This is a genomic window from Streptomonospora nanhaiensis (assembly GCF_026642255.1).
GTDB classification, from domain to species: domain Bacteria; phylum Actinomycetota; class Actinomycetes; order Streptosporangiales; family Streptosporangiaceae; genus Nocardiopsis; species Nocardiopsis tropica.
Genome location: NZ_CP113264.1, coordinates 7,192,005 through 7,235,223, shown reverse-complemented (window position 1 = coordinate 7,235,223; position 43,219 = coordinate 7,192,005). Strand labels below are relative to the sequence as shown.

General features: G+C 71.5%; 36 protein-coding genes (1 of these 36 running past the window's edge). 19 read left to right on the top strand and 17 right to left on the bottom strand.

Features of this window, described 5'->3' with window-relative positions:
* Positions 1 to 678 precede the first annotated feature (678 nt).
* From rpmH to OUQ99_RS31335, 8 genes are all read left to right on the top strand, one after another.
* Positions 679 to 822 carry a 50S ribosomal protein L34 gene (gene rpmH / locus OUQ99_RS31370; RefSeq protein WP_013155858.1) on the top strand — a complete coding sequence of 48 codons (144 nt, stop codon included), beginning with the start codon at positions 679 to 681 and terminating at the stop codon, positions 820 to 822.
* 96 nt (positions 823 to 918) lie between these two features.
* On the top strand, positions 919 to 1,407 hold the full coding sequence (rnpA, locus tag OUQ99_RS31365) for a ribonuclease P protein component (RefSeq protein WP_267947355.1): 489 nt from the start codon (positions 919 to 921) through the stop codon (positions 1,405 to 1,407).
* On the top strand, positions 1,404 to 1,718 hold the full coding sequence (gene yidD, locus OUQ99_RS31360; RefSeq protein WP_267947354.1) for a membrane protein insertion efficiency factor YidD: 315 nt from the start codon (positions 1,404 to 1,406) through the stop codon (positions 1,716 to 1,718). Before rnpA ends, yidD begins: the two co-directional genes overlap by 4 nt.
* Positions 1,719 to 1,746: 28 nt before the next feature.
* Positions 1,747 to 2,691 carry a membrane protein insertase YidC gene (gene yidC / locus OUQ99_RS31355; protein ID WP_267947353.1) on the top strand — a complete coding sequence of 315 codons (945 nt, stop codon included), beginning with the start codon at positions 1,747 to 1,749 and terminating at the stop codon, positions 2,689 to 2,691.
* Positions 2,692 to 2,834: 143 nt separating this feature from the next.
* Entirely contained in the window at positions 2,835 to 3,323 is a 489-nt protein-coding gene (locus OUQ99_RS31350) for a protein jag (protein WP_267947352.1), read from the top strand.
* A 561-nt stretch (positions 3,324 to 3,884) separates the two neighbouring features.
* Entirely contained in the window at positions 3,885 to 4,613 is a 729-nt protein-coding gene (gene rsmG, locus OUQ99_RS31345; RefSeq protein ID WP_267947351.1) for a 16S rRNA (guanine(527)-N(7))-methyltransferase RsmG, read from the top strand.
* A 158-nt stretch (positions 4,614 to 4,771) separates the two neighbouring features.
* Positions 4,772 to 5,596 (top strand): ParA family protein, encoded by an 825-nt coding sequence (locus OUQ99_RS31340; RefSeq protein ID WP_267947350.1) that lies wholly within the window; start codon positions 4,772 to 4,774, stop codon positions 5,594 to 5,596.
* Positions 5,597 to 5,682: 86 nt separating this feature from the next.
* Positions 5,683 to 6,663, top strand: coding sequence for a ParB/RepB/Spo0J family partition protein (locus OUQ99_RS31335; protein ID WP_267947349.1), 981 nt, complete (start codon positions 5,683 to 5,685; stop codon positions 6,661 to 6,663).
* A 241-nt stretch (positions 6,664 to 6,904) separates the two neighbouring features.
* On the opposite strand, the gene trxA is transcribed toward OUQ99_RS31335, so the two are convergent.
* The 3 genes from trxA to OUQ99_RS31320 all read right to left on the bottom strand — a co-directional run bounded on the left by trxA (position 6,905) and on the right by OUQ99_RS31320 (position 8,845).
* A complete protein-coding gene (trxA, locus tag OUQ99_RS31330; protein ID WP_267947348.1) occupies positions 6,905 to 7,228 on the bottom strand; it encodes a thioredoxin in 324 nt (107 codons plus the stop codon).
* Between the two features lie 84 nt (positions 7,229 to 7,312).
* Positions 7,313 to 8,245: a thioredoxin-disulfide reductase gene (gene trxB / locus OUQ99_RS31325; protein WP_267947347.1), complete on the bottom strand. Its 933-nt coding sequence runs from the start codon at positions 8,243 to 8,245 to the stop codon at positions 7,313 to 7,315.
* Between the two features lie 165 nt (positions 8,246 to 8,410).
* Positions 8,411 to 8,845, bottom strand: a complete 435-nt coding sequence (locus OUQ99_RS31320) for a hypothetical protein (RefSeq protein ID WP_267947346.1) — start codon at positions 8,843 to 8,845, stop codon at positions 8,411 to 8,413.
* A 199-nt stretch (positions 8,846 to 9,044) separates the two neighbouring features.
* Between OUQ99_RS31320 and OUQ99_RS31315 the strand changes: the two genes are divergently transcribed.
* Positions 9,045 to 10,223, top strand: a complete 1,179-nt coding sequence (locus tag OUQ99_RS31315; protein ID WP_267947345.1) for a sensor histidine kinase — start codon at positions 9,045 to 9,047, stop codon at positions 10,221 to 10,223.
* Positions 10,220 to 10,939 carry a response regulator gene (locus OUQ99_RS31310; RefSeq protein ID WP_267947344.1) on the top strand — a complete coding sequence of 240 codons (720 nt, stop codon included), beginning with the start codon at positions 10,220 to 10,222 and terminating at the stop codon, positions 10,937 to 10,939. The genes OUQ99_RS31315 and OUQ99_RS31310 overlap by 4 nt, the downstream gene beginning before the upstream one ends.
* A gap of 90 nt (positions 10,940 to 11,029) precedes the next feature.
* Here OUQ99_RS31310 and OUQ99_RS31305 read toward each other — a convergent pair whose 3' ends face one another.
* The 6 genes from OUQ99_RS31305 to OUQ99_RS31280 all read right to left on the bottom strand — a co-directional run bounded on the left by OUQ99_RS31305 (position 11,030) and on the right by OUQ99_RS31280 (position 20,973).
* The gene (locus OUQ99_RS31305) at positions 11,030 to 11,893 is read right to left on the bottom strand and encodes a hypothetical protein (protein ID WP_267947343.1); all 864 of its coding nucleotides are present in this window, start codon (positions 11,891 to 11,893) and stop codon (positions 11,030 to 11,032) included.
* Positions 11,890 to 12,516: an RNA polymerase sigma factor SigM gene (gene sigM, locus OUQ99_RS31300; protein WP_267947342.1), complete on the bottom strand. Its 627-nt coding sequence runs from the start codon at positions 12,514 to 12,516 to the stop codon at positions 11,890 to 11,892. The genes OUQ99_RS31305 and sigM overlap by 4 nt, the downstream gene beginning before the upstream one ends.
* 24 nt (positions 12,517 to 12,540) lie before the next feature.
* Positions 12,541 to 14,118 (bottom strand): protein kinase family protein, encoded by a 1,578-nt coding sequence (locus OUQ99_RS31295; protein WP_267947341.1) that lies wholly within the window; start codon positions 14,116 to 14,118, stop codon positions 12,541 to 12,543.
* 279 nt (positions 14,119 to 14,397) lie between these two features.
* Positions 14,398 to 16,263, bottom strand: coding sequence for a murein biosynthesis integral membrane protein MurJ (gene murJ, locus OUQ99_RS31290; protein ID WP_378554254.1), 1,866 nt, complete (start codon positions 16,261 to 16,263; stop codon positions 14,398 to 14,400).
* 76 nt (positions 16,264 to 16,339) lie between these two features.
* Positions 16,340 to 18,169, bottom strand: a complete 1,830-nt coding sequence (gene murJ, locus OUQ99_RS31285; protein WP_267947340.1) for a murein biosynthesis integral membrane protein MurJ — start codon at positions 18,167 to 18,169, stop codon at positions 16,340 to 16,342.
* A gap of 188 nt (positions 18,170 to 18,357) precedes the next feature.
* Positions 18,358 to 20,973, bottom strand: a complete 2,616-nt coding sequence (locus OUQ99_RS31280; protein WP_346660257.1) for a DUF6049 family protein — start codon at positions 20,971 to 20,973, stop codon at positions 18,358 to 18,360.
* 360 nt (positions 20,974 to 21,333) lie between these two features.
* On the opposite strand from OUQ99_RS31280, the gene OUQ99_RS31275 reads away from it, so the two are divergent.
* Positions 21,334 to 22,833 (top strand): CCA tRNA nucleotidyltransferase, encoded by a 1,500-nt coding sequence (locus OUQ99_RS31275; protein ID WP_267947339.1) that lies wholly within the window; start codon positions 21,334 to 21,336, stop codon positions 22,831 to 22,833.
* Between the two features lie 17 nt (positions 22,834 to 22,850).
* Here the strand turns inward: OUQ99_RS31275 and OUQ99_RS31270 are convergent, their stop codons facing one another.
* On the bottom strand, positions 22,851 to 23,576 hold the full coding sequence (locus OUQ99_RS31270; protein ID WP_267947338.1) for a class I SAM-dependent methyltransferase: 726 nt from the start codon (positions 23,574 to 23,576) through the stop codon (positions 22,851 to 22,853).
* Between the two features lie 288 nt (positions 23,577 to 23,864).
* On the opposite strand from OUQ99_RS31270, the gene OUQ99_RS31265 reads away from it, so the two are divergent.
* Positions 23,865 to 24,386, top strand: coding sequence for a GNAT family N-acetyltransferase (locus OUQ99_RS31265; protein ID WP_267947337.1), 522 nt, complete (start codon positions 23,865 to 23,867; stop codon positions 24,384 to 24,386).
* A 136-nt stretch (positions 24,387 to 24,522) separates the two neighbouring features.
* Here the strand turns inward: OUQ99_RS31265 and OUQ99_RS31260 are convergent, their stop codons facing one another.
* Complete coding sequence (locus OUQ99_RS31260) at positions 24,523 to 25,818, bottom strand: MFS transporter (RefSeq protein WP_267947336.1); 1,296 nt, start codon at positions 25,816 to 25,818, stop codon at positions 24,523 to 24,525.
* Positions 25,819 to 25,877: 59 nt separating this feature from the next.
* On the bottom strand, positions 25,878 to 26,948 hold the full coding sequence (locus tag OUQ99_RS31255; RefSeq protein WP_267947335.1) for an inositol-3-phosphate synthase: 1,071 nt from the start codon (positions 26,946 to 26,948) through the stop codon (positions 25,878 to 25,880).
* Between the two features lie 860 nt (positions 26,949 to 27,808).
* Here OUQ99_RS31255 and OUQ99_RS31250 point away from each other — a divergent pair.
* From OUQ99_RS31250 to OUQ99_RS31225, 6 genes are all read left to right on the top strand, one after another.
* Entirely contained in the window at positions 27,809 to 30,739 is a 2,931-nt protein-coding gene (locus tag OUQ99_RS31250) for a transglycosylase domain-containing protein (RefSeq protein WP_267947334.1), read from the top strand.
* 250 nt (positions 30,740 to 30,989) lie between these two features.
* A complete protein-coding gene (gene rpsF / locus OUQ99_RS31245) occupies positions 30,990 to 31,280 on the top strand; it encodes a 30S ribosomal protein S6 (RefSeq protein ID WP_267947333.1) in 291 nt (96 codons plus the stop codon).
* A 121-nt stretch (positions 31,281 to 31,401) separates the two neighbouring features.
* Positions 31,402 to 32,001, top strand: coding sequence for a single-stranded DNA-binding protein (locus tag OUQ99_RS31240; RefSeq protein WP_267947332.1), 600 nt, complete (start codon positions 31,402 to 31,404; stop codon positions 31,999 to 32,001).
* A 114-nt stretch (positions 32,002 to 32,115) separates the two neighbouring features.
* On the top strand, positions 32,116 to 32,352 hold the full coding sequence (rpsR, locus tag OUQ99_RS31235) for a 30S ribosomal protein S18 (RefSeq protein ID WP_013155832.1): 237 nt from the start codon (positions 32,116 to 32,118) through the stop codon (positions 32,350 to 32,352).
* Between the two features lie 27 nt (positions 32,353 to 32,379).
* On the top strand, positions 32,380 to 32,826 hold the full coding sequence (rplI, locus tag OUQ99_RS31230) for a 50S ribosomal protein L9 (RefSeq protein ID WP_267947331.1): 447 nt from the start codon (positions 32,380 to 32,382) through the stop codon (positions 32,824 to 32,826).
* A gap of 223 nt (positions 32,827 to 33,049) precedes the next feature.
* On the top strand, positions 33,050 to 33,883 hold the full coding sequence (locus tag OUQ99_RS31225; RefSeq protein WP_267947330.1) for a peptidoglycan recognition protein family protein: 834 nt from the start codon (positions 33,050 to 33,052) through the stop codon (positions 33,881 to 33,883).
* 525 nt (positions 33,884 to 34,408) lie between these two features.
* Here the strand turns inward: OUQ99_RS31225 and OUQ99_RS31220 are convergent.
* Positions 34,409 to 35,758 (bottom strand): MATE family efflux transporter, encoded by a 1,350-nt coding sequence (locus OUQ99_RS31220; protein WP_267947329.1) that lies wholly within the window; start codon positions 35,756 to 35,758, stop codon positions 34,409 to 34,411.
* Positions 35,759 to 36,103: 345 nt separating this feature from the next.
* Between OUQ99_RS31220 and OUQ99_RS31215 the strand changes: the two genes are divergently transcribed.
* A complete protein-coding gene (locus OUQ99_RS31215; protein ID WP_267947328.1) occupies positions 36,104 to 39,979 on the top strand; it encodes a replicative DNA helicase in 3,876 nt (1,291 codons plus the stop codon).
* Here the strand turns inward: OUQ99_RS31215 and OUQ99_RS31210 are convergent.
* From OUQ99_RS31210 to OUQ99_RS31195, 4 genes are all read right to left on the bottom strand, one after another.
* Positions 39,946 to 40,089, bottom strand: coding sequence for a hypothetical protein (locus tag OUQ99_RS31210; RefSeq protein ID WP_267947327.1), 144 nt, complete (start codon positions 40,087 to 40,089; stop codon positions 39,946 to 39,948). The genes OUQ99_RS31215 and OUQ99_RS31210 overlap by 34 nt on opposite strands.
* Positions 40,090 to 40,330: 241 nt before the next feature.
* A complete protein-coding gene (locus OUQ99_RS31205) occupies positions 40,331 to 41,992 on the bottom strand; it encodes a TlrC/CarA/OleB/SrmB family ABC-F type ribosomal protection protein (RefSeq protein WP_267947326.1) in 1,662 nt (553 codons plus the stop codon).
* Between the two features lie 563 nt (positions 41,993 to 42,555).
* Entirely contained in the window at positions 42,556 to 42,786 is a 231-nt protein-coding gene (locus tag OUQ99_RS31200; protein WP_267947325.1) for a hypothetical protein, read from the bottom strand.
* A gap of 384 nt (positions 42,787 to 43,170) precedes the next feature.
* Positions 43,171 to 43,219, bottom strand: partial view of a PH domain-containing protein gene (locus OUQ99_RS31195; protein WP_267947324.1) — the end only. It continues 461 nt past the right edge of the window; the window shows 49 of its 510 coding nt (coding positions 462-510); its start codon lies off the right edge, out of view — the gene reads right to left on this strand; it ends in the stop codon at positions 43,171 to 43,173.

Genomic DNA, 43,219 nt, shown 5'->3' with positions numbered 1-43,219 from the left:
CGGGGAGCCCGCGGAGTGTCGTCGGTCATGCGCCGCGGGAGCCGGAGGCCTCGGGGAGCGGCTTCCCATTGTCCTCCCCCCGGGGCAGTGCCGGGGCAGGGGAACTCGGCCAGGTGGGCGTTTCGGTGCGGTTTGGTCCTGTGGATAACCTCACTGCCCGAGATCGGCCTCGCATGCGGGCGCGGCGGGGTATCCACAGATCCAGGGCGTTGTCCACAAGTTGTCCACAGGTTTATCCACAGGATGGCAGATCTCTGTGCACAGTGCGGAGTTGTCCACAATTCGCAGGTCAGTGCATGTGTAGGCGGGATGGCTCGTGGGCCGGGCGTGGAGCGGGGCGGTGGCGTCAGAAGTTATCCACAGGCTGAGGTTATCCACAGAAGTGGGCGGACGTGGAAGTCGCACGGACCTGTGGACAACAAGTTGTCCACAGGCTGGTGGGTCCCGGTGCCGGAGGGGCCCGGGGTCCGGGCGGCCCCGGAGGCCGGGCCGGCGCCGCCGCGGACGGGTCTGATTTGACCGCGACCACACCAGGTCGTATCTTCTTTATGCTTATGCCGACCATCCTGCCTGCGCACGTGTCGTCACGGTTGCGCGGCTGCGGTTCATGCACCCTGGGACCCCGCATATCCTGGGGGTCCGTCGTAGTACTTTCCTGACACGCCCCTGGAGCCAGTAGTGAGCAAGCGTACGTACCAGCCGAACAACCGGCGTCGCGCGAAGGTCCACGGCTTCCGGCTGCGCATGCGTACGCGCGCCGGTCGCGCCATCATCGCCTCGCGGCGCCGCAAGGGGCGCGCGGCGCTGACCGTGAGCCACTAGGCCACGCTCAGCCCCAAGTTCTCAGGGACCGGTCCGGCCTTCTCGCCGGCCGGTCCCTTTTTCGTGGGGAGAAGTCCCGACACCGGAGGAGCGCGGATGCTGTCGCCGAGGAACCGGATGCGCCACAGTGCCGAGTTCGCCTCCGTCATGCGCTCCGGCAGGCGCTCGTCGCGCGACGCCGTGGGCGTCGTCTACCTCGCACCCGCGCCCGGAACCGCCGACCCGGCGGTTCCCGCGGACCCGCCGCGCGTCGGCTTCGTCGTCAGCAAGGCGGTCGGGGGAGCGGTGGTGCGCAAGCGCGTCCAGCGTCGGCTGCGCCATGCCATGCGGCCCCTCTTGGCTGTTCTGCCAAACGGTAGCCTGCTGGTAGTGCGTGCCAAGCCCGCCGCCGCCTCCCTGCGGCAGGAGGACCTGGCCGCGCAACTCGACAGCGCGATCGCCGCGGTGGTGCGCCCCCGCGGATCGTCGTCGCGTCGCCGGCGCGGTCGCGGGGGAACCCGGCCGCCCGAGGCGGACCAGGCGAAGAGCGAAACAGCGGGGAACCGCCGCCCGGACGAGGGCGGAGAACGGTGGGCGAGCCGATGACCGAGCACAGACCGACGGCGTTCGCGCGTGTGCTGATCCTGCCCATCCGGGGCTACCAACGCTTCATCAGCCCGCTCTTCCCCCCGGTCTGCCGTTTCTACCCTTCGTGCAGCACGTACGCCGTCCAGGCGCTGCGGGTGCACGGAGCCCTCTACGGGTCGTGGTTGGCGATCAGGCGTATCGGCCGTTGCCACCCCTTCAACCCGGGGGGTCTTGATCCGGTTCCGCCGCCCAGGGGGCGCCGGAACGAGGAGTCCGAGGAGTCTACGGGCGAGGCCGGTCACGCCGGAACCGCTTCCGGGGACCAGTAGCTGAACCGAAGCAAATAGGAGTTGGCCGGTGCTGGACTGGCTTTACAACATCGTCGGCTGGATCTTGGTCCAGATCCACGCGGGTCTGACCTTCGTCGGCCTCGACACAGACAGCGGTTGGGCCTGGGGCCTGTCCATCGTGCTGCTCACCGTGCTCATGCGGCTCCTGCTCGTCCCGCTGTTCGTCAAGCAGATGAACACGCAGCGGAAGATGCAGGACATCCAGCCGAAGATCATGAAGCTGCGGGAGCGCTACAAGCACGACCAGCAGCGGCTCCAGCAGGAGTCCATGAAGCTGTACCAGGAGAGCGGCACGAACCCGATCATGGGTTGCCTCCCGCTCCTCCTGCAGATGCCGGTCTTCTTCGCGCTCTTCAGCGTCCTGCGGAGCGTCGCCGAGGGCAACGCCCAGTACAACTTCACGCCGGAGCTGGTGGAGAGCGCGCGCCAGGCGCTGATCTTCGCGGCCCCGGTCGCCGCGCAGTTCAACAGCTCCCCCGAGGAGCTGACGGCACTCGGCGCCACCGACCCGATCATGGCCAAGGTCATCATCGCGATCGCCTGTGTGGTCATGGGGACCACGACCTTCCTCACGATGCGTCAGAGCATGAAGCGCAGCATCTCGCAGATGCCTGACAACCCCATGATGCAGACCCAGAAGATCATGATGTACATGGCGCCCCTCTTCGGGCTCTTCGGTCTGGCGATGCCCGTGGGCGTGCTCGTCTACTGGGTGACCTCCAACGTCTGGACGATGGTCCAGCAGCACTTCCTCTACCGGAACCAGCCCGTTCCCGGTCAGGCCGACGACAAGGCCAAGGGCGGCGCCTCCCCGAGCGGTTCCGCCAAGGGCATGCTGGGTCGAAAGAAGGCTGCCGAATCCGCTCCTGAGCCGAAGGAACAGCCTAAGATCGAACGCAAGCAGCCGAAGAAGCAGCCGCGCTCCAAGCGCTCCGGTGGCGGTTCCCAGTAGGGGCCTCCCGGCTTCGCGTCGGTTGCGGGGACTTTCGAGTGCGCAGGCGACAATGCCCCTGAGGCGTACGACGGCCAGGGCGTGATGGATGAGGAGACGGGATCGCTGTGGGCAGTAGCGAGGAAGAGAACGGTGGAGTAGCGGTGGCTGAGGCGCCTGAGGCCGGAGTCGACGTCGAGGCCCTGGAGAACGAGGGCGACATCGCCGCGGACTACATCGAGGGACTCCTCGACATCGGGGACTTCGACGGCGACATCGACATGGACGTCGAGGGCGACCGTGCGATGGTCTCCGTCGTGGGGGCCACCCTCGACGAGCTGATCGGTGAGGACGGCGAGGTGCTGGAGGCCCTCCAGGAGCTGACCCGTCTGGCCGTCCACCGGGCGACGGGCGAGCGCAGCCGGCTGATGCTGGACATCGGCGGCTACCGCGAGGGCCGCCGCAAGGTGCTCTTCCAGATCGGGACCGAGGCCGCCGACAAGGTCAAGGAGTCCGGCGAGATCCACCCGCTGGAACCGATGACCCCGTTCGAGCGCAAGGTCGTCCACGACGCGGTGGCCGCTGCGGGCCTGCGCAGCGAGTCGGAGGGCGAGGAGCCCAACCGCTACGTCGTGGTGCATCCCGCCTCGTAGGACGATCATCCCCAGGGGGTGTCGGTGTTTCACGTGAAACACCGACACCCCTTCTCTGTGTCCGCCTCCTGTGCCCGCCTCCCGTGTGCGGCGGGCGGACGCCCCGGGAGAGGCCGCCCCGGGACGGAGCGCCTGCCGTGAGAGGTCTCCGGCCGCCTTGCGCGGTACCGGACCGCCGGGGGTGACCGTGAGGGCCCCGGTCGGGCGAGCGGGTATGTCGACACATCGACGGGCCGGGGTCGGCATGTCGCCGTGTCGATGTTTCACGTGAAACGCCGCGGGACAGAGAGCGGGGTGGGGGAGCGTTTCACGTGAAACACTCCCCAGGGAGGCTTTCGGAGAGTGAGGGCACACTGCGGACACGCCCTCGGGAAGGGCGTCACGTGAAACCCTGGTGCCGCCCGCACGTAGGATCATGAAGGATCTTTTCTCACGCGCGCGGAACCGTGATCCGCAGCGCGCATCCCCCTCTCCGACCGATGCCGCGCCGCGCGCGGAGTCCCGGGTGCGGCGGACCGAGCATGGAAGTGACGATGGACGAGTTCCGACAGGTGGTGACCGATGACCTCGGATGTTGAGGAGCCCGGCGCCGCGCCACCCGCCCCACCAGCACAGGCGGAGGCGGTCTTCGGTGACTCCCTGCCGAAGGCGCGGCGCTACGCCGAACTACTCGCCGACGACGGGGTGCGTCGCGGTCTGATCGGCCCGCGGGAGGTGCCCCGCCTCTGGGAACGCCACCTCATCAACTGCGCCGTCGTGGAGGAGCTGATCCCCGAGGGCGCCGAGGTCGTGGACATCGGCTCGGGCGCCGGCCTTCCGGGGCTGGTGCTCGGAATGATGCGCCCCGACATCCGCATGGTCCTCCTGGAGCCGCTGCTGCGCCGGACGGTCTTCCTCGACGAGGCGGTCGAGATCCTGGAGCTGTCCAACGTGGTGGTGCGCCGGGGGCGGGCGGAAGAGGCCCACGGGCAGCTGCTGACCGACTTCGTGACGGCCCGCGCCGTCGCGCCCCTGCCCCGGCTCGCCGGCTGGGCCCTGCCGCTCCTGCGCAAGGGCGGCAGCCTGCTGGCCCTGAAGGGGGAGCAGGCGGAGGCCGAGCTGGCAGCCGGCCGCGAAGACGTTTCCCAAATGCGGCCGAGCGTTAGCGATGTGATCAGGGTGGGGCGGGGTAAAGTCGATCCCGCTACCACGGTCGTTCGCGTCACGGTGACATCCGACGGTGGTCCGCCCGCGTCAGCAGGTTCCCAGAAGGCGCGGGGCGGCAAGAAGAAGCGCGGACGGAAGAGGTGAACTCATTCGTGCCCCAGAATCCAGCCGACAACGCCGATGTTTCACGTGAAACATCCCCGGGCGCCTATGGAGACCTGCTCGGTGATTCACGTGAAACACCGGCCGGATCCAACTACGGCGTCCCCGACACCCCCCTCGCCCGAGCGGCCCACGCGGCCATGGCGGTTCGCGGGCACGACGAGGTCTGGCCCCGCCCGGCGGCCTGCCGGGTGATCGGCGTCGCCAACCAGAAGGGTGGCGTCGGCAAGACGACCACGACGGTGAACATCGCCGCGGCCCTGGCGATGCACGGGCAGCGGGTCCTCGTGGTCGACCTCGACCCCCAGGGCAACGCCTCCACGGCCCTCGGCATGGAGCGCGACACGCAGACCCGCTCCATCTACCACTGCCTGGTCGAGGACGAGGAGATCCGCAAACTGGCCCAGCCGGTCCCGGACATCCCGAACCTGTGGTGCGCCCCGGCCACCATCGACCTGGCGGGAGCGGAGATCGAACTGGTCTCCCTCGTCGCGCGCGAGGCCCGGCTCAAGCGTGCCTTCGCCGCGTACGACACGTCGGACCTCGACTACATCCTCATCGACTGCCCTCCCTCGCTCGGCCTCCTCACGGTCAACGCGATGGTGGCGTGCGACGAGGTGATGATCCCGATCCAGTGCGAGTACTACGCCCTGGAGGGTCTGGGGCAGCTGCTCCGCAACGTGGAGCTCGTCCAGTCCCACCTCAACCCGGGGCTGGCGGTCAGCACCATCCTGCTGACGATGTACGACGGCCGGACCCGCCTCTCGCAGCAGGTCGCCGACGAGGTGCGCTCGCACTTCAAGGAGACCGTCCTGGACACCCTGATCCCCAGGAGCGTGCGCGTGTCCGAGGCGCCGAGCTACGGCCAGTCGGTGATGACCTACGACCCGGCGTCGACCGGGGCGGTGGCCTACCTGGAGGCGGCTCGCGAGATCGCCCACCGGGCGCGGGCGATCGCCGGCTGACGCCGGATGTTTCACGTGAAACACGGTCTCCGCCCGACCGGTGGGGCCGGGCGGAAAGTTCACAAGGAGTGTGGAGGGAGTTGCCGGTGAGCCAGCAGCGGCGCGGTCTGGGCAAGGGACTGGGGGCGCTGATCCCGCAGGGGCCGCCCGCCCCCGCCCCGGCGGAGAGAGAGCGGGAGACGGCACCGCCGCCCGCGCCGGAGCCGGTGGAGGTGCGTGACACGACAGCGGTGCCCGGCCCGGCCGAGATGCCGGACGGCACGTACCTGGAGGAGGTCAAGCTCTCCGACGTACGGCCCAACCCCCGCCAGCCCCGGAAGTACTTCGACGACGAGGCGCTGGAGGAGCTGCGGGAGTCGATCGTCGAGGTCGGTCTGCTCCAGCCGGTGGTCGTGCGCAAGCTGCCGGTCGGAGCGGAGGTCGGCTTCGAGCTCATCATGGGGGAGCGGCGGTTCCGGGCGAGCAAGCTCGCGGGGCTGGAGCGCATCCCGGCGATCGTGCGCAGGACGGACGACGACGAACTGCTCCGGGAGGCTCTCCTGGAGAACCTCCACCGGCAGCAGCTCAACCCCCTGGAGGAGGCGGCCGCGTACCAGCAGATGCTGGACGACTTCGGCACCACCCAGGCGGAGCTGGCCCACCAGGTCGGCAAGTCGCGCTCGCACATCACCAACACCCTGCGCCTGCTGAACCTCCCCGGCAAGGTGCAGACGCGTGTGGCCGCCGGGGTGCTCAGCGCCGGACACGCGCGGGCGCTGCTGGGGCTGGAGGACCCCGAGCTCCAGGACCGGCTCGCGGCCCGCGTCGTCCAGGAGGGGATCTCGGTCCGCTCCCTGGAGGAGATGGTCTCGCTCCGGGAGGCGCCGGACGACGACCGGCCCCGGAGGGCCGCGGAGCGGATCGCCACCCCGCCCCAGGTGGACGAGTGGGCCACGCGCCTCTCCGACCGCTTCGACACCACGGTCAAGGTCCAGATGGGCCGCAAGAAGGGCAAGATCGTGGTGGAGTTCGCGACACCGGAGGATCTGGCCCGCATCATCGAGCAGATGGACGCGCAGAACTCCTGAGCGTCCCCGGGGTGGTGGTCGAAGGCGGTGTTTCACGTGAAACACCGCCTTCGCGCCGCCCGGACTCCGGGGGCCGCGGTGCGTGTTTCACGTGAAACACGCACCGCGGGCGCGAAGTCGCCGGAGGTCGTCGTGGCGGCCCCGGGAGGGGTGCTCCCCCTGCCCGGGGCCCAGGACGCACGAGAGGCCCCCAGGGTGGACCTGGGGGCCTCTCGTCGCCTCTGGTGTCGCCCGCGTCCCGTTACAGGAAGTCGGCGAGCTCCTTCTCCAGGACGCGCTTCGGCTTGGCGCCGATGAGCTGCTTGACGACCTCGCCGTCCTTGTAGAGGTTCATCGTCGGCAGCGACATGACGTTGTAGGCGCGCGGCGTCTCGGGGTTCTGGTCGGTGTTGAGCTTGACGATCTCGATCTTGTCGCCGTACTCCGCCGCCAGCTTGTCCAGGACCGGGGCCATCTGCTTGCACGGGCCGCACCAGTCGGCCCAGAAGTCCACCAGGACGGGCTTGCCGCTGGCGAGGACCTCTTCCTTGAAGTTGGCGTCCGTGACGTGCTTGACAGTGGACATGGTTCTCCTTGGTTCACCTGGTGGCGGATGGCAGGGGGGAGGAACGCGGGCCCTCTCGGGCGGGCCCGCGGGAGGGCGGAGGCGTCAGTTGCCCCGCGCCGCGAGGAAGCGCTCGGCGTCCAGGGCGGCGGAGCAGCCGGTGCCGGCGGCCGTGATCGCCTGGCGGTACTGGTGGTCGACGACGTCGCCGCAGGCGAACACGCCCTCCAGCGTGGTCCGCGTGGACGGGAAGTCCACCTTGACGTAGCCCTCCCCGTCCAGCTCGATCTGCTTGTCGAACAGCTCGACCCGAGGGTCGTGGCCGATGGCGACGAACAGGCCGGTCACGTCGAGCGTGCTCGTCTCGCCGGACTTGTTGTTCAGGACCCGCAGGCCGGTGACGCGCTCCGTGCCGAGCACCTCGGTGACCTCGGAGTTCCAGAGGAAGCGGATCTTCTCGTTGGCCTCGGCGCGCTCGACCATGATGCGGCTCGCGCGCAGCTCCTCGCGGCGGTGGATGACGGTCACCGACGAGGCGAAGCGGGTGAGGAAGAGGGCCTCCTCCATGGCGGTGTCGCCGCCGCCGACCACCGCGATGTCCTGCTCGCGGAAGAAGAAGCCGTCGCAGGTGGCGCACCAGGAGGTGCCCCGGCCGGAGAGCTCCTTCTCGCCGGGCACGCCCAGCTCGCGGTAGCCGGACCCGGTGGCGAGGATGACCGTGTGCGCGAGGAAGGTCTCCCCGCCCGCGACGACCTCCTTGACCGGCTTGTCCAGGTTCACGGAGGTGACGTCCTCGGGGACCAGCTCGGCTCCGAAGCGCTCGGCCTGCTTGCGCAGGTTGTCCATGAGGTCCGGTCCCATGATGCCGTCGGGGAAGCCGGGGAAGTTCTCGACCTCGGTCGTGTTCATGAGGGCGCCGCCGGCGGTGATCGAACCCTCGAACACCAGCGGGCGCAGCTCGGCTCGGGCGGCGTACACGGCAGCGGTGTAACCCGCCGGTCCGGAACCGATGATGATGACATTGCGGACGTCACTCACGCTCGTAGGCCCTTCACACAGTCGCTGCCCTGGCCACGCGTCGTGACCTCAGGGGAAGATGGTTAGCACAACCGATGGTAGGTGCAGGGCATTCCCCCCGGGACATCCGCCCGGCTTACGGGGGCGGGGTATGCGTCGCGGGGGTCCGTGGCCCGGGTCCGCCGTTCAGGGGCCCCGCCGGTGGTCCTCCAGCGCCGCCCGGACCGCCACGGCGACCGCCCCCGCCAGGAGCCCCCACAGGGCGTTCGCGGCGAGGGAGGAGACGAGCGCGAGCGGATCGTCGAGCGGACCCCGGGGCCCGCCCGGCGTGATCGGTGAGAGCACGGCGACCAGCACGGTCGAGAACACGGCGTGGGCCAGGCCCGCGTACACGAGGGTGAGGAGCGGCCGGGGGACACGGGCGACCACGACCGCGGCCACCCACGCGACCGTGATCACGACGGTCATCCCCAGCGGGAGGTACGGTCTCCAGTCGATCGCCTCAGCGACGCCCGTGACGCCCAGCAGGGGCCGGAGCAGCGCCAGGGCTCCGAGGCCCAGGACGAGCGACCACGGGACACCGGAGAACGGTCCGGCGGACGGGGGCTGCGGCTGGTTCACGGGCGCCTCGCGGGGTCGTGGCGCGCTCGGCGCGCCGGGGACGGACAGCCCCGACGGTAGGGACCGCGGGCCCCCTCGCGCGTCCGGCGCCGACCGCGCCCCGGTACGCGGTCCCGACCGGTCGGTGTACGTCGCGGCGCGTAGCGGCGAGCGTCCCCGGTCCCGTGCCCGCCGGGGGACCGGTCCGTAGAATCACCGCATGCCCAGCGACCGCCAGGACGTCGTCGTCGACGCGCTGTTCGGGTTCGCCGTCTTCGCCGTGGTGGCGATCGCGGTCGGATCCGACGTCAGCAACAGGGGGAACCTCGCCCTCGGCTACGCGATGGCCGCGGTGCTCGGCGGCCTCATGCCGGCGCGGCGGCGGTGGCCGGTGGGGGTGCTCCTGGCGACGGCGGTGCTCATCGTCGCCAACTACGTGATCGACCTGCCGACCATCGGCCTGGCGGTCCCCGCCGCCGCGGCCCTGTACTCCGCGGCGGAGGCCGGCCGGACGGCGTGGTCGGCGGGCACGGCGGCGGCGCTGGTGGCGGTCTCCACGTTCGCCCGGCTGGGCGAGGGCCAGGACCCCGCCTACCTCCTGGGGTACGAGCTGCCCTCCACGGCGGCGATCATGGGCGCGGCCATCGCCCTGGGCCACGCGCAGTGGCAGCGGCGCCAGGCCGACCACCAGCGGGAGAGGGCCGCCCTCCTGGACGCGCAGGCGCGCGAGTCCGAGGCGGCCGAGCGGTTGGCGCTGGAGCGTACGCGGATCGCGCGCGACCTGCACGACGCGGTGGGGCACCATCTTTCGGTGGTGTCCCTGCACGCGGCGGTGGCGGCCGAGGCGCTGGAGGACGACCCCGCGGACGCGGAGGCGGCGCGTGCGGAGCTCGCGCACGTCACCCAGGCGTCCCGCGCGGGCCTGAGCGAGCTGCGCTCCACCGTGCGCGCCCTGCGCGACGCCGATCCGGGCGGCGAACGGACCTCCTCGCTCGCGCACCTGGACGAACTCGCGGACTCGGTCCGGGCGGCAGGTGTGGCGGTCGAGGTGGAGGGGAGGCCCGGGACCGGAGAGATACCGGGGATGGTGGACGCGACCGCCTACAGGATCGTGCAGGAGGCGCTGACCAACACGCTCCGGCACGCCCGGGCCGACCGGGCCCGGGTGGTCTTCACGAGGAGGGACGGTGTCCTGGAGGTGCGGGTGACCGACGACGGACGACAAGGCCCGTCCACCGCGGGCGGCGGCGCGGGCGAAGGGCCCGCGGTCGCCCCCGGGAGCGGGCTCGCGGGCATGCGCGAACGCGTACGCCTGGTGGGGGGCTCGGTGGAGGCGGGGCCCGGCCCCGGTGGAGGGTTCGCGGTGCACGCGCGGCTGCCGCTCGGAGGGGACCGGTGATCCGGGTCCTGCTGGTGGACGACCAGCCGCTCGTCCGCACGGGTGTGCGCGCGCTCCTGGAGCGCGACGGGGGGATCGAGGTGGTGGCGGAGTCGGGGAACGGCCGGGAGGCCCTCGCCGACATCGGCAGGTACCGTCCCGACGTGGTCCTGCTCGACCTCCAGATGCCCGCGGTGGACGGCCTCGCGGTCCTGCGCGAGCTGGGGCGTCGACAGGGCGACAGGTCGACACGGGCCCCGGGGCCGGAGCGTGCGGGGGAGGCCGGCGCGGATGCCGCGTCCGGCGGCCCCCGGGTGGTGGTCCTCACCACGTTCGGGGAGGACGACAACGTGTTCACGGCGCTGCGGCTGGGCGCCTCGGGGTTCCTCCTCAAGGACGCGGAACCCGGCGAGCTGCGCGCGGCGGTGCGGACCGTCGCCGCGGGGGAGGCGCTGCTGTCCCCCGCGGTCACGCGCAGGGTGATCGAGAGGGTGGCCGACACCTCGGTCCCCCCGGAGGCGGCCCGCCGCCTGGACGTGCTGACCGCCCGGGAGCGCGACGTGCTGGCCCTGGTCGGGCGCGGGCTGTCCAACCAGGAGATCGGCGCGGAGCTCCACCTGAGCCCCGCCACGGCCCGCACGCACGTGGGCCGCGTCCTGTCCAAGCTCGGCGCCAGGGACAGGGTGGGCCTCGTGGTCATCGCCTACGAGACGGGCCTGGTCAGTCCGGGCGGGTGACGGGGCGCGGGCGGGTCGACATGTCGACCTTCGCGGTCCCGCCCGCCCCCTCCGCGTCCTGTGTACGGGCCCGGAGGCCGCCGGGCCCGCTCAGGGGCCGGGCTCGGGCACGCGCTCCTGGGTGATCACGCTGCCCTCGGTGTCCCCGCCCTGCGCGCAGAGCGGATCGACCACGTACACGTCGTACTCGTCGCCGTCGAGGGCGAACATGGCCCACGCCGGGGTCGTCCCGTCGCCGTAGTGGGCGTCGTCGACCAGGCTGAAACGGGTGTCGAGCGCCTCGCCGAGACGCCCCGCGCACTCCGCCACCCCGGGCGGGGGGCTCTCCTCCGCGGCCAGGGGCTCGGCGCCGTCCTCCTGCGGGGCCCCCACGGGGGAGAGGTCGAGGGTCCGGGCGGCCTGCTCCGCCAGGCCGGCGCCGGTGTAGACGGTGCCGCTCCGCACCACCTGGGGCGTGTAGGCCTGGGCGGTGTCCGGCACGGCCTCCTCCTGCCCGTCCTGCAGGAGGGGCGCGGCGACGCCGGCCTCCTCCTGCGGGGCCAGACCGTTGAACAGGGCCGCGCCACCGCCGGCGACGACCGCCGCGGCGGCGGCCACCATCATCAGCCGGGGCAGGCCGGCGCCGCCGAAACCGCGCCGGCGGCGCGAGATCGGTGTCACCCCGGCGGTCGGTCCGGAGGCGGCGGGTGCGGCGGCGGGTCCCGGCGCGCCGCCGTTCTCCGCCCGCTCGCGCGCCGCCTCGGCGACACGCCGGTCGAGGAGGTCGGCGACGTCCCGGGGCAGCTCGGGAGCGGGTGCGGCGGCCAGCGCCTCCGTGACCCCCGTGAGCTCCTCCAGGGTGGTCGCGCAGGTCGCGCAGGTCTCGATGTGGGATGCGACGGTACGTTCCTCGCCGGGCTCCAGGAGCTCCTCGGCGAAGAAGGCGAGTGCCTCCACGTCTGGATGGGACGTCACGATGGGTTGGCACCTCCTCTCCCAGATGTGACGTCTCGCGGATCCCGGGGGTTCCTCAGATGGGCCAGTGACGGAAGAAGTTTGGCGCGACCCCGGGCACACCGGCTCTTGACCGTGCCGGTCGCCACGTCGAGGATCTGGGCCGCCTCCTCCACCCGGTAGCCGAGCATGTCCACGAGGGTCAGCGCCATCCGCTGGTCCAGCGGCAGCAGGTCCAGGGCGGCGTGCACGTCGAGGCGGGCCTCGGTCTGCGAGGCGTGGTCCGGGGCGCCTCCGGCGCGGCCCAGCCGCTCGTTGGCGACCACGTCCAGGGTGGCGTCCTCGGTGGGGGTGGCGGGCCGCACCTTGCGCCGGCGCAGCCGGTCGTGGCAGGCGTTGACCACGATCCGGTGCAGCCAGGTGGTCACCTGGGACTCCCCGCGGAACCGCTCGGCGGCGCGGAACGCCGACAGGAAGGCGTCCTGGAGGGCGTCCGACGCCTCCTCGGGGTCTCCCATCATCCGCACTGCGACAGCCCAGAGGCGCTCACGGTGGCGGCGAACCAGTACCCCGAACGCCTGTTCGTCACCCTGAGCGTGCCTCGTCAACAGCTCCCGGTCAGGAAGCTCGTGGACCGCGTCCATCAGCGCTGATCACATATCCCACTACTAGGTTCCGCGTACCTCTACCTCGTTGACGCTCCCACGGTAGTCCCCCCCGTTCTGGGGCAGGGCCGTGAACCAGACCAGGACGTACTGACCGGTGGCGGGCTCGTCGAGGACGACCTCCTGGGAGGACCCGCTGCCGCTGCCGACCACCTCGTAGTCGTTCTCGGAGTTCCCGTTCGCGTCGCCGACCCGGATCTCGAACTCGTACCCGTCGCCGGCCATGTCGAGGTCCACCGCGTGGATCTCGTGGCTCGCGCCGAGTTCGAGCTGGAGGCCGACACCGGGCTTGATCATGTCCAGCGGGTCCCTGTAGCCCTGGGTGTTCCAGGCGGTCGAGGGGTCGCCGTCCCAGGCCAGGGGCGCGTTGGCGCTGTGCTCGTCGGTGTCGCCGTGCGGGTTGAGGCCGCGCGAGCCGACGATCTCCAGGGGGGACGCGTCCGCGGCGTCGTCCGCCGGGTCCTCGGCGGAGCCCGCGCTGGGGGTGGCGGGGTCGTCGCCGGGCTGGAGGCTGGAACCGAGGCTCCAGGCGCCCACGACCACGGCGGCGAACAGCACGACCGCGACGACGCCGACGAGGATCCTCTTGGGCGAGGCCTGGGAGCGGGCCGCGCGCTGGTCCATGCGGGAGGGGGCGGGGCGCTCCGCACGGGGGGCGGAGGCGCTGCGCGCCGCGGTGGCGCCGCGGGCGGAGCCGCCGCTCCGGGCGCTCCGGCGGGGGCCGGAGCCGGTGGTGTCGAGCTCGCCCGTGCGCCGCGAGGTCCCGGGCTCGGGGGGCGCGGACTCCACGGGGGAGACGGGGAGCGGGATGAGCCGGGGGACCTCGGCCATGGCGGCGCAGAAGTCCGCGGGCGAGGTGATGGGCGGGCCGGGCACCATCTGGCCCGCGAGCTGGGGCAGCGCCGCGCGCGTGGTGATGGTGTTGAGGGGCTCGGTGACGCCCTGGCGGATCTGTCCGGGCGGGTAGGGGCCCGCGGGGCCCTGGGGGGCTCCGGGAAGGCCGCTCTGCGGCCCGCCGGGCCAGTGCCCGGTGAGCGCCGCGTACAGCAGGTTGCCCAGGCCCTGGGCGTCGACCGCGGCGGGGTCGGCCACGACGGCGCCCAGCAGCGCGGCGTCGACGCCGATGCCGGTCACCTTGACGGCCCCGCCGCTGCTCCACATGAGCTTGCTCGGGGTCAGGCACAGGTGGTGGAGCCCGCCGGCGTGCGCGGCGGCGATGGCCTCGGCGGCCTCGGCGACCAGGCCCGCGGCGCGCTCGGGCTCCATGGGGCCCTGGGCGAGGAGGTCGGCGAGGGAGGAGCCGATGACCCACTCCTCGACGACGTAGGGGACGGGGGTCGTGTCGTCGGCGTCGAAGACCTGGGTGACGCGGGCGTCGGGGATGCGGCTCGTGGCCCTGGCGGCGCGCACGACCTCGGACGTGCGGGGGAAGCCCTCGGTGAAGGTCCACACCGCGACGGGTCGCGCGAGGGTCTCGTCGGTGGCCTTCCAGCGGGTGGCCCCGCCGGTCTCACTCACCACTTGGTCGAGGCGGTACCGGTTGGCCAGCTTCGCCCCGGGTTCGATCAGGAAGGTGCTCATGTTGGGAGTGACGGACGCCAGTGCCGTGAGCTCCGCGCGCTCCTCCCGCAACGGGTCCCTGGGGACCGGAGCGGTGCGGGGTGTGCGCGAGGGGGTTATCGGCCCTGCCTGCTGTCCCCAGCCTCCCTTCGGGCAGCTCGGATGAACATTGCTGTAGCGGTAAAGCGATGCGTGTCCATGCTAGGACGCCTGAACAGCATCTTCGGAGGACATCGGATACTCATTCACCTTCCGGGGCGTATCGGTGCTCGGCTACCCAACGTCATCCATTCCTGGTGATCAGCGGCGTCGCAGCCGTGTTCTGAGCAAATCGAGGAAGGATGTGACTTCGGTCACATTCAGGAACTTCGCGGTAACCACGAACAGTACGGCACCGACGACGCCCCCGGCCAGCATCGCCGCCAGACCCGGCCACAGATCACCCGGCAGACCCCGGAAGGCGTAGATCATCGCCACCCCGAAGACCGCGGCGGGGACCGTGGCCACGTGCAGCTTGAACAGCGTCGCCGCGGTGCGGCGGCCGTCCATGCCGTTGAGCTTCCGGTGGAGCAGGTACCACATGACGACCGAGCCGACGATGTAGTAGAGACCGTACGGCACGGGCAGCCAGACCACCACGTGCTGGGGCTCGACCACGAACAGCAGGGCGATCGCCGTCACCGCGTGGGCGGCCTCGGAGGGGATCGACACCAGGGCGGGGGTCCGGGTGTCGCCCAGCGCGTAGAACACGCGCATCTGGAGCTGGAACAGCGTGAACGGGATCAGCATCACGCAGAAGACCATCAGGATGCGCCCGATCGCCGCGGCGTCGGACGCCGTCGTGCTGCCCTGCGCGTAGATCATCACGCAGAACGGGATCGCGAACACGATCATCGCGACCGAGATCGGCACGATCAGCACGGAGGAGAGCCGGAACCCGCGCGAGAAGTCGCTGCGCACCTGGTCCTTGCGCCCCGCCGCCACGTGCTCGCTCATCCGCGGCAGCAGGGCGGTGATCACCGAGACCGCGATGATCGCGTACGGCAGCTGGAACAGCATCGACGCGAACTTGTACGCGGTGATGCCCGCCCCGGAGTCGAAGCCCAGCTCCGCGGCGCGCGTCCCCGCGCGCGTGGCCACGTTGGTGGAGACGAGCGCGCCCAGCTGCGCGACCACGATGTAGAGCATCATCCACGAGGCGGCGCCGGCCGCCTCGCCCAGACCCGAGCCGCGCAGGTCCAGGCGCGGCCGCCAGCGGAAGCCCGCCGCGGCCAGCGCCCACACCAGGACCGCCGCCTGGAGCACCTGCCCCATGGCCGTGCCCAGGCCCAGCAGCATCAGCTCGCCGGGGGTGACGGTCTCCGGGGTGCGCCCCGGACCGGCGACCGCCATGAACCACAGGAGGATGCCGATGATGACGACGTTGTTGAGCACCGGCGCCCACATCGGGGCGCCGAACCGGTTGCGCGCGTTGAGCATCGCGCTCGCCAGGCCGCTCGCCCCGATGAAGAAGATCTGCGTCACCAGGTACCGGGCCATGACGACCGAGACCTCGTACTGCGCCCCCGTGAACTCGCCCGCGTAGATCCTGATGAACCACTCCGCCACCAGGACCGACAGGACCGTGATCACGAACAGCGCCAGCAGCATGAGGGTGACCAGGCGCTGCTCGGTCCTGTCCCCGCCGTCCTGGTCGAGCTTGCGCCGCTTGACCAGGAACGGCACGAACACGCTGGCCAGCAACCCGCCGATGAGCAGGTCGTAGATCATGTACGGGACCATGCCCGCGGTCTGGTAGGCGTCGCCCAGCAGCTGGGTGCCGATCGCCGCCGCCAGGAGGATGGTCCGGACGAACCCCGTCACGCGGGAGACGATGGTGCCCAGCGCCATGACCGCGCTGGACCTGGCGATGTTGCCGGGGGCGGTGTGGGCGCTGCCGCCGATCTCGTCGCCGTCCTCCAGGCGGTCGGCGGTGCCCACGTCACCGATGTCGCTCGGATCGCGGACCGTCCGCAGCCCGGTCTCGGGCACGCCCTCCGGCTCGTCGCGCTCGTACGTGTCGAGCACGTCCTCCGGCATCACCACGGGGCGGCGATGGCGCGTCCTGGCCTCGGCGGACGCCCCGCTCGGTGCGGGGTCCTGCTCTCTGGGGTGATCGCTGGGCACCGTCGGGACGTCCTTATCTCGGTCGGGGCGCTTCGGGGGAGACCTTCGGCGGGATCAGAGCCGGGGCGCTACGGCATCAACGACGCATGCGGCCGCGGACCAGTTCCACCGCCGCGCTCAGTTCCGGCACGCGCAGCAGTCGCGCGAACCCGAGGAAGAGCAGTGCGCCGACGACGCACCCGGTGACGGGGGCGCCGATGTAGGAGGCCAGGCCGGGGCCGACGTAGGCGTCGAAGAACCAGAGCACACCGAGGCCCGCCGCGATGCTCGGGACGACGGCCAGGTGCAGGCGCAACATTGTGCCAATGATGTGCTTTCCGTCAAGTCCGCCGATGCGCCGGCTCAGGACCAGCCCGGCGATGGTCAGACCGGACAGGAACGAGACCATGAAGCCCGAGGCCACACCCACGACCACCAGGTTCGGCGGGAGCAGCAGGTAGGAGACGAGGGCCAGGCCGCTGTGCACGGCGAGGTTGGCCGCCCCGATCATCGCGGGCGTCCGGGTGTCGCCCATGGCGAAGAACACCCGCAGCATGAGCTGGAAGACGGTGAACGGCACCAGGCCCAGCGACATGACGGCGAGGATCTGGCCGATGCTGGAGGCGTCGCCGACCGAGATGGACCCGCGCGCGAAGGCCAGGACGGACAGCGGCTCCGCGAACATCGCCACCGCGAACGCGGTCGGCACCAGGACGAACGCGGAGACCCGCAGGGTCCTGGAGAAGTCCCCGCGGACCGCGTCCCAGTTCCGGTCGTCGGCGTGGGCGCTCATCCGGGGGAGCAGCACGGTGATGAGGGAGACCGCGATGATCGCGTACGGCAGCTGGAAGAGCTGGTACGCCAGGTTGTAGGCGCTGATGCCCGCGCCGACGTCGAGGCCCTGCTCGATGCTCGACACGTTCGCGGCGTTGGCGATGTTGGTGGTGATCCACAGGCCGGCCTGCGTGAGCAGGGTGTAGAGCATCATCCACCCGGCGGTGCGGAGCGCGTCGCCGAGGCCGGAGCCGCGCAGGTCCAGGCGGGGGCGCCAGCGGTAGCCGGTCCGGGAGAGGGCGACGAACAGCACGACCGCCTGGAGCAGCATGCCGCCCGCCGTGCCCGCGCCGAGCAGCGTGAGCTGGCCGTCGGTGACGGTCTCGGGGGTGCGGCCGGGGCCCGCGACCCACAGGAACACGGCGGCCACGGACATGATGACGACGTTGTTGAGGACCGGCGCCCACACGGCGGCGCCGAACTTGCCCCGCGTGTTGAGCATGGCGCTCAGCAGGCCGCTCAGGCCGACGAAGAAGATCTGCGCGAGCAGGAACCTCGCCAGGTAGACGGACGCCTCGAACTGGACCGGTGTGAACCGGGACCCGTACATCCAGATGAGGAACTCGGCCGCCAGGATCGCGGCGGCGGTCAGGAGGAACAGGGCCAGCACCGTGGTGGTGAACAGGCGGTCCTCGGTCGCCTTGCCGCCGTCCGCGTCGTTCTTCCTGCGCTTGACCAGGAACGGGATGATGACGCTGGCCATCAGCCCGCCGATGAGCAGGTCGTTGAGGATGAAGGGGATCGTGTGGGCCGTGTGGTAGGCGTCACCGAGGAGGTGGGTGCCGATGGCGGCGCCGAGCACGATGGTGCGGGCGAACCCGGTGAGCCGGGAGGCCATGGTGCCCACGGCCATGATCATGCTGGAGCGCATCATCCCGCCGGAGTCCGATCCGGAACCCGCCCCCGCGCCGTCCGCCCCGGAGCCGGAAGCGGCGTCCCCGGCGGGGACGGCGCCGGGCTCGGGCAGTTCGCCCTCCTCGAAGGAGGGCATGGGGCCGCCGCTGGGACGGAGAGTGCTCTCACCCGGGAGGGGGCCTTCGGGCTGGGGGGAACGGCGGTGTTTCCCGCCGCCGTTCGGAGAGTCGGTGACCACCGTGGATCAGGGTTCCTTTCGTCCGACTGGAAGGGTCCGTCCGCGGCGCCGTGGTCCGGCGCCTGTCCGGCCGGGCCGGACACGCGGCTCGGCGCCGCGTGTGCCGACATGGAGATGTGCGGGTGTGTCGACATGACGTCCTGTCGGTAAGGAGTCGTGTCACCCATCGGTCCGTCGGGGCGCCGGGGTCACTTCCCGGAGCCGTCCTTGTCCCGTTCCTGGGCGTCCTCCCCGGCCTCCGGAGATCCTGCCCCGGTGGCCTCGGTGTCCTCCCCGGGCCCGGTGGAGGACGCGGACGCCCCGGTCTCCCCGGTCTCCCCGGACGCCCCGGTCTCCCCGGGCGTGGCGACCGCCCCGGGAGGGACGGAGCCCGCGGGGTCCCCGGAGCCGCCCCCGGTGTCCCCGGGAGCCGCGGGATCCGCGGCGGTGCCGGTCGCGGCGCCGTCCGGTCCCCCGGCCTCGGCGGCCCCGGCGGCCTCGGAGTCGGAGCGGGACGCCTGCTTGCGCGCCCACTTGCGCAGGGCGCGGGGCGCCAGCGCGGCGACCAGGATCAGCAGGCCGATACCGCTGATGAGCAGCGCCTGGGTGCCCAGGCCGGTGGCGTTCACCGGGATCACGGTGTCCTGCGTGCTGATCGGCTCGCCCGCGGAGTTGTGCAGGCTCACGGTCAGCTCGGTGCGGCCGTTGACCCGGGCCGACAAGGGGACGTACACGGTGGTCTTGGCGCCGGGGTCGATCTCGAAGAAGTCCGTGTACGAGCCGATGCTCAACCGCTCGGAGTTCTCGGAGAACACCGACAGGCGCACGATGACGGCCTGGTCCTCCAGGTCGTTGGCCACCAGGACACCGGTGGTGCCCGTCTGGCTCGCCAGGGTGACCGGCTCGCCGGGGATGACGCGCACGTCGCCCATACGGTCCTGCACGGAGTCCAGGACGAGGGACCGGGTCGCACCCGCGAGGGCCTCCTCCTCCCGCCAGTACACGGACTCCAGGCGCAGGAGCGCGGGGCGGAACGGGTCGACGTCGTCCACCAGGACGCTGTTGAACAGGCGCACGTCGTTGTTGACGTCCTCGACCAGTCCCATATAGGTGGGGCTGAGCTCGTCCTCGGAGGCGCTGTCCGGGTAGTCCAGGTTGCGCCGGGTGTCCTCGCGCTCGTCCGCGTCGGCCGGCTCGATCTCGTCCAGCTTCTCCGGCGACAGCCACGGGAGGCCGTCGGAGGCGGCCAGCACGCCGTCGGCGAACTCCGGGCTGGGGTCCCAGCCCGGGTCCGGCGAGGCGACGACCACGCGGTCGCCGCCCGCGTTCTCGCCCGCGATCATCGCGGTCTCGGCGGCGAACCGCTGGAGCGCGAGCGCGGACTCGCCGGGCTCCCACGACGGCATGGACAGCACGTCGGTGAGCCCGGAGTCGGCCACCAGCGCGAACGGCTCCTCGACGGGCTCCTCCTCGGGAGCGGCCAGCGGGGCCTGCGCGGTCGGGGTCGTGGACATCCAGGACGCGGGCGGCATGGCGCCCTCGCCCAGCAGGAAGCGGGTGGCGCCCTGGGCGGCGTACAACTCGTAGACGGAGTCGTCCATCAACCCGCCGGGCGGCATCGCGAAGGCGCCGTCCGCCTCGAACGACAGGGCGCGCAGGACCGCCTCCTGCCCGATCCGGAGCGAGGCGGCGGCGTCGTCCCCCATGTCGTTGCGCATCAGGGCCCCCAGGTCGGCGCCGGCGTAGGGGGACGCCACGACCGTGTCGCGGGCGAGCACCGCGCGCGCCTCGCGCAGCCACACCTGGGCCGCCTCGTCGGGGCCGGCCCCGTGCCTGACCGGGTCGGCCTCCGCCGGCACGGCGAGGAGGTCCTCCAGGACCTCGTGGTCCTCCGCGGCCATCCGGTGGATGTCGTCGAGGGTGCCGGGGTCCACCGCCCAGGTGACCGGCACGCCCTCGGTGCGTTCGGGGCGGGGCTCCTCCTCGGCGCCGGGATCCTCCCCGCCTCCGTCGCCCTCGGCGCCGGGGTCCTCCTCGTCGCCCTCCCCGCCGTCCTCGGCGGCCTCCTCGCTGGGGACGGAGTCGGCGGTCTCCTCCGCGGTGGCCTCGTCCTCCTCCGACGGCGGCTCCTCGGGCTCCTCCCCGAGGCCGAGCAGCTCGACCAGGTCCTCCTCGCCGGCCGCGAAGTCCAGGGGGACCTGCGCACCGGACGAGAGGAGGCGGCCCAGCCTGCCCTCGGCGCGGACCGATTCGTGTAGCTCGCCGCTGAGGAAGGTGTCGTCGTCGGCCCGCTGGGGCCGGTCCATCAGCGGCCACACCCACGCGATGTCGACGGAGGGCACGTCGTCCCCTCCGGAGCCCGTGTAGGGGAGGAACGTGTACTGGGAGCCGATGACACCGCCGTCCCCGTCGACCGCCTCGACCACGAGCGGGTACACGCCGTAGGACGAGAGGTCCAGGTCCTCGACCGGGATGCTCAGCGAGTACTCCTCGGAGGCCTCGGGCGGCAGTGCGGAGGCGACCTCCTCGTCCGGGCCGGGAGCGTTGGGCTGCCAGCCGTCCCCCGAGGCGAACTCGTCCAGCTCGTCGCGGTTGGTGAACGGGTGCCGGGAGTACCTGACCCGGACCGTCACGTCGCGCACGCTGTCCGCGGTGGTGTTGGTCACCTCGCCCGCGATCCGCAGGGTGCTGTCCTCGCGGACCGCGTCCGGTGTGATGCGCTCGACGACGAGCGGCTCGACGGAGCCGTCGTCCTCGGGGTCCGCCAGCGCGGGTGAGTGCGCGGCCGGTATCGGGAGCAGCGCGGTGGTCATGGCCATGACCACCGTCGCGGAGGCAATTCGACGCAACGCTTGACCGGTTTCCTGATTCGGGTCCAGGTGGCCGTCCCGCCGGGGAACACGGTGAAGGGGCGGAGACGCTCGGGGTGCCCGCACGGCGCACACGGCGTACGCGGGTCGGGTGGGCGCGAGATGACCGCGGTCCTACCACTCCACCCGAAGATACCGTCTTCGCTGTCCGTCGGGTCGGGGGAGGACCACCGCGTGGTGCTCGGCGGAGGGGCCACTCTTTCATCAAACGGGTGCGCTCCACCAGAGCCGGGGCCGACCTGTGGACGACCCGGCCCGGCCGGGGGCCGCGGGACGATTCGCAGTTTGGACCGACGGCCGCCTAATCTGCGTGGTGTGCCGAACACAGAGTTTTCGAGTGAGAACGACGCCGACCAGCGGCCGGAGGCCGGGGCGGTCCCGGGACCGGGGTCGCTGAACGGTACCCGGCGCGCGGCGATCACCGCGCTGGCGGAGGCCGTGCAGCCGGTATCGGACGAGCTCGGCGCCCGTTTCGCGTCGCACGGACAGCAGCTCGCCCTCGTCGGCGGCCCGGTCCGCGACGCGCTCCTCGGCAGGCGCTCCAACGACGTCGACCTGACCACCGACGCGGTCCCCTCGCGCATCCTGGAGCTGGTGGACGGCTGGGCCGACTCCGTGTGGACGGTCGGCATCGAGTTCGGCACGGTGGGCCTGCGCAAGGGGGGCCACCAGCTGGAGATCACGACCTACCGCAGCGAGTCCTACTCGCCCAAGTCCCGCAAACCCGACGTGGCCTACGGCACGGACATCCACGACGACCTGTTCCGGCGCGACTTCACCGTCAACGCGATGGCCGTGCGCCTGCCGGAACTGGAGTTCGTGGACCCCTTCGGCGGGCTCGCCGACCTCGAGGCGGGCGTGCTGCGCACACCGGGCCGCCCGGAGGACTCCTTCAGCGACGACCCGCTGCGCATCATGCGCGCGGTGCGCTTCGCCGCGCAGCTCGGCTTCACGCTCGCGCCGGAGGTCGCCGAGGCGGCCCGCGGCATGGCCGACCGCCTGTCCATCGTCTCCGCCGAACGGGTCCGGGACGAGCTGACCAAGCTCATGGTCAGCCCCGACCCGCGCCGCGGCATCGAGCTGATGGTGGATCTGGGCATCGCCGAGTACGTGCTCCCGGAGATCCCCGGGCTCCGCCTGGAGATCGACGAGCACCACCGGCACAAGGACGTGTACGAGCACTCGCTCACCGTCCTCGACCAGGCCCTCGACCTGGAGCGTTCCCGTGGCCACGAGCCCGACCTGGTGCTGCGCCTGGCCGCGCTGCTGCACGACGTCGGCAAGCCCAAGACGCGCGAGTTCGAGGGAGGGGGCCGGGTCACCTTCCACCACCACGAGGTGGTGGGGGCGTCGATGAGCCGCAAGCGGCTCACCGCCCTGCGCTTCCCCAAGGACGTCGTCTCCGACGTGTCCACGCTGGTCGGGCTGCACCTGCGCTTCCACGGCTACGGCAAGGGCGAGTGGACGGACTCCGCGGTGCGCCGCTACGCCCGCGACGCGGGATCCCAGCTGGAGCGGCTGCACATCCTCACCCGGGCCGACTGCACCACCCGCAACCGCCGCAAGGCGGCGGCGCTGTCGAAGGCCTACGACGACATCGAGCGGCGCATCGGGAAGCTGGCCGAGCAGGAGGAGCTGGACCGTATCCGCCCCGACCTCGACGGCAACGAGATCCAGGAGGTCCTGGGCCTCTCGCCGGGGCCCGTGGTCGGCAAGGCGTACCGCTTCATGCTGGAGCTGCGCCTGGAGAACGGGCCGATGGGCAAGGAGGAGGCGGCGGCGGAGCTGCGCGCCTGGGCGGCGGAACACCTCTAGGGGGTGTTCCGCGGGGATCAGCGGTGCGGCTTCACCGCGGTCACGGCCATCGCCATGCCGAACACCCGCAGAGGGGTGCCCTCCAGGCCGTCGGACAGGGACTGGAGCCCGCGGGTCCGGCGGTCGAACGGCGGCATCACGTAGTCGACGGCGCGCATGCTCAGCCCGACCGCTCGCAGCAGCCGGCCCATCTCCTGGGTGGTGAAGGAGCGCGCGTCCGACATGCGCTCGTGGAGCGGCCGGACCCAGGGCAGGAACGGCGCCGTCAGGGCGGACCTGCGCCTGCGCCCCCACAGCACCCCGTGGGTCTCGAACGGGAACCACCGGTTGGGCGTGGTGAGGGAGAGCGCCCCGCCGGGCTTGAGGACGCGGTGGATCTCCGCGAGGCTGCCCTCCACGTCCTCGATGTGCTCGACCACCTCGAACGCCGTGACCCGGTCGAAGGTGTGGGCGTCGAAGGCCAGCGAGTCGGCGGACATCTTGTGGAGGCCGATCCGGTCCTCGAACCCGGTGCCCGCGATCCTGGCGGCGAACGCGTCGAGGCGGCCGGGCTCGATGTCGATGGCGTCCACGCGCACGTAGCCCTGGGCGAGTTCGACGGTGTACGTGCCGTCCCCGCATCCCACGTCCAGCAACCGGTCGCCGCGGACGGGCAGCTGCCGGGACACCGCCCCGATCCGCTTGGTCACCCCGCGCGCCCCGAAGGCGCCGGAGGGGTTCCCGGGGCCCAGCTCGCCGCCCATGGCGCACCATCCCTGTGTGTCGACAAGTCTTTTCCGGGACACTACAACACGTGACTCCGCCGTCACGGAAGGATCGGGCGGTGTGCGGCCGGCCCGGCCGGGGCGCCGTCCTCCCCGGCCGGGCCGGGGGGCCGTGCCGACCCGTCGACCCGTCGATCCGTCGACTCGTCGCCATGTCGCCACGTCGACACGTGTGCGGTCCGGCGGACACGGCGGTCCCGGAGGCGGGCCGTCCGGGGAGTGATCCCCGTCCTTGTCGTGCCGGGCGGCAGCGGGGAGACTGGCGCGGTGACCATCACCACCTGGTACCTGGAGTCCACCGACCCCGCCGACCTGCGCCCCGCGCGGGAGCCCGGGGCGGACGTGACGTTCTCCCGGGCCGAGATCCCCAGCCCCGTGCTGAGCCGGTTCATGCACGGCGGTGAGGTCGGCGGCGACTGGGAGGCGGCCGACGGGCTCGGCCTCTCGGCCGAGCAGTGGCGGGCGTGGGTCGACCACCCGGGGCGCGAGACCTGGGTCCTGTACGAGGAGGACACCCCCGCGGGCTACGCGGAGCTGGACGCCCAGCCCGACGGGGCTGTGGAGATCGCCTACCTCGGACTCGTGCCCGGCTTCCTCGGCAGGGGTATGGGCGGGCACATGCTCACGCTGGCCCTCGAACGCGCCTGGGACCTGGCCGGGCGCTGGCCGGACCGGGACCCGACCCGGCGGGTGTGGCTGCACACCTGCTCCCTCGACGGGGAGCACGCGCTGGCCAACTACCTGGCCCGCGGCCTCCGCGTCTACGAGGAGACCACGGAGCACGGCTGACGGGGAGCCGGTCGCGCCGGGTCGGCACGTCGACAGGTCCTCCTGTCGACATGTCGCCGGAACGCCGGGGCGTGGTCCGCGGACGCTCTCGGCGGGCCAGGCGCCCGCGGACCCGGAACGGTCCGCGGAACACGCCCTACGCCGCCTCCCGCACGGCCTCCGGCCCCGGGACGCGGAAGCCGCGCACCACCCAGGCGGCGGCCGCCGCCGTGTAGGCGGTCGCCATGCCCGCGACCACCGGCACGCTGATCCCCGAGGGCGGGACCAGTGCGGCGGCCAGGGCCGCGCCCAGGACGAACGTCGCGTTGAAGAGCACGTCGTACACCGAGAACACCCGGCCCCGGAACGCGTCGTCGACATGTCGCTGGACCAGGGTGTCGACGGTGACCTTGACCCCCTGGGAGACGAAGCCGAGCACGAACGCGGCCACGGGGAACAGCGCGGCGGAGAACGGCAGGCCGAACACCACCAGGGCCGCGGCCGCCACCGCCAGCTGGAGGGCGATCCAGCTCCCGGCCGCCATTCGGGCCGTCGCCCAGGGAGTCGCCACGGCGCCCAGGAAGAACCCCGCCGCCAGGAGCCCGGCCGACACCGAGAAGCCGGCGAGCCCGGCCACGCCGCCGTCGGCGAACGCGTTGTTGTACAGGAGCAGCGTCAGCAGGGTCGAGACGCCGAACAGGACCCGGTGGACGCCGATGGTGGCGAGGGCGTCCCTCGGGGCGGGGCGCTCCCAGATGTGCCGTACCCCGGACGCCATGCCCCGCGCCACGCTGCGGACGGCGTCCGCGACCTCGGCGGGTTCGCGCTCCAGGTGCGGCCCCAGCTCCCGGCGGCCCAGGGTGAGGGAGACGAGCGCAGCGCCGGCGAAGCCGAGCGCGGCGACGAGGAGGATCAGCCCCGTCCCGAGCGCTGCCCCGCCGCCGACGAGGCCGACGGCCAGGCCCGCCCCGGTCCCGAGGGAGCTGGCCGCGGTGCCGCAGGTCGGCGTGACGGCGTTGGCCATCATCAGCTTCTCGCGGGGCACGACGTAGGGCAGGCCGGCGGAGAGGCCGGACAGGAAGAAGCGGTTGACGCTCAGCACCAGGAGCGCCGCGACGAAGAAGGCCGGCCCCTCGCCCCCGGACACCAGGAGGGCGCTCACGGCCGCGAGCGCGGCCTTGGCCAGGGAGGACAGGAGGAGGACCTGGCGGCGGGGCCACCGGTCGATGAGGACCCCGGCGAACGGCGCCACCACCGAGAACGGCAGGAGCAGGACGGCGAAGGCCGCCGCGACGGCGCCCGCGCTCGTGTGCTGCTCGGGGTTGAAGAAGACGAAGCCGGCCAGCCCGGCCTGGTAGATCCCGTCGGAGAACTGCGAGACCAGCCGGGTACCGAAGAGGCGGCGGAACCGCGGGCCCCGCAGGACCGCGCGCAGATCACCGAAGAAGGACACCGGACCAGGGTAGGGCGTGCCCGGGGCCGGGGCCCCGGGCAGCCGCCCCACACCGGTGGCTACTCGCCCGCGATGAAGCTCTCGACCTTGTCGTGGGCCTCGGCGTCGCTGTACTGGACGGGCGGGGACTTCATGAAGTAGGAGGAGGGCTCCAGGATCGGGCCGCCGATCCCGCGGTCCTTGGCGATCTTCGCGGCGCGGACGGCGTCGATGATGATGCCCGCGGAGTTGGGGGAGTCCCAGACCTCCAGCTTGTACTCCAGGTTGAGGGGGACGTCGCCGAACGCGCGCCCCTCCAGGCGGATGTACGCCCACTTGCGGTCGTCGAGCCACGGCACGTGGTCCGACGGGCCGATGTGCACGGAGCCGGCCTTGAGCTCGTGGGGGATCTGCGAGGTGACGGACTGCGTCTTGGAGATCTTCTTGGACTCCAGGCGCTCACGCTCCAACATGTTCTTGAAGTCCATGTTGCCGCCGAAGTTCAGCTGGTAGGTGCGGTCGACGATCACGCCCCGGTCCTCGAACAGCTTGGACAGCACCCGGTGGGTGATGGTCGCGCCGATCTGCGACTTGATGTCGTCGCCGATGATCGGGACGCCGGCCCGGGTGAACTTGTCGGCCCACTCGGGGTCGGAGGCGATGAACACCGGGAGGGCGTTGACGAAGGCGACGCCCGCGTCGATCGCGCACTGGGCGTAGAACTTCCCGGCCTCGTCGGAACCCACGGGGAGGTAGGAGACGAGGACGTCGGCCTTGGCGGCCTTGAGGGCCGCGACCACGTCGACGGCGTCCTCGGGGGACTCCTGGATGATCTCGCGGTAGTACTTGCCGAGGCCGTCGTAGGTGGGGCCGCGCATGACGGTGACGCCGGTCGGCGGCACGTCGCAGATCTTGATGGTGTTGTTCTCGCTGGCCGTGATGGCGTCGGCCAGGTCGTGCCCCACCTTCTTGGCGTCCACGTCGAAGGCGGCGACGAACTCGATGTCACTCACGTGGTACGGCCCGAACTGCACATGCATGAGGCCGGGCACCCGGGACTCGGGGTTGGCGTCCTTGTAGTAGTGAACGCCCTGCACGAGCGATGCCGCACAGTTGCCGACGCCCACGACGGCTACACGTACCGAACCCATTGGTCCTTGCTCCTTCTTCTCCGCGAACATGGATTCCACAGCGCACGGCGACGGCCCCGCGCCGGAGGCGGTCGGGTTCGTCGTCCTGCGTTCGTCTTCCGTATGTGGTCAGCAGCGAACACGGCGTTTCTGTTCCCCCGTGGGCGGCTGTCGACCGCCGGGGAGAGAACATGCATGTATGGCTGTTTTGTTCAGCTATGACTCTATCTCCGCCCGATCGGGGGACCGCATGGCGCACCGCCGACACGGCCGCCCGGCGGCGCCCGGACCCCCTCCGTCCAGCGGATATCCGGAGACACTGGGGGCAAAATCTCACACACTGCCCCCGACCTGCGCGAACGAGGTCCCCGAGCGGGGCGCGGACACGGTCCCTGCGCCTGCCGGCGTTCGGTTCCCGCGCCCTGAACAGGCGCGACGGGCGGTTTCGGACACAACATGGCCAGGTGTCCCATGGCGCGCGATACCCTCGCGCGTGGGTTGTGCTATACCGTTCCATCGCTCTAACGTGACCTTTGATTTGCGTGCGTAGCCGGTAGAGCCCCCGGACGGAGCCCCCGCCGCGGTGACGTCCCGTCGGCACAGAGCACCGACGAGCGGGCAGCGCTCCCGCAGGCCAACGATCAGGAGGATGAAGCGGCTAACGTCTTCGCGACCTGTTGAAAACCCCGAACCGCCTCTGTGCGTCCCTTTTATCAAGCCTTGAACGACCGGTGAGGAGGCGGACGCGGCCCCGCGGGGCCGATTCGCCCAGGTCGCCCGAGGAACAGGTCGCGGATCACCGATCCCCCAGGGGGACCGTCCCCCCGTTTCCACCAAGGAATCGTCAGGCCGACCGGCCGTGAGAGGCAATCGAGGACCACGTGAGTACCGAACGACGACGGAATGCCGACGGCGGCCGTCGCCGGGCCGATGGCCCGGGCGACGGTCCACGGGGCGAGGGCGGAAGGCGCAGGGCCGACGGCCCGCCGCCGGGTGACCACCAGTCCGGAGGCCGGCGTCGATCGGGTTCCGGTGGCGGCGCCCGCCGTGGCGACGGCGGGGCCGAGCGCCCGCGCCGTCCGCGCCCCCCCGAGAACGAGGCGCGCTCCGAGGGCCAGGGCGGCCGCCGCAGAGCCGAGGGCGAACGCCCCCGCCGCCCCGAGGGCCAGCGCAGGCGCCCCGAGGACGGCGACCGGCCCCGCAGGCGACCCGAGGGAGACCGGCCCCGCAGGCCGGAGGACGGCGACCGGCCCCGGCGCCGCCCCGAGGGAGAGCGCGGCGGACGCCCCGAAGGTCAGCGCCGCCGCCCCCCCGAGAACGAGGCGCGCTCCGGCGGACGCCGCAGGGCGGGCAGCGGTCCCCGCGACCCCCGCGACCGGGACCGCGAGCACGGATCGCGCTCGGAGGGCCGCCGCGCCGCGGGCCGGGGCACCCGGGCCGCGGCGGGTTCGGGCGGCCGGGGGGGCGGCGGCGGACGCCGCCGGTCCCGCGACGAGGAGCCGGACGACCGCCCCTGGTACAAGCGCTTCTTCGCCAAGGCGTGGAAGCCCGCGCTCGCGGCCTTCGGCCTGATGGTCATCGGCGGCGTGGGCGCCTTCGCGGTCCTGTACGCCCAGGCCCCCGACAGGGACGAGCTCGAGACCAAGGCCGAGAACACGATGTCGGCCACCCAGATCATGTGGGCGCCCCAGGGGGACGAGAACCCCGAGGTCGCGGTCACCACGGGCGAGGTCCGGCGCGTCGAGGTCAACTACGAGGACATCCCGCCCGAGGTGATCGACGGCGTGCTCGCCGCCGAGCAGCGCACCTTCTTCCAGGACCCCGGCATCAGCATCAGCGGCATCGGGCGAGCCATCCTCTCCCGCGGCGAGGCCGGCGGCGGCTCCACCATCACCCAGCAGATGGCCCGCAACTACTACAGCGACCTCGAGCAGGACGACCGCATCGTCCGCAAGATCCGCGAGATCTTCATCGCCATCAAGCTCGGCCAGCAGATGGAGCACGAGGAGATCCTCGAGGCCTACCTCAACACGATCTACTTCGGCCGCGGCGCCTCGGGCATCGAGATGGCCTCCCAGGCCTACTTCGACAAGAGCGTGTCGGAGCTGAACTCGGAGGAGGGCGCCTTCCTGGGCGTCATCATCCAGATGCCCAGCAACTTCGAGGCCAACGAGATGGGCGACTGGACCACGACGTACCTCAACGAGGAGCGCTGGCCCTACATCCAGGAGCAGCTCGCCCTCATGCACGAGGAGGGCAGCGGCCGCGGCCTGCCGCGCGAGGAGGCCGAGGCACTGGAGATCCCCGAGCGGATCCCCTACGACCCCACCGCCGAGGCCGACGTCGACCCCAAGTTCGGCTACGTGCGCAACGCGGTCATCCAGGAGATCACCGAGCGCTACGCGGGCTCGGGCATCACCGACGCGACGATCGCCACCCAGGGCCTGGTCGTCGAGACCTCCCTCGACCCCGCGCTCATGGACGCCGCGACCGGCGCCTTCGACGTCCTCCCCGGCACCCCCGACGACACCATGAAGGGCCTCACGGCGGTCGACCCCGCCACGGGCGAGATCCTCGCCTTCCACGGCGGCCCGGCAGTGTCCGAGGTCGTCAACAACTCGCTGCAGCACCGCACGCAGGCCGGATCCTCCTACAAGCCCTACGTGCTCGCCACCGCGCTCAGCAACGACATCAGCCTCCGGAGCATGTTCGACGGCGACTCGCCGCAGAACTTCCCCGAGCTGCAGAGCCCGGTGCAGAACGCGGACGGCCGCAGCTACGGGCCCGTCGACCTCGTCCGGGCCACGGCGGACTCGGTCAACACCCCCTTCGTGGAGCTGACGTCCCGGCTCGGCGCCGCCGCGGTCGACCAGACCGCGGTCGACGCCGGCGTGGACGAGGACCAGATCACGACCTCCACCCAGGGCCCGCTGGTCGCGCTCGGCACCCACCAGGTGACCGCCCTCGACCAGGCGTCCGCCTATGCCACCTTCGCCGCGGGCGGCGTCCACCGGCCGGCGCACATGGTCACCGAGCTGAGGATGGCCGACGGCACGGTCGTCGAGCCCGACGACGCGGACCAGATCGAGCAGGGCACCCAGGTGGTCTCCACCGAGGTGGCCGCCGACGTCACCTACGCCATGACCCAGGTGATCGAGGCGGGCGGAGGCTCCAACGCGGCGCTCCCCGACGGGCGCCCGGTCGCCGGCAAGACCGGTACCTCCAGCGGGGCGGTCTCCGCGTGGTTCGTGGGCTACACGCCGCAGCTCGTCGCCGCGGTCGGACTCAGCCGGGCGGACGCCAACCTCTCCCTGGAGTTCGAGGGCCAGCCCGAGAACGAGATCTTCGGTGGCACCACCTCGGCCAACGTGTGGAAGGAGTTCATGACGACGGCCGTGGAGGGCATGCCAGTCGAGCAGTTCCCGGCGCCCGCCTACGTCGGCGCGGACCAGAGCTTCCTGCCCACGCCGAGCCCGAGCGAGGAGCCCACCGAGGAGGAGAGCGAGGAACCCTCGGACGAGCCCTCCGAATACCCGGAGTGCGACCCCGCGAACATCGACCCGGAGAACCCCAACTGCGAGGGCGTCGAGTCCCCGCCGGAGTGCGACCAGTCCGACTGGGAGTGCCAGAACGAGGGGACCCCCGACGTCCCGGTGGAGTGCACCGGACCGAACCCGCCCTCCTGGTGCGAGGAGCCGACCACGCCGGGCGACCCCAACGACGACGCGAGCAGTGACGACGACGATTGGACCTGGCCCCGGAGCAGCTCCAACGAGAACAACAGGATGATCGTCCTCGGCCGGGACGAGTGACCCCCCTCCCGCCACGGCGGGAGGACCGACCGAGGGGCCGGTGCGCGGAGGTTCCGCGCACCGGCCCCCTCGCGTGTCCGGCCGTCCACAGCCATCACCGGCGGTACGCGGCGACTGGTAACCTTGGGGGCTGTATGGCTCAGAGTCCGTGCGAGGCCCGCCGACCCCGGCGCGGAACAGCTCGCGGACTCCTGCCCTCCTGCCATGGAGATTCCATGGCCGCAACAGTCCAGAGGAGGAACGTACGCCTATGCGTCGTTACGAAATCATGGTCATCCTCGACCCGAACCTCGACGAGCGCACCGTCGCCCCGTCGCTGGAGAACTTCCTGGGCGTCGTGCGCAACGACGGCGGCTCGGTCGAGAAGGTCGACATCTGGGGCAAGCGCCGTCTCGCCTACGACATCGACAAGAACCCCGAGGGCATCTACGCGGTCATCGACCTGACGGCCACGCCCGCCACGGTCAAGGAGCTCGACCGCCAGCTCGGCCTCGCCGAGGCCGTGCTCCGCACCAAGGTCCTCCGGCCCGAGGTCCACTAGGACGGCCCTGCCCGTACCCCTCACCCCCTTCCGTCCGCCCCGGTTCTGTCAGTACCGGCGCGGATGATCGGGGGAGCAGGCGAAACCGCCTGAACCGACTACCTCGAACCGGAGCCCATCCATGGCAGGCGAAACCCAGATCACGCTCGTCGGCAACCTCGTCGACGACCCTGAGCTGCGCTTCACGCCCAGTGGAGCCGCGGTCGCCAACTTCCGTGTGGCCTCGACGCCCCGCACCTTCGACAAGCAGTCGGGGGAGTGGAAGGACGGCGAGTCCATGTTCCTCACCTGCACTGTCTGGCGGCAGTACGCGGAGAACGTGGCCGAGAGCCTTCAGCGGGGCATGCGCGTCATCGTGCAGGGCCGGCTGAAGCAGCGCTCGTACGAGACCCAGCAGGGTGAGAAGCGGACCGTCTTCGAGATCGACGTCGAGGAGGTCGGCCCGGCTCTGCGCAGCGCCACCGCGAAGGTGACCAAGACGCAGCGCCAGGGTGGCGGCGGCTTCGGCGGCGGCAACGGCGGCGGAGGCGGTTTCGGCGGCGGCCAGCCCCAGCAGGGTGGCGGCGGCTACGGGAACCAGGGCGGCGGCTTCGGCGGGGCGCAGGGCGGCGGAGGCCGCAGCGGCCCCCCGGCCGACGACCCGTGGGCGACCAACGGTGGCGGCGGTGGCGGCGGGTTCGGTGGCGGCGGCGGAGGCTTCTCCGACGAGCCCCCGTTCTAGCGCTCCACCCCGCACCACGCAGCACACGGCCCGGTGCCCCAGGGCGCCGAGTCACCTTTCCATCCACAGACCATCCCCGGGAGGACCCCGGGGCTCTTGCGAAGGAGCACCACGATGGCGAAGCCGGCAGCGCGCAAGCCCAAGAAGAAGGTTTGCCTCTTCTGCCAGGAGAAGCAGTCCTACATCGACTACAAGGACACCACGCTTCTCCGCAAGTTCATCTCCGAGCGCGGCAAGATCCGTGCCCGCCGCGTCACGGGCAACTGCACCCAGCACCAGCGCGACGTCGCGACCGCGATCAAGAACGCGCGCGAGGTGGCCCTGCTGCCCTACACCAGCACCGCTCGCTAGCGGCGATATCCGAGGGAGGTTTTTGTCGTGAAGCTGATTTTGACCCACGAGGTCAACGGTCTCGGAGCCCCCGGCGACGTCGTCGAGGTGAAGAACGGTTACGGTCGCAACTACCTGCTGCCCCGCGGGTTCGCCATCCGGTGGACACGCGGCGGTCAGAAGCAGATCGACCTGATCCAGCGCGCGCGCTCCGCGCGTGACATCCGCACCCTGGACGAGGCCAGGCAGGTCGCCGGCCAGGTCGGTGCGCTCACCGTGCGCCTCAAGCAGCGCGCCGGCGAGGGCGGTCGTCTGTTCGGTTCGGTCACGCCCGCGGACATCGTCGACGCCGTCAAGGCGACCGGCGGGCCCGAGCTGGACAAGCGCCGGATCGAGGTCAAGACCCCGATCAAGTCGGTCGGAAGCCACAAGGTCCAGGTCCGCCTGCACCCCGAGGTCTCCGCGACGATCAAGCTGGACGTCGTCGGCGCCTGATCCCAGGCACCGGACGCGTCAGGGCCCCGCCTCTCCTCGGAGAGGCGGGGCCCGCTTCGTGTCGGGACGTGTTCCGGCGGGTCGGTCGTGCTCTCGCGGGGGTGGGGCTTTCCTGACACGCCTCATTACCAAAAGCAACCCTTTGACTACTCTTTGTAACCTATCGTGTTGTCTGTGTTGGTGTCGCACGTCGCGGCGCCCCGCACGGAGAGGACGACGACCGATGGCCGTAGAGAGAACGACCGATCCGGACCGACACCCGCTGGTGGACCGCAGGACGATCCTGCGCGGGACCGCCCTCGCCGCAGGGGGCGTGCTCCTCGGCGGGATGATGGGCATCTCAACGGCGGGGCAGGCCTCCGCCGCCGCGATGCCCAAGGTGTACACGCGCGCCGACTGGCAGGCCAGGGCGCCCAGGAACAAGATCGACCTGGTGTCCAAGGGGCCGACCCACATCGTCGTGCACCACACCGCCACGGGCAACGTGTCCGACACCTCGACACAGCACGCCGCCGCGCTGTCCCGGTCCATCCAGCGCTACCACATGGACAGCAACGGGTGGAGCGACACCGGCCAGCAGCTCACCATCAGCCGGGGCGGGCACATCATGGAGGGCAGGGACCTGTCCCTCAAGGCGATCCGCGACGGCAAGCACGTGGTCGGCGCGCACACCGCCAACCACAACTCCCACACCATCGGGATCGAGAACGAGGGCACGTACACCTCGGAGACCCCGACCCAGGCGCTCATGGGGTCGCTGGTCGACACCTGTGCGTGGCTGTGCCTGGTCTACCAGCTGGACCCGTCGGAGGCCATCGTCGGCCACCGGGACTACAACGCCACGAGCTGCCCGGGGGACCAGCTCTACTCGATGCTCCCGCAGCTGCGCAAGGACGTGACGAGCAGGATGCGCGAACAGCTCAGCCACCTGAGCCGGGTCGCCGGAACCGAGCTGACCCTGGAGCAGCTGCCGACCTACCCGAGGGTTCCGCAGGCCGAACGGGCCGTGCCGTTCTACCACGGCCCGGCGGTCGGCGACCTCGACGCGTCCCCGTGACCCGAGGGACCTGACACGATGCCCGCCGGAGAGCCGCCCCGACCCCCCCCGGGGCGGCTCCTTCGCGTCCCGGCGGGCCCGCACCGCCGCGCGGGAGCTGCGGCGGACCGGCAGCGGCCGGGGGCACGTCCCGCGGGCGGCGCGGGCCCCGGGCCGGTACGCACAGGGGGAGACAAGCGGCCCGCTGCCGTGCGCGCGGTGTCGACCCGTCCGCCTATCGGCTTCCCGACAGGTCGACAAGCGGAGGAGGGGACATGTCCACAGGTCGACACGGCGGAGCGACTTGTCCACAGGTCGACATGTCCGCCCTGGACGGGGCCCGACGGTCCGTGGTCCCCTGGTTCACAAGGGGGAGCCCGCGGCTCGCCACCATGAGGCGTGCCTCCACGGGGCCCGGGCGCGACGCTCCCGCTTCCCCCTCCGGCGAGCGGCCCCCACGCGCCCGCCCGCCCTGCGACGGGAGTACGACGGGGCCGGGGACCGGCGCGGACCTCCAGGCGCCCGCCCGTGCGGCGGCGCCCCCCGTCAGGGCCTCGTCGCCCCGGTGACCAGCCAGGCGGTCCCCCGCGCACGGGCGCCCAGGGTGACGGCGCGCGCCAGGATCCACACCGTGAACGCGATCCACAGCCCCACCAGGCCCCACAGCGAGTCCTCCGCCAAGCGGGGGATCACCAGGGCGCACGGCAGGAACGCCGCCATCGTCCACAGCGACGCCCACGCCAGGTAGCGCTGGTCGCCCGCCCCCATCAGCACCCCGTCCAGGACCATGGTCACGCCGCTCAGCGGCTGCATGAGGGCGACCACCACCAGCGTGGCCATGATGAGGGCCCGCACCTCGGCATCGGACGTGAAGGGAACCGGGGCCCACGGAAGCACCAGGAACACCAGGACCATGAACACCGCACCCAGCATCACGCCCCACTCCACCATGCGGCGGGTGGCCTCCTTCGTGCCCCGCACGTCCCCCGCGCCCAGGTACCGTCCCACGATGGACTGGCCGGCGATCGCGATCGCGTCCATGGCGAACACCAGCAGGGCCCAGATGTTGTAGCTCACCTGGTGCGCGGCGATCGACTCGTCGCCCAGGCGCGCCGCCACCGCGGTGGTCACCAGCGCGACCACCCGCATCGACACGCTGCGCAGGAACAGGGCGAACCCCGCGGAGGCCGAGGCCCGCAGCCCCGCCGCGGTCGGGGCGAGGGAGACCCCCGCACGCCGCGCGGAACGGGAGATCGCCGCCACGTACCAGAACGCCCCCGCACCCTGCGCGATCACCGTCGACCACGCCGAACCCGCGATGCCCCAGTCCATGACCAGCACGAACACCACGCACAGCACCGCGTTGCCGGCGTAGGAGGCCACCGCGACCAGCAGCGGGGTGCGTGCGTCCTGGAGCCCCCGGAGCACACCGGTGCCCGCCATGACGATCAGCAGGAACGGCGTGCTGAGCAGGCTGATCCTCAGATAGGTCAGCGCGTAGGGCGCGATCTCGGGCGAGGCGCCCAGCAGGTCCACCATCAGCGGCCCCAGCGGCCAGCCGATCGCGATGGCCGCGACCCCCAGCAGGACGGCGAGCCACAGGCCGTCCACACCGTCGCGGATACCGCCCGCGACGTCGCCGGCGCCGAACCGGCGGGAGACCGCCGCCGTGGTGCCGTACGCCAGGAAGACGCAGACGGCCACGAGGGTCAGGAGGACCTGCCCGGCCACGCCCAGCCCTCCCAGGGCCTGGGTGCCCAGGGTGCCGACGACCGCCGCGTCGGTGAGCAGGAACAGGGGTTCGCTGATGAGGGCGAAGAACGTGGGGACCGCCAGGGCGAAGATCTCGCGGTCGTGGCGGTGCCGGAAGGGGGCGGCCGAGAGCAGTTTTGGCATGACCAGGCCACAGTATCGGACAGGCGTTCTAGTCGGGTGTGGAGTTGTCCACACCCGCCCGGATGCCTGTGGATAACCTGTGGAAACACTCCCTGTGAGGCATCTTGCACGGCCCGCCTACGCACAGTGTTTTTGCAGATCAAAGCCTATATGTGAGGGTCATGGCAAAGTTATCCACAGGTGATGTGCACAACCTGTGCCCGCCATGCCCCGCGCGGGGCGGGACATGGTGGTAATGGCTCCGTCCACAGGTCCCGTCCGCGGCGTCCCCAGCGGTCGCGATGGGGCATCCTGGAGGGGTCGGCCCGTTCGGGCCGGCGGAGTACGGTCCTGGGGAGAGCGTTCGTGAGTGTCGCTGAGCAGCCACCTGAAGAAGGCGGATACGAGCGCACCCCACCCCACGACATCCAGGCCGAACAGAGCGTGCTCGGCGGCATGCTCCTCTCCAAGGACGCCATCACCCAGGTCGTCGAGATCATCCGCTCCGCGGACTTCTACCGCCCCGCGCACCAGATCATCTACGACAGCGTCGTCGACCTCTTCTCCCGCGGCGAGCCGGTCGACGCCATCTCCGTCAACGCCGAGCTCACCAAGCGCGGCGAGGCCACCCGCGTCGGCGGCGCCCTCTACCTCCACACCCTCACCGAGGCCATCCCGACCGCCGCGAACGCCGGCTACTACGCCAAGATCGTCTCCGACCGGGCGGTCCTGCGCCGCCTCGTCGAGGTCGGCACCCGTATCGCCCAGATCGGCTACGCCGGTGACGGCGAGGTGGACGACCTCGTCGACCACGCCCAGGCGGAGATCTACAAGGTCGCCGAGAAGCGGACCGGCGAGGACTACGTGGTCCTCGCCGACATCATGCCCGGCGCCCTCGACGAGATCGAGGCGATCGGGGCCCGCGACGGCACCCTGACCGGCGTGCCCACCGGTTTCGCCGACTTCGACGCCCTCACCAACGGCCTCCACCCCGGCCAGATGATCATCATCGCCGCCAGGCCGGCCGTCGGTAAGGCCCTGGCCCTGGACACCCCCCTCCCGACGCCCGAGGGATGGACCACCATGGGGGAGGTGGAGGTCGGGGACCGACTCCTCGCCGCCGACGGCACCCCGACCCGGGTGGTGGCCGCCACCGAGGCGATGACCGACAGGCCCTGCTTCGAGCTCACCTTCGACGACGGCACCACGGTGATCGCCGACGCCGAACACCAGTGGCTCACCCATACCCGCGCCTCCCGCCGCGCGGCCCAGGAGGCCGGTGCCACGGGAAGTTCCCCCCGTGTCCTCCCCGGGGTGCGAACCACCCGGGAGATCTTCCGGACGCAGCGCCTGGACACCGCCGACCGCAGGTCGAACCATTCGGTGGTCAACACCTCTCCGATCGCGCTGCCGGAGCGCGACCTCCCCCTGCCGCCCTACTTCCTCGGAGCCTGGCTGGGTGACGGATCCTCGCAGGCGGCGCGGATCACCACCACCGATCCCGAGGTCCTCACGAACATCGAGGCCGAGGGACTGGTCACCAAGCCGGTGGGCCGGGGCACCTGCACCTACGGGATCTTCCTTCCGGCTGAGGACCCCTCCCGTCCGGAGAGGGAGTGCGTCGTCTGCGGGACGCGGTTCACCCCCCAACTGCCGCATGTGCGCAGCTGCGGTCAGTCCTGCGGCGGAAGGGCGAGGTTCGTCTCCGAGCCCGCGCCCCACACCACCTGCGCTGACTGCGGGACCCCCTGTTTCGGCCAGACACGGTGCCGGCGCTGTATCGACGACCACGGCAGCGTCCAGGCCCTGCTCCGCTCGCTCGGGGTCCTGGGCGACAAGCACATTCCCAACGCCTACCTGAGGGCGTCCGTGTCGCAGCGGCGGGCACTCATGGCGGGCCTGCTGGACAGCGACGGCACCGTCAACGCCGGCGGCTCGGTCCAGTTCGCGGTCACGAACGAGCGCCTGGCGAACGACTTCCGCGAACTCGCCCACAGCCTGGGCCACCGCACGGGGATGTCCCGCAAGCGGGTCCGGGGGCGCACGGAGGGTTCCTCGACCTGTTACACGATCACGTTCGGTGCCACGCGCGAGGTCTTCGGGATCGAGCGCAAGCAACGGGCCCATCGGGAACGCGGTGAGGGACGGGGCTACGCCCGGATCGGGTCCAGGTTCATCACCGGGGTCCGCCAGGTGGACAGCGTTCCCGTCCGGTGCGTGCAGGTCGACCACCCCGACCACCTGTTCCTCGCGACGCGTTCCATGATCCCCACCCACAACTCGACCCTGGCCCTGGATTTCGCGCGCGCGGCGTCGATCAAGAACGACATGGCCTCGGTCTTCTTCAGCCTGGAGATGGGCCGGAACGAGATCGTCATGCGCCTGCTGTCGGCGGAGGCCCGGGTACCCCTGCACACGATGCGCTCCGGCCTGATGACCGACGAGGACTGGGCCAGGCTGGCCAGGCGCATGGGCGAGGTGGCCAACGCGCCCCTCTTCATCGACGACTCACCGAACATGTCGATGATGGAGATCCGGGCCAAGTGCCGCAGGCTCAAACAGCAGCACGACCTCAAGCTGGTCATCGTCGACTATCTCCAGCTGATGAGTTCACCGGGGCGCGTGGAGAGCCGCCAGCAGGAGGTCTCGGAGATGTCCCGGTCCCTCAAGCTCCTGGCCAAGGAGCTCGAGGTCCCCGTCGTGGCGCTCTCCCAGCTGAACCGCGGCCCCGAACAGCGCACCGACAAGCGCCCGCAGGTCTCTGACCTGCGCGAATCTGGTTGCCTTGTCGCTGAGACGCGTGTGCTGCGAGCCGACACCGGTGCCGAGGTGACCTTGGGTGAGCTCTACCGGAGCGGTGAACGCGACATTCCGGTGTGGTCGCTCGACGAGCGGCTGCGCATGGTGCCCAGGACGATGACCCATGTCTTCTCCAGCGGGGTCAAGGACGTGTTCCGGCTGCGGCTGGCCTCCGGCAGGGAGGTCGTCGCCTCCGGCAACCACCCCTTCCTCAACCTCGACGGATGGACCGCCCTCGAGAACCTCGGAGTGGGGGAGAAGGTCGCGGTGGCCCGGAGCGTTCCTGAGCCGGACCGGACGGCCGAGTGGCCCGAGGCCGAGGTCATCATGCTCGCACACCTCATCGGGGACGGTTCGTTCGTCCGTCGCCAGCCGATTCGCTACGCCAACACCGACGAGGCGAACCTCGCGGTGGTGGAGGAGGCCGCCCGGCACTTCGGCATCACGGCGGTACGGGACGAGTACGCCTCCGCGCGGACGACGACACTCCGGCTACCGGCCCCCTTCCGGCTGACGCACGGGAAGCGGAACCCCATCGCAGCGTGGCTGGACGGTCTGGGGCTGTTCGGACTGCGCAGCCACGAGAAGTTCGTTCCCGAGGGGGTGTACTCCCTTTCCGACCGCCAGATCGGCCTGTTCCTCCGGCATCTGTGGGCGACGGACGGCAGCGCCTACTGGAACGAGAAGGGCGGCCAGGCACGCATCTACTACTCGACCACGAGCCGTCGTCTGGTCGACGGCATCGCCGTACTGCTCGCCAGGCTCGGCATCATGACGCGGATCAAGAAGGTGCGGAAGAGCGGCTACCGGGTCTGTTACACCCTTGACGTCTACGGGATGGACAACCAGCGCCGCTTCGCGGAGGTCGTCGGATGCCACGGTGCCCGGTCGGCGCGGCTTGCAGAGTGCGTGGCCGGCATGGAGGGTCGACGGGGCAACACCAACCTGGACACGATCCCCGTGCAGGTGTGGGACAGGGTGCGGACGACCATCGGCGCCAAGGGCATGACGCACAGGCAGTTCTCCACCGCCATGGAGACGGAGTTCTGCGGCAGTGCGATGTGGAAGTCCGCCCCCAGCCGGACGCGGCTGTCCAGGGTGGCAGCCGTGCTCGACGACGGCGATCTGGAACTCCTGGCCACGAACGACGTCTTCTGGGACGAGGTCGTGGAGATCGAACCTTTGGGAGAACGAGAGGTGTTCGACGCCACGGTGGAGGGCACCCACAACTTTGTCGCGAACGGCATCAGCGTCCACAACTCCATCGAGCAGGACGCGGACATGGTCATCCTGCTCTACCGCGAGGACGTGCACGACAAGGAGTCGCCGCGGGCGGGCGAGGCCGACATCATCGTGGCCAAGCACCGCAACGGCCCCACGGCGGACGTGACCGTGGCCTTCCAGGGCCACTACAGCCGGTTCGTCGACATGGCGCCCGGATAGGCCGTCGCGTCCACGGCCGCGTCCACGCCGTCCAGGTCGGGTGAGCCCAGGCTGTCGTGCACCAGGTGCACGGCGGCCCCGGTGATCCCGCAGAACTCGGAGATCCCCACGCGCAGCTGGATGTCCAGTGACGTGTCGAAGCCGTGCGCCGCGTACTCCTCGGAGGGGTCCGCCCGGCCGGGTTCGTCCCCGGGGCGCAGGACCGGGTCGCACCCCTCCCGGTACAGGTCGAGGGCGTCGACGGTGTATCCGGAGGAGGGGCCCGCCGCCCCGCGACGGGCCCCGTTTATCGGTCAGCCTCTTTGCCTATTTGTGGTCAAGCCGATTTGTCGACAAAGAGTCACGGCCGTCTCACCGGGAGTCCCCGACGATCATCCCCTCCCGCATCTCCAGGTGGCGGCCGGCGAACCTCCCGCGCATCGTCCGGTCGTGTGTCACGATCACCAGAGCCCCGGTGAAGTGCGACAACGCCTCCTCCAGCTCTTCCACGAGACCGGGGGAGAGGTGGTTGGTCGGCTCGTCCAGCAGCAGGAGGTCGTGGACCCCCGACGCCAGTCGGGCCACCTCGATCCGGCGGCGCTGCCCGACCGAGAGCGACGCCACCGCCTGGTCCATCTCCTTGGGGCGGAACAGTCCGAGCGAGGCCAGTTCCTCCCGGTGCTCCTCGGCGGGGCCGGGGCGGCCGGACGCGTACGCCTGGAGCACGGTCCGCCGGGAGGGGGACACACCGTCCTCCTGCCTCAGGAAGCCGACCCTCGCCGGGACGGAGACCCGACCCGGGCCGGGGGCCAGCTCCCCGGCGAGGACCCGGAGCAGGGTCGACTTCCCCGCCCCGTTGGGGCCGGTGACCAGGACGCGCTCACCCGGTGCCAGCTCCAGTGCGGGGACGTCGAGCCGGTGGTCGACCCGCACCCGCTCCAGTTCGGCGACCGGCGCCGGGCCGGGCTCCCCTTGCGGGGCCCCGGTGAACTCGGCGGTCATGCGGAGCGGGACCGGAGGCGGAGCCACCGGGTCCGAGGCCAGCCTCTCCAGCCTCTCCTTGGCGTTGCGGATACGGCTCATGGAGCCGTGCGCCCGACTGCGCATCCTGAACCCGCCGTGCCCGAACGCGGCCTTGTCCACCTTGCGCGGGATGGCCCGGAGCGCGGCGACGCCGTTGTCCGCCAGCGTCCTCTGCCTGGCCAGGTCGGCCCTCCAGTCCTGGTACTCCCGGATCCACCGGGCCCGGGCCGCCGCCTTCGCGGCCAGGAACCCGGAGTACCCGTTGCCGTACCTGTTGATCCGGTGGAGGTCGTGGTCGACCTCCAGGACGGTGTCGGTGACTCCGGCGAGGAAGGCGCGGTCGTGGGTGACGGCGACCACCGTGCCCCTGTGGTTCCGGAGCCGGTCCTCCAGCCAGGCGACCGCGCGGTCGTCCAGGTCGTTGGTGGGCTCGTCCAGGAGGAGCAGTTCGGGCGAGGCCGCCAGCATCGCGGCCAGGGCCAGACGTGAGCGCTCCCCTCCGGAGAGCGTGCGCAGCGGGCGCTCGCGGTCCAGTCCGGGAAGGCCCAGGCCGTGGAGCCCGGCGTCGACGCGCGCGTCGGCGTCGTAACCGCCCCGTGTCTCGAACTCGGCGAGCAGGTCGCCGTAGCCGTCCATCTCCCGGGCCGTGGCGGAGCCGAGGCGGGCCTCGGCCACGCGCAGCCGCGCCTCCAGGTCCCGCAGGTCGGCGAGTGCGGAGTCGATCGCGTCCGCCACGGTGCCGGTCCGCACGCCGACCCCCTCCAGGGTCTGGGGCAGGTAGCCGACCCCGCCGGGCGCCCTGACGGTGAGGTCCCCGTTGTCGGGGCGCTCCTCGCCCGCCAGCAGGCGCAGCAGGGTGCTCTTGCCCGATCCGTTGTCCCCGATGACTCCGACGCGTTCGCCCGGGCCGATGGTCAGGGTGACACGGTCGAGGACGGTGTGGTCGTCGTAGCGTTTGGTGATCTCGTCGAGGGTGAGCTGGGAGTGTGCTCGAAGTGCGGCGGTGTGCATGTGCGCGCCTCCTGGGCTGCGGTGCGGTCTGGCGGTACGGGGCCGCGGATCGCCGGAGGAGCACGCGTGCCGGCTGGTTTCGGACAGGGCTCGCACGGGCGAGACGGGGTCCGGTACAGCGGGAACGCTGAGGCTTCCCTGGATCGACCGCGGTACGGCGACGCCGGCGGAGCCGCACGGTGCCGGAGGGGCGACAGGGGTGTCGCCGCTGGGCAGCGGGTGCGGCGGTGCTCGGACGCGGGCGTCTGGCGCGGATCTACAGGAAGATGTACAGCCTCATGTGCAAGACGGTACGTCTCGTTTTGCCTGGCGTCAAGTGTGCTTTCGGTGAGACGGGGATCACTCTCGGTCGGCGCTTCGGGGCCTATATGCGGACGACCGGATTCTGATTAATTGCCAAACCGTTTTAGCGGCGGAGTGGCGTTGTCCGGTTCGGGGGCCGGTTCCGGGACGCGTGAAGGGGCCGCCCCCGCAGGGGCGGCCCCTTCACGTCACTCGCTCTTCATGAACTCCGGAGCACTCGCCGCGGTGGCGAAGGGCTCACTCGACGGTCGCTCGTGCGGCTACAGCCAGCGGGCCTCCGGGCGGGTCCGACCGTTGTGGTCGGTGACCAGCACCCAGTGCATGATCGGGTATTCGGACGCGATGGCGTCGGCGTCCTCGCGCGGTTGCGGGACGTGCACGGGCTCGGGCGTAAGGCCGGAGAGACGGCGGGTCGCAGCCGCGGGGCGGATACGCCGACGGGGCGTCGCGGAGCGAGTGGGGTGTGGTGCACGGTCTGTCCAGCGCGCCATGGGCCCTCCTCGTTTCCGTATCAGATGTTATGAGTTAACCCTATGTTCACCTTCGCGTCAATTCGATTGGCTTGCGAAGGTTCGCGCCCGCTGGGTAGGGATGCCGTGTTGCGGATCTGAAAGGGGTTCTTCCCCGGGGGGTGTTCTCCCATGCCGGGGCGGTGTGGGCGGGCCTCCCGGCATGCGGGCGGCTGCGGTGCGAGGGCAGGGAGGTGTGGCCTCGAGGCAAGGTGAACGGAAGGTGAACGAAGGGCGAATCAGGCGGGGCGGCCCCGCGCCAGGGTCCGCACCCGGGGCCGCGGCCGGCACGGGGAGCCCGGAGCACGACGAAGGGCATCCGCCCTCGGCGGATGCCCCGTGACGGTGGTCGGGACCTGCGGCGGCTCACTCCTTGAAGATGAGCCCCACGACCTCCAGGTAGAGCTGTTCCGGG

Bases quoted from the DNA above. Each gene is read 5' to 3' on its own strand.
- rnpA (WP_267947355.1), top strand. From the start codon at position 919: ATGCTGTCGCCGAGGAACCGGATGCGCCACAGTGCCGAGTTCGCCTCC.
- yidD (WP_267947354.1), top strand. From the start codon at position 1,404: ATGACCGAGCACAGACCGACGGCGTTCGCGCGTGTGCTGATCCTGCCC.
- rsmG (WP_267947351.1), top strand. From the start codon at position 3,885: ATGACCTCGGATGTTGAGGAGCCCGGCGCCGCGCCACCCGCCCCACCA.
- OUQ99_RS31340 (WP_267947350.1), top strand. From the start codon at position 4,772: ATGGCGGTTCGCGGGCACGACGAGGTCTGGCCCCGCCCGGCGGCCTGC.
- trxA (WP_267947348.1), bottom strand. From the start codon at position 7,228: ATGTCCACTGTCAAGCACGTCACGGACGCCAACTTCAAGGAAGAGGTC.
- OUQ99_RS31315 (WP_267947345.1), top strand. From the start codon at position 9,045: ATGCCCAGCGACCGCCAGGACGTCGTCGTCGACGCGCTGTTCGGGTTC.
- sigM (WP_267947342.1), bottom strand. From the start codon at position 12,516: ATGGACGCGGTCCACGAGCTTCCTGACCGGGAGCTGTTGACGAGGCAC.
- OUQ99_RS31295 (WP_267947341.1), bottom strand. From the start codon at position 14,118: ATGAGCACCTTCCTGATCGAACCCGGGGCGAAGCTGGCCAACCGGTAC.
- OUQ99_RS31270 (WP_267947338.1), bottom strand. From the start codon at position 23,576: ATGGGCGGCGAGCTGGGCCCCGGGAACCCCTCCGGCGCCTTCGGGGCG.
- OUQ99_RS31255 (WP_267947335.1), bottom strand. From the start codon at position 26,948: ATGGGTTCGGTACGTGTAGCCGTCGTGGGCGTCGGCAACTGTGCGGCA.
- rpsF (WP_267947333.1), top strand. From the start codon at position 30,990: ATGCGTCGTTACGAAATCATGGTCATCCTCGACCCGAACCTCGACGAG.
- OUQ99_RS31240 (WP_267947332.1), top strand. From the start codon at position 31,402: ATGGCAGGCGAAACCCAGATCACGCTCGTCGGCAACCTCGTCGACGAC.
- rpsR (WP_013155832.1), top strand. From the start codon at position 32,116: ATGGCGAAGCCGGCAGCGCGCAAGCCCAAGAAGAAGGTTTGCCTCTTC.
- OUQ99_RS31225 (WP_267947330.1), top strand. From the start codon at position 33,050: ATGGCCGTAGAGAGAACGACCGATCCGGACCGACACCCGCTGGTGGAC.
- OUQ99_RS31220 (WP_267947329.1), bottom strand. From the start codon at position 35,758: ATGCCAAAACTGCTCTCGGCCGCCCCCTTCCGGCACCGCCACGACCGC.
- OUQ99_RS31205 (WP_267947326.1), bottom strand. From the start codon at position 41,992: ATGCACACCGCCGCACTTCGAGCACACTCCCAGCTCACCCTCGACGAG.
- OUQ99_RS31200 (WP_267947325.1), bottom strand. From the start codon at position 42,786: ATGGCGCGCTGGACAGACCGTGCACCACACCCCACTCGCTCCGCGACG.